Source organism: Pararhodobacter aggregans (assembly GCF_003075525.1).
GTDB classification, from domain to species: Bacteria; Pseudomonadota; Alphaproteobacteria; order Rhodobacterales; family Rhodobacteraceae; genus Pararhodobacter; species Pararhodobacter aggregans.
In genome coordinates this window covers 111,825-166,310 of sequence record NZ_QDDR01000011.1, presented here as the reverse complement: position 1 = coordinate 166,310, position 54,486 = coordinate 111,825, and the positions used below count along the sequence as shown (strand labels likewise).

At 69.1% G+C, this 54,486-nt stretch carries 58 protein-coding genes (2 of these 58 running past the window's edge); 33 read left to right on the top strand and 25 right to left on the bottom strand.

Annotated features, from left to right (window positions below):
- Positions 1 to 398, top strand: the end of a protein-coding gene (locus DDE23_RS19350; protein ID WP_107754670.1) for a tripartite tricarboxylate transporter permease. 1,549 nt of this gene lie to the left of the window's left edge; 398 of the gene's 1,947 nt are visible here — the last part of the coding sequence; its start codon lies off the left edge, out of view; the stop codon is at positions 396 to 398.
- Between the two features lie 70 nt (positions 399 to 468).
- Here the strand turns inward: DDE23_RS19350 and DDE23_RS19345 are convergent, their stop codons facing one another.
- Positions 469 to 849: a DUF983 domain-containing protein gene (locus DDE23_RS19345; RefSeq protein ID WP_107754669.1), complete on the bottom strand. Its 381-nt coding sequence runs from the start codon at positions 847 to 849 to the stop codon at positions 469 to 471.
- A gap of 264 nt (positions 850 to 1,113) precedes the next feature.
- Between DDE23_RS19345 and DDE23_RS19340 the strand changes: the two genes are divergently transcribed.
- The 3 genes from DDE23_RS19340 to DDE23_RS19330 all read left to right on the top strand — a co-directional run bounded on the left by DDE23_RS19340 (position 1,114) and on the right by DDE23_RS19330 (position 3,219).
- The gene (locus tag DDE23_RS19340) at positions 1,114 to 2,478 is read left to right on the top strand and encodes an aminotransferase-like domain-containing protein (RefSeq protein ID WP_107754668.1); all 1,365 of its coding nucleotides are present in this window, start codon (positions 1,114 to 1,116) and stop codon (positions 2,476 to 2,478) included.
- Positions 2,479 to 2,716: 238 nt separating this feature from the next.
- The gene (locus DDE23_RS19335; protein ID WP_107754667.1) at positions 2,717 to 3,013 is read left to right on the top strand and encodes a hypothetical protein; all 297 of its coding nucleotides are present in this window, start codon (positions 2,717 to 2,719) and stop codon (positions 3,011 to 3,013) included.
- 11 nt (positions 3,014 to 3,024) lie between these two features.
- Positions 3,025 to 3,219, top strand: coding sequence for a hypothetical protein (locus DDE23_RS19330; RefSeq protein WP_107754666.1), 195 nt, complete (start codon positions 3,025 to 3,027; stop codon positions 3,217 to 3,219).
- Positions 3,220 to 3,282: 63 nt separating this feature from the next.
- Here the strand turns inward: DDE23_RS19330 and DDE23_RS19325 are convergent, their stop codons facing one another.
- Positions 3,283 to 4,332: a fatty acid desaturase gene (locus DDE23_RS19325; protein ID WP_107754695.1), complete on the bottom strand. Its 1,050-nt coding sequence runs from the start codon at positions 4,330 to 4,332 to the stop codon at positions 3,283 to 3,285.
- A 61-nt stretch (positions 4,333 to 4,393) separates the two neighbouring features.
- Positions 4,394 to 4,636: a hypothetical protein gene (locus DDE23_RS19320; protein ID WP_107754665.1), complete on the bottom strand. Its 243-nt coding sequence runs from the start codon at positions 4,634 to 4,636 to the stop codon at positions 4,394 to 4,396.
- Positions 4,637 to 4,777: 141 nt separating this feature from the next.
- Between DDE23_RS19320 and DDE23_RS19315 the strand changes: the two genes are divergently transcribed.
- A complete protein-coding gene (locus DDE23_RS19315; protein ID WP_107754664.1) occupies positions 4,778 to 5,512 on the top strand; it encodes a Crp/Fnr family transcriptional regulator in 735 nt (244 codons plus the stop codon).
- 71 nt (positions 5,513 to 5,583) lie between these two features.
- Here the strand turns inward: DDE23_RS19315 and DDE23_RS19310 are convergent, their stop codons facing one another.
- From DDE23_RS19310 to DDE23_RS19250, 14 genes are all read right to left on the bottom strand, one after another.
- Entirely contained in the window at positions 5,584 to 6,456 is an 873-nt protein-coding gene (locus DDE23_RS19310; protein ID WP_107754663.1) for a transglutaminase family protein, read from the bottom strand.
- A 91-nt stretch (positions 6,457 to 6,547) separates the two neighbouring features.
- Positions 6,548 to 6,679: a hypothetical protein gene (locus DDE23_RS25760; protein ID WP_272947890.1), complete on the bottom strand. Its 132-nt coding sequence runs from the start codon at positions 6,677 to 6,679 to the stop codon at positions 6,548 to 6,550.
- 76 nt (positions 6,680 to 6,755) lie between these two features.
- Positions 6,756 to 7,598 (bottom strand): transglutaminase-like domain-containing protein, encoded by an 843-nt coding sequence (locus DDE23_RS19305; protein WP_107754694.1) that lies wholly within the window; start codon positions 7,596 to 7,598, stop codon positions 6,756 to 6,758.
- A gap of 87 nt (positions 7,599 to 7,685) precedes the next feature.
- Positions 7,686 to 8,072 (bottom strand): hypothetical protein, encoded by a 387-nt coding sequence (locus tag DDE23_RS19300; protein WP_107754662.1) that lies wholly within the window; start codon positions 8,070 to 8,072, stop codon positions 7,686 to 7,688.
- 114 nt (positions 8,073 to 8,186) lie between these two features.
- Entirely contained in the window at positions 8,187 to 9,392 is a 1,206-nt protein-coding gene (locus tag DDE23_RS19295) for a DEAD/DEAH box helicase (RefSeq protein WP_107754661.1), read from the bottom strand.
- 265 nt (positions 9,393 to 9,657) lie between these two features.
- A complete protein-coding gene (locus DDE23_RS19290) occupies positions 9,658 to 10,053 on the bottom strand; it encodes a CBS domain-containing protein (protein WP_107754660.1) in 396 nt (131 codons plus the stop codon).
- Positions 10,050 to 10,217, bottom strand: coding sequence for a (Na+)-NQR maturation NqrM (gene nqrM / locus DDE23_RS19285; RefSeq protein WP_116548254.1), 168 nt, complete (start codon positions 10,215 to 10,217; stop codon positions 10,050 to 10,052). The genes DDE23_RS19290 and nqrM overlap by 4 nt, the downstream gene beginning before the upstream one ends.
- Before the next feature lie 11 nt (positions 10,218 to 10,228).
- Entirely contained in the window at positions 10,229 to 11,209 is a 981-nt protein-coding gene (locus tag DDE23_RS19280; protein WP_107754659.1) for an FAD:protein FMN transferase, read from the bottom strand.
- Between the two features lie 83 nt (positions 11,210 to 11,292).
- A complete protein-coding gene (gene nqrF / locus DDE23_RS19275; RefSeq protein WP_238150058.1) occupies positions 11,293 to 12,432 on the bottom strand; it encodes an NADH:ubiquinone reductase (Na(+)-transporting) subunit F in 1,140 nt (379 codons plus the stop codon).
- Positions 12,429 to 13,040 carry an NADH:ubiquinone reductase (Na(+)-transporting) subunit E gene (gene nqrE, locus DDE23_RS19270; RefSeq protein ID WP_107754658.1) on the bottom strand — a complete coding sequence of 204 codons (612 nt, stop codon included), beginning with the start codon at positions 13,038 to 13,040 and terminating at the stop codon, positions 12,429 to 12,431. Before nqrE ends, nqrF begins: the two co-directional genes overlap by 4 nt.
- Entirely contained in the window at positions 13,037 to 13,702 is a 666-nt protein-coding gene (locus DDE23_RS19265; protein ID WP_107754657.1) for an NADH:ubiquinone reductase (Na(+)-transporting) subunit D, read from the bottom strand. Before DDE23_RS19265 ends, nqrE begins: the two co-directional genes overlap by 4 nt.
- A 3-nt stretch (positions 13,703 to 13,705) precedes the next feature.
- A complete protein-coding gene (locus tag DDE23_RS19260; protein ID WP_107754656.1) occupies positions 13,706 to 14,506 on the bottom strand; it encodes a Na+-translocating NADH-quinone reductase subunit C in 801 nt (266 codons plus the stop codon).
- Positions 14,499 to 15,275: an RnfABCDGE type electron transport complex subunit D gene (locus tag DDE23_RS19255; RefSeq protein WP_107754655.1), complete on the bottom strand. Its 777-nt coding sequence runs from the start codon at positions 15,273 to 15,275 to the stop codon at positions 14,499 to 14,501. Before DDE23_RS19255 ends, DDE23_RS19260 begins: the two co-directional genes overlap by 8 nt.
- The gene (locus tag DDE23_RS19250; protein WP_107754654.1) at positions 15,272 to 16,522 is read right to left on the bottom strand and encodes a Na(+)-translocating NADH-quinone reductase subunit A; all 1,251 of its coding nucleotides are present in this window, start codon (positions 16,520 to 16,522) and stop codon (positions 15,272 to 15,274) included. The genes DDE23_RS19255 and DDE23_RS19250 overlap by 4 nt, the downstream gene beginning before the upstream one ends.
- Before the next feature lie 166 nt (positions 16,523 to 16,688).
- Between DDE23_RS19250 and DDE23_RS19245 the strand changes: the two genes are divergently transcribed.
- Positions 16,689 to 17,849 carry a cytochrome C gene (locus DDE23_RS19245; RefSeq protein WP_107754653.1) on the top strand — a complete coding sequence of 387 codons (1,161 nt, stop codon included), beginning with the start codon at positions 16,689 to 16,691 and terminating at the stop codon, positions 17,847 to 17,849.
- A 12-nt stretch (positions 17,850 to 17,861) separates the two neighbouring features.
- On the opposite strand, the gene DDE23_RS19240 is transcribed toward DDE23_RS19245, so the two are convergent.
- Positions 17,862 to 18,755, bottom strand: coding sequence for a LysR family transcriptional regulator (locus tag DDE23_RS19240; RefSeq protein WP_170121900.1), 894 nt, complete (start codon positions 18,753 to 18,755; stop codon positions 17,862 to 17,864).
- Between the two features lie 156 nt (positions 18,756 to 18,911).
- Here DDE23_RS19240 and DDE23_RS19230 point away from each other — a divergent pair, with 156 nt between their 5' ends.
- The 5 genes from DDE23_RS19230 to DDE23_RS19210 all read left to right on the top strand — a co-directional run bounded on the left by DDE23_RS19230 (position 18,912) and on the right by DDE23_RS19210 (position 23,537).
- Complete coding sequence (locus DDE23_RS19230; RefSeq protein ID WP_107754652.1) at positions 18,912 to 19,712, top strand: putative hydro-lyase; 801 nt, start codon at positions 18,912 to 18,914, stop codon at positions 19,710 to 19,712.
- Positions 19,713 to 19,755: 43 nt separating this feature from the next.
- Complete coding sequence (locus DDE23_RS19225) at positions 19,756 to 20,787, top strand: TRAP transporter substrate-binding protein (RefSeq protein ID WP_107754651.1); 1,032 nt, start codon at positions 19,756 to 19,758, stop codon at positions 20,785 to 20,787.
- A 76-nt stretch (positions 20,788 to 20,863) separates the two neighbouring features.
- Positions 20,864 to 21,478 (top strand): TRAP transporter small permease subunit, encoded by a 615-nt coding sequence (locus DDE23_RS19220; protein WP_107754650.1) that lies wholly within the window; start codon positions 20,864 to 20,866, stop codon positions 21,476 to 21,478.
- A complete protein-coding gene (locus tag DDE23_RS19215; protein WP_107754649.1) occupies positions 21,478 to 22,767 on the top strand; it encodes a TRAP transporter large permease in 1,290 nt (429 codons plus the stop codon). Before DDE23_RS19220 ends, DDE23_RS19215 begins: the two co-directional genes overlap by 1 nt.
- Positions 22,768 to 22,838: 71 nt before the next feature.
- A complete protein-coding gene (locus tag DDE23_RS19210) occupies positions 22,839 to 23,537 on the top strand; it encodes a DUF2848 domain-containing protein (protein ID WP_107754648.1) in 699 nt (232 codons plus the stop codon).
- Between the two features lie 59 nt (positions 23,538 to 23,596).
- Here DDE23_RS19210 and DDE23_RS19205 read toward each other — a convergent pair whose 3' ends face one another.
- Both DDE23_RS19205 and pxpB read right to left on the bottom strand, forming a co-directional pair.
- Entirely contained in the window at positions 23,597 to 24,628 is a 1,032-nt protein-coding gene (locus tag DDE23_RS19205) for a 5-oxoprolinase subunit C family protein (RefSeq protein ID WP_107754647.1), read from the bottom strand.
- A complete protein-coding gene (gene pxpB, locus DDE23_RS19200; RefSeq protein WP_107754646.1) occupies positions 24,625 to 25,434 on the bottom strand; it encodes a 5-oxoprolinase subunit PxpB in 810 nt (269 codons plus the stop codon). The genes DDE23_RS19205 and pxpB overlap by 4 nt, the downstream gene beginning before the upstream one ends.
- Positions 25,435 to 25,545: 111 nt before the next feature.
- Here pxpB and DDE23_RS19195 point away from each other — a divergent pair, with 111 nt between their 5' ends.
- The 5 genes from DDE23_RS19195 (at position 25,546) to DDE23_RS19175 (ending at position 31,190) form a co-directional block, all read left to right on the top strand.
- On the top strand, positions 25,546 to 26,313 hold the full coding sequence (locus DDE23_RS19195) for a LamB/YcsF family protein (RefSeq protein ID WP_107754645.1): 768 nt from the start codon (positions 25,546 to 25,548) through the stop codon (positions 26,311 to 26,313).
- A gap of 8 nt (positions 26,314 to 26,321) precedes the next feature.
- Positions 26,322 to 26,972, top strand: coding sequence for a GntR family transcriptional regulator (locus DDE23_RS19190; protein WP_107754644.1), 651 nt, complete (start codon positions 26,322 to 26,324; stop codon positions 26,970 to 26,972).
- Positions 26,973 to 27,020: 48 nt separating this feature from the next.
- Positions 27,021 to 28,262 carry a carboxyl transferase domain-containing protein gene (locus tag DDE23_RS19185; RefSeq protein ID WP_107754643.1) on the top strand — a complete coding sequence of 414 codons (1,242 nt, stop codon included), beginning with the start codon at positions 27,021 to 27,023 and terminating at the stop codon, positions 28,260 to 28,262.
- A 9-nt stretch (positions 28,263 to 28,271) separates the two neighbouring features.
- Positions 28,272 to 30,233, top strand: a complete 1,962-nt coding sequence (locus tag DDE23_RS19180) for an acetyl-CoA carboxylase biotin carboxylase subunit (RefSeq protein WP_107754642.1) — start codon at positions 28,272 to 28,274, stop codon at positions 30,231 to 30,233.
- Between the two features lie 96 nt (positions 30,234 to 30,329).
- Complete coding sequence (locus DDE23_RS19175; protein WP_107754641.1) at positions 30,330 to 31,190, top strand: LysR family transcriptional regulator; 861 nt, start codon at positions 30,330 to 30,332, stop codon at positions 31,188 to 31,190.
- A 39-nt stretch (positions 31,191 to 31,229) separates the two neighbouring features.
- Here DDE23_RS19175 and DDE23_RS19170 read toward each other — a convergent pair whose 3' ends face one another.
- Positions 31,230 to 32,582 carry an amidase gene (locus DDE23_RS19170; RefSeq protein ID WP_107754640.1) on the bottom strand — a complete coding sequence of 451 codons (1,353 nt, stop codon included), beginning with the start codon at positions 32,580 to 32,582 and terminating at the stop codon, positions 31,230 to 31,232.
- 358 nt (positions 32,583 to 32,940) lie between these two features.
- Between DDE23_RS19170 and DDE23_RS19165 the strand changes: the two genes are divergently transcribed.
- The 6 genes from DDE23_RS19165 to DDE23_RS19140 all read left to right on the top strand — a co-directional run bounded on the left by DDE23_RS19165 (position 32,941) and on the right by DDE23_RS19140 (position 39,165).
- Positions 32,941 to 34,155, top strand: a complete 1,215-nt coding sequence (locus tag DDE23_RS19165; protein WP_107754639.1) for a pyridoxal phosphate-dependent aminotransferase — start codon at positions 32,941 to 32,943, stop codon at positions 34,153 to 34,155.
- A gap of 20 nt (positions 34,156 to 34,175) precedes the next feature.
- On the top strand, positions 34,176 to 34,961 hold the full coding sequence (locus tag DDE23_RS19160; protein ID WP_107754638.1) for an SDR family oxidoreductase: 786 nt from the start codon (positions 34,176 to 34,178) through the stop codon (positions 34,959 to 34,961).
- A gap of 11 nt (positions 34,962 to 34,972) precedes the next feature.
- A complete protein-coding gene (locus DDE23_RS19155; protein ID WP_107754637.1) occupies positions 34,973 to 35,692 on the top strand; it encodes a ribonuclease activity regulator RraA in 720 nt (239 codons plus the stop codon).
- Entirely contained in the window at positions 35,689 to 36,615 is a 927-nt protein-coding gene (locus DDE23_RS19150; protein WP_107754636.1) for a dihydrodipicolinate synthase family protein, read from the top strand. The genes DDE23_RS19155 and DDE23_RS19150 overlap by 4 nt, the downstream gene beginning before the upstream one ends.
- Positions 36,616 to 36,701: 86 nt before the next feature.
- Entirely contained in the window at positions 36,702 to 37,649 is a 948-nt protein-coding gene (locus tag DDE23_RS19145; RefSeq protein WP_107754635.1) for an acetamidase/formamidase family protein, read from the top strand.
- A 256-nt stretch (positions 37,650 to 37,905) separates the two neighbouring features.
- Positions 37,906 to 39,165 (top strand): aminotransferase class V-fold PLP-dependent enzyme, encoded by a 1,260-nt coding sequence (locus DDE23_RS19140; RefSeq protein ID WP_107754634.1) that lies wholly within the window; start codon positions 37,906 to 37,908, stop codon positions 39,163 to 39,165.
- A 63-nt stretch (positions 39,166 to 39,228) separates the two neighbouring features.
- Here DDE23_RS19140 and DDE23_RS19135 read toward each other — a convergent pair whose 3' ends face one another.
- Entirely contained in the window at positions 39,229 to 40,383 is a 1,155-nt protein-coding gene (locus tag DDE23_RS19135; RefSeq protein ID WP_107754633.1) for an acyl-CoA dehydrogenase family protein, read from the bottom strand.
- Positions 40,384 to 40,781: 398 nt separating this feature from the next.
- On the opposite strand from DDE23_RS19135, the gene DDE23_RS19130 reads away from it, so the two are divergent.
- The 5 genes from DDE23_RS19130 to DDE23_RS19110 are packed head-to-tail and all read left to right on the top strand — an operon-like array spanning position 40,782 to position 45,344.
- Positions 40,782 to 41,558, top strand: a complete 777-nt coding sequence (locus DDE23_RS19130; protein WP_107754632.1) for an enoyl-CoA hydratase-related protein — start codon at positions 40,782 to 40,784, stop codon at positions 41,556 to 41,558.
- 46 nt (positions 41,559 to 41,604) lie between these two features.
- A complete protein-coding gene (locus DDE23_RS19125; protein ID WP_107754631.1) occupies positions 41,605 to 42,663 on the top strand; it encodes a type 2 periplasmic-binding domain-containing protein in 1,059 nt (352 codons plus the stop codon).
- A gap of 60 nt (positions 42,664 to 42,723) precedes the next feature.
- Complete coding sequence (locus DDE23_RS19120) at positions 42,724 to 43,290, top strand: TRAP transporter small permease (RefSeq protein ID WP_107754630.1); 567 nt, start codon at positions 42,724 to 42,726, stop codon at positions 43,288 to 43,290.
- Between the two features lie 4 nt (positions 43,291 to 43,294).
- Positions 43,295 to 44,593 carry a TRAP transporter large permease gene (locus DDE23_RS19115; RefSeq protein WP_107754629.1) on the top strand — a complete coding sequence of 433 codons (1,299 nt, stop codon included), beginning with the start codon at positions 43,295 to 43,297 and terminating at the stop codon, positions 44,591 to 44,593.
- A 1-nt stretch (position 44,594) separates the two neighbouring features.
- Complete coding sequence (locus DDE23_RS19110; RefSeq protein WP_107754628.1) at positions 44,595 to 45,344, top strand: SDR family oxidoreductase; 750 nt, start codon at positions 44,595 to 44,597, stop codon at positions 45,342 to 45,344.
- Here DDE23_RS19110 and DDE23_RS19105 read toward each other — a convergent pair.
- Together DDE23_RS19105 and DDE23_RS19100 are read right to left on the bottom strand one after the other, a co-directional pair.
- Complete coding sequence (locus DDE23_RS19105) at positions 45,337 to 45,894, bottom strand: NIPSNAP family protein (RefSeq protein ID WP_107754627.1); 558 nt, start codon at positions 45,892 to 45,894, stop codon at positions 45,337 to 45,339. The two genes, DDE23_RS19110 and DDE23_RS19105, sit on opposite strands and share 8 nt — an antisense overlap.
- A gap of 60 nt (positions 45,895 to 45,954) precedes the next feature.
- Positions 45,955 to 46,869: a helix-turn-helix domain-containing protein gene (locus DDE23_RS19100; protein WP_107754626.1), complete on the bottom strand. Its 915-nt coding sequence runs from the start codon at positions 46,867 to 46,869 to the stop codon at positions 45,955 to 45,957.
- A gap of 119 nt (positions 46,870 to 46,988) precedes the next feature.
- On the opposite strand from DDE23_RS19100, the gene DDE23_RS19095 reads away from it, so the two are divergent.
- Positions 46,989 to 48,662, top strand: a complete 1,674-nt coding sequence (locus DDE23_RS19095) for an FAD-dependent oxidoreductase (protein ID WP_107754625.1) — start codon at positions 46,989 to 46,991, stop codon at positions 48,660 to 48,662.
- 1 nt (position 48,663) lies between these two features.
- Entirely contained in the window at positions 48,664 to 49,416 is a 753-nt protein-coding gene (locus DDE23_RS19090; RefSeq protein WP_107754624.1) for an SDR family NAD(P)-dependent oxidoreductase, read from the top strand.
- A gap of 20 nt (positions 49,417 to 49,436) precedes the next feature.
- On the opposite strand, the gene DDE23_RS19085 is transcribed toward DDE23_RS19090, so the two are convergent.
- Positions 49,437 to 49,931 carry a MarR family winged helix-turn-helix transcriptional regulator gene (locus DDE23_RS19085; RefSeq protein WP_107754623.1) on the bottom strand — a complete coding sequence of 165 codons (495 nt, stop codon included), beginning with the start codon at positions 49,929 to 49,931 and terminating at the stop codon, positions 49,437 to 49,439.
- Between the two features lie 227 nt (positions 49,932 to 50,158).
- Between DDE23_RS19085 and DDE23_RS19080 the strand changes: the two genes are divergently transcribed.
- The 4 genes from DDE23_RS19080 to aliA all read left to right on the top strand — a co-directional run.
- Positions 50,159 to 50,926 (top strand): SDR family NAD(P)-dependent oxidoreductase, encoded by a 768-nt coding sequence (locus DDE23_RS19080; RefSeq protein ID WP_192883741.1) that lies wholly within the window; start codon positions 50,159 to 50,161, stop codon positions 50,924 to 50,926.
- Between the two features lie 4 nt (positions 50,927 to 50,930).
- A complete protein-coding gene (gene badI / locus DDE23_RS19075; protein ID WP_107754622.1) occupies positions 50,931 to 51,713 on the top strand; it encodes a 2-ketocyclohexanecarboxyl-CoA hydrolase in 783 nt (260 codons plus the stop codon).
- A 46-nt stretch (positions 51,714 to 51,759) separates the two neighbouring features.
- Positions 51,760 to 52,917 carry an acyl-CoA dehydrogenase family protein gene (locus DDE23_RS19070; RefSeq protein WP_107754621.1) on the top strand — a complete coding sequence of 386 codons (1,158 nt, stop codon included), beginning with the start codon at positions 51,760 to 51,762 and terminating at the stop codon, positions 52,915 to 52,917.
- A 76-nt stretch (positions 52,918 to 52,993) separates the two neighbouring features.
- On the top strand, positions 52,994 to 54,486 hold the 5' portion of the coding sequence (gene aliA, locus DDE23_RS19065) for a cyclohexanecarboxylate-CoA ligase (RefSeq protein ID WP_107754620.1). The gene runs 151 nt beyond the window's last position; only the first 1,493 of its 1,644 coding nucleotides appear in the window; its start codon is at positions 52,994 to 52,996; its stop codon lies off the right edge, out of view.

Sequence of the window (54,486 nt, the reverse complement as noted above, 5' to 3'; positions counted from 1 at the left end):
GCATCGTCACCGCCCTGGGGTTGAGCTTCCTCGGCCAGGTCTTCCCGCTGACCGTGGGTCTGCTGGCGGCGGGCGGCGCGGTCTGGGTGTTGGTGCATCTGGCGATGGGGCGTGCCTCGGCGCTGCACGACGACGATGCGGCGCTGGCAATCGCCGGCCGCTGGTCGGGGCGCGAGCTGTATCTCGGGCTCTTCGTCGCCGTGGTCGCCGCGATCTGGCTGATCGGCTTCCTGCCGTCGATGGCGCTGTTCTTCCCGCTGTTCCTGATCCTGATCGGCAAGGCCCCGGTGATCCGGTCGCTGATCCTGACCGCCTCGGCGCTGGCTTTCATCTATGGCATCACCACCGGCATGTCGCTGCGCCTGCCGCAAGGGCTGGTCACGTCCCTGCTGGGCTGACCCGGCGGCCGGAAACGAAAAAAAGGAGCGCGCCGGGGACAGCGCGCTCCTTTCCTTTCGGCGGGGGCGTTCAGGACGTGGCCTTGCCGAACCCGTGCATCTCCTTGGCCCATTGGATCGCCACCATCAGCCCCTTCATCCGGGGCAGCAGCGCCAGCGACAGCACCGTCGCCACCGTACAGAGGATCAGCGCCAGTTGCAGCGGGTGGTCCTGATAGCGGCCGACGAGGCTGTGCAGCGCGATCCCGACCACATGCACGACGACCAGGATCGTCAGATAGGCCGGGCCATCGTCGGCGCGTTGATGGTGCAGCTCCTCGCCACAGGCGGCGCAGGTGTGATTGACCTTCAGGTAGCGGCCGAAGAGCTTTCCCTCGCCACAGGCCGGGCACCGCAGCATCAGGCCGCGCCGGACGGCCAGCTTGGTATCACGGGGGGCAGGGGTGCTCATGGTCGTACTCGCTTTCGGTCAAGACGCATGGGGTGAATATAGGGCGGATTGGGGGAAATTGAATGGCAAAAATCGCATTCAATGTGCGACATTGTAGCATGATTGATTGGTATTCTGGTTGTTGGGGGCAGCAGGGTGCCCGCGTGCGGGATGCAGAACAAGGGCAAAGCATCGTGTCAGGCTGCTGGGTCACGTGATGCATACAATTGCCCTTCAATTCTCCGAATCATTCCGTTAGCCTGCTGCTGAACAAGAGGTGCCGCGATGATGGATTGGGTTCCCCAGCTGGAAGACACCGGCAAGCCGCGTTATCTGGCGATTGCCGATGCCATCGCGCAGGGCATCCAGCAGGGCCTGCTGCGCATCGGCGACCGGCTGCCGCCGCAGCGCCGCCTCGCGGCGCACCTCGGCCTCGATTTCACCACCGTCTCGCGGGCTTATGCCGAAGCGCAGGCCCGCGGGCTGATCGCCGGTCACGTCGGCCGCGGCACCTTCGTCGCGCCGCGTCCGGCCACGACCGAGGATCCCGAGCGCAGGCGCGCGGGCGATCTGTCGATGAACCTGCCGCCCGAACCCACGGACCCCGTGCTCCTTGGCCGGATGCAGGCGGGGCTGGGCATGGTTTCGGCCAATCTCGTCGACCTGCTGCGCTATCAATCGCCGATCGGGGCCGAGCGTGACCGGATCGCCGCCGCCGGCTGGCTGGGCCAGCGCGGCCTGACGCCGGCGCCGGAGCGGATCGCCGTGACCCCCGGGGCGCATGCGACGATGGCGGCGATCCTGTCGATCGTGACCAGCCCCGGCGACCGGATCCTCTGCGAGCGCCTCACCTATCCCGGCATCCGCAACATCGCCGCGCGCTTCGGCGTGACGCTGATCGGGCTGGAGATGGACGCGCAGGGCATCACGCCCGAGGCCCTGCGCGCCGCCATCGCCCGGCATCAGCCGAAAGCGCTCTATCTCAACCCGACGCTGCAGAACCCGACGACCCTGACCATCCCGGCCGGGCGGCGGCAGGCGCTGGCCGAGGTGCTGAACGACACCGGGCTCACGCTGATCGAGGATGACGCCTATGGCTTCATCCCCGCCAAGACGCCCGCGCCGCTGGCGCAATTGGCGCCGGACCTGACCTGGCATATCGGCGGCCTGGCGAAATGCCTGGGCGCCGGGCTGCGGCTGGCCTTCACCGTCGCCCCCTCGCCGCGCGGGGCGATCCGTCTATCGCAGGCGATCCGGGCGCTGTCGGTGATGCCCTCGCCCTTGTCCACGGCGCTGACGACGCAATGGATCGAGGACGGCACCGCCGACGCCATCCGCCGCTTCATCCGCCTCGAAAGCGCCGCCCGGCAGGCCATCGCCCAGGAGACGCTGGAGGGGTTCCGCTTCGAGGCCGCCGAGAACGCCTTCAACATCTGGCTGACCCTGCCCGAGGGCGTGGGCCGCGCCGATGTCGTGGTGAAGATGGCCGGGCGGTCGCTGGGGCTCATCCCCTCGGACGCCTTCACCGTCGATGGCCCGCCGCAGGAGAGGCTGCGTGTCTGCCTCGGCGGCCGGATTGGCCGCGAGGAACTGCGCGAGACCCTGCTCTTGCTGCATCAGGCGCTCTTGCCCAGCGAGTTCATGGGCTGACCCGCTGGGGCCTCGAACCGCGCCGATCCGTGCCGATCCGGGTGCCGGGGCTAACCTGCGTCAGGGCGCGGCGTCCCGTCACCGGCTACAAACGCGGCTACCAGCCGACCGAGGCCCGCCCCCAGACGGGCGGATCCGCCGCTGGCCCCAAGCAGACAGCACGGAGACCCGGCATGGCCACGCGTTCGACCTCTGGCGCCCGCGATGGCGGCCCGGACATGACGAGGGGAAACTCACGATGACGGACGATCCGGTCAACCTCGATACCAGGCGCAGCGCCGAGAGCCGGATGGCGACCGATATCCGGCGGCATTCGCTGCGCGATTTCGAAGCCGACCAGCGGGCCCTGCGCCTGCGACAGGAAGAGCTGGAGGTGCAGCTTCTGGCCGAGCCCGCCGCCAATTGGCGCGAGGCGGCGCTCAAGGCGCAATATCTGATCCGCCGCTATTCCGAGACGGCTGAGGCCCGCGACGCCCGGCGGCAGGAGCTGATCGAGCGGGCGCTGGGCGATCTGGCCCGGCTGATCGAAGAGTAAAGCGCAGATCCATGACCCGGCATCTGGACCCCGACAGCCTGCCGCTGCGCCCGCCCAGCGACGCGCCGCAGGAACGCCTCTGCCTGCGCTGCCGCGTGCCCTTCCCCAGCGAGGGGTTCGGCGAAAGGATCTGCCGCCGCTGCAAGGGATCGAGCAGCTGGCGCAGCTCGGTGCAATTCGCGCCTTCGACGGGGCGGCAGCGATAATCGGCGGTCCCTGACAGGCGAACGGGGCCCGAGCTGGCCCCGTTTTCCTGCGCGCGCGGCGCCTCAGGCGGACAGCGCCCGGGCCTCGGCGAAGGACAGGAGTTTCCGGCCCTCCTCGTCCCACAGGTGCAGCCGCGCGCAGCGGAAACTCTGCCACAGCGTGATGCGCTTGGTCCCGGCCAGGACCTGATGATCGCGGATCACCTCGTCCAGACGGTAGAAGGGGATGCGGCTGGCCAGATGGTGCACGTGATGCGCGCCGATATTGCCGCTGATCCAGCGCAGCGGCGCGGGCAGGGCGTAATGCGAACTGCCGTACAGCGCCGCCTCCTGCACGTTCCAGTCCTCGCCGCGGTGCCAGCTGGTATCCTCGAACTGGTGCTGCACGTAGAAGAACCACATGCCGATCGTCGCCGCCAGCATCGTCGTCGGCAGGAAGACGCAGAGCAGAACCTGCCAGCCGCCCAGCCAGAGGATCGCGCCAACCAGCAGGGCGATGGCGGCATTGGTGCCCATCGCGCTGAGCCAGTACCGCCAGCCCGAGCGCATCAGATGCACCGGCAGGCGGTTTTGCAGGAAGAACATGTAGAAGGGCACCACCCCGAACAGAAAGACCGGATGGCGCAGCAGCCGATAGGCGGCGCGGCCGAGGGGGCCCTTTTCCGCGTATTCCCGCACCGTCAGCGTCGGCATGTCGCCGATCCCGCGCTGGTCCAGATTGCCGGTGGTGGCATGGTGGATCGCATGGGTCTTGCGCCAGACATCGTAGGGGGTCAGCGTGAGCACCCCCAGCCCGCGCCCGACCCAGTCGCCGACCCGCCGGTCGCGGAACAGCGAGCCGTGCCCGCAATCGTGCTGCACCATGAAAGCGCGCACCAGAAAGCCCGCGTTGACCAGCGCCAGCAGGATCGCCAGCAGGGGGCTGACCGACATCGCCCACCAGGCCGCCGCCCAGAGCGCGACAAGCGGCACCAGCGTCACCGCCAGTTCGAAGACACTGCGGGACTGGATCGGCTGGCGATAGGCGGCCAGCGTCCGGGTCCAGTCCGAGGCAGGGCGCGGCGCCTCGGCGCTGCTGTCGGAAAGCTCCCGCGTTTCGGGCGGTCGGGGCATGGTCATGTCTGAGGTGGACAGTCGCGTCATGGGTGGTGCAGATCCTCTACGTTTTGTGGCGTCAGGGCGCCGGTCGGCGCAGCGAGGTTTCCGCCGCGATGATCGTGTTGATGAGGGCCGCGGCGGCGCGGTGCATCTCGGCCTCCGGTCCGGCGCCCTGGGTGTTCTCATGCGTGGCCGCGGCGTCGCGCAGGACCCCGGCGACCTCGTGCCCGGGCAGGAGCCCGCGGTCGGTCAGGGCCAGCAGCAGCGATTCGCAGATCGACAGGGCGGCCAGTCCCGCGGCGCCGCTCGTGCTAGACATTCGGTGGGATCCTTTTCTCATGCCGCCATGACGCTTGTCAGACGGCTGCCCACCTTGCGCATGAAATGCTCTATGCTGGACTGATCGAGAGCAGTCTACCCGTCGTTCCCGACATTCCCGCGCCATCGAAAGGGACAGGCCATGGTTCTGGCCGCGACAAGCCCGCTGACCCGCAAGCTTTCGGCCTTCGCGGTGCTGTCCGAGGCCGAGCTGGCCGTTCTGGCCGGTCTGCACGGGCGGCGGCGCTGCTTTGCTGCGGGGCGGGACATGGCGCATCAGGGGCAGGCGGATCAGGCCGCCTATATCCTGTCCTCGGGCTGGGTCTGTTCCTACAAGCTGCAGCCGGACGGCACCCGCCAGATCGTCGACTTCCAGGTGCCCGGCGATTTCCTCGGGCTGCGCAGCGTGCTGTTGCGCACCTCGGACCACGGGTTCGAGCCCATCGTCGATATCGAGGCGGCCGAGGTCCTGACCGGCGACCTGCTCGAGGTCTTCGCGCAGACGCCGCGGCTGGCGATGGCGATCCTCTGGGCCGCGTCCCGGGACGAGGCGATGGTGGTCGAGCATCTGGTCGGGATCGGCCGGCGGGACGCGGGCGCCCGCATGGCGCATTTCCTGCTCGAACTCGGCGCGCGGCTGGCGCTGGTCGGGCTGGGCAGCCGGGAGGGCTATGATTGCCCGCTCACCCAGTACCACCTCGCCGATGCGCTCGGGCTGAGCGCGGTCCATGTGAACCGCGTGCTGCGGCAATTGCGCGAAAACGGTCTGGTCACCTTCCGCGAGGGCCATGTGACGCTGCATGATTACCGGGGGCTGGTGGCCTTTGCGGGCTTTGACCCGGCCTATCTGGATCAGACCGGCCCGCTGCTGACCTGACCGGCGCACGCCAAGGCAGGGAAGCGCAAGGGCGGCGCTGGGCACAGGGCCCGGGATCGCGGCATTCCTGGTCAATAGCCGATCACCGAATGACGCACGTCGACAGTCATGCCGAGCAGCGGATTGCCCAGCCCGACGAAACTGCCGGCCACCGGAACCACCTGGTGAATGCCGCGCGCCACCGCCACCGGGATCAGGTTCTTGGAGCCGACGCTCTGGTTGGTCGGGTCGAACGCCACCCAGCCCGCGCCGGGGATGAAGACCTCGGCCCAGGCATGGGTCGAGCCTGCGCCTTCGGAGCCCACGAGCCGGGTCTCGGGGTCGAAAAGGTAGCCCGAGACGATGCGCGCCCCGAAGCTGAGAATGCGCGCGGCCTCGGCGAAGAGCACGGCGAAATCCCGGCACGAGCCCCAGCCGCGGGCCAGCGTCTCAAGGGGCGATTGCGTCCCCTCCCGTTCGCGGCCCTGATACGAGATCTGGCTGGAGACGCCGTTGGCGATGTCCTTGAGCAGGGACAGCGTGTCGGTCGGGCGCTGAAAGACGAAACCCTCGACCCAGCGCGAGAACTGGCCCTCGGGATCGGCGTATTGCGGGGTGGTCAGGGCGCCGAGGTCGGTCCAGTCATCGGCCGAATAGAGGAAGGGAAAGCGGATCGCCTCGGCGGCGATGGCGAAGACCGGCCAGACCGGCGCGGTCAGAACGACGGTTGCCCGGCTCTCGATCAGCAGATGATCGGTCGGCTGGTCGAACCGGGCGGTGGCGACGGCATTGCCCGCCACGTCATGCGACCAGGTGAGGGGGGCGGGCGGCGTGAGGGTGATCTCGTGCGACACAAGCCTGAGTTCGCGCGCCTCACGCGGGCGCAGCATCATCCGGTGCGGCCCCAGCAGGACCGGATTGGCATAGCGGTACTCGGTCTTGTGATAGGTCGTCAGCGTGGTCACGGTCGGTGTCTTTCGGCGGTCGGTCAGGCGCCCGGGGGGGGGGCGAGGCGGGTCAATCGCAGAGGCGCGCGCTCCCCCCGGGCGACCGGGCTCAGGCCTTCTTGAGCTTGGTGGCCGTGTCGGGGGTCAGGCCCTTGCTGAAGGACATGACCGGCGCCGGAGCGGCCTTGGTCTGTTTCGGCTTCTTGTCTTCGCGGCCGCGACGGTTTTTGCCCTTGGCCATGGTCTTCTCCAGTTCAGGTTGCGTCAGGGGGCGTGTCTTGCTCTGTCAGGCGCGGGCCGGGAACCGGGCCCGCCCCTCAGTTCCGGGCGCCGGGCACGGCCTCGAACGGGTCGTCATGCGCGTCCCAGGTCCAGACGTCGAATTGCGTCAGCGTGTTCGGCCCGAAGGTCTGGGTCAGCGGCACATCGGCCGCATCCCGTCCCCGGGCGATCAGGATCCGGCCCAGACGGCGGGTGTTGTTGCGCGGGTCGAAGACCCACCAGCGACCGTCCAGGTACACCTCCATCCAGGCGGCGAAATCGCCGGCGGGATAGGGCATCGGCTCGCCGATATCGCTCAGATACCCGGTGCAATAGCGCGCGGGGATGTTCATGCAGCGGCAAAAGGCGATGGCGAGATGGGTGAAGTCGCGGCAGACCCCGTGCCGTCCCCGCAGCGTTTCCGAGGCGGTGCGAGTGGCGCTGGCCTGCATGTAGTCGAAGGCCACCGTCTCGTGCACATAATCGCAGATCGCCTGTACCCGCGCCCAGCCGGTCGGCGTCTGCGCGAAGAGGCGCCAGGCCTCCTCGGACAGCAGGTCGGTGTCGCAATAGCGGCTGCCCAGCAGGTAGACCAGCGTGTCGAAGGGCAGGTCCTGCACCGCGGCCTGCCGGGCCTCGGGCGCGAAAGGATCGGGCAGGCCGGAATCGCGGAAGATCCCGTCCGAGGCCAGGATGAATTCCCCCGCCGGGGCCACCATCCGCGTGCACCAATTGCCGAAACCGTCGCGGTAGCTTTCCAGCGGCACGCTGGGCGAGGTCACGAGGTAATCGGCCCGCTCCAGATCGCCGAAGCGCGAGTAATGCACGTTCAGCATGGCGATCAGCGGCGTCGGCTGCTCCATGCGATAGCGCATGCGGCAGCCGATGCGCATCCGCATGCCCGGCGCGGTCCGTTGCATGGGGGTATCATCCAAGGGCGTGTTCCCCGTTCAAGGCCCGGGGGCGGGCGGCGGCGCGGGGGCCGCTCACCCTTCGTCCGCCGCGCTGGCCGGGGTTTCGGGCATCGCGTCGACCTCGAGCGCGGCGAGGCAGGCCTGGGCCACGTCGCGGTTTGGTGCTTCGGTGCCCGGCATGGTCGCCCAGCCGGTCGCCATCAGCGCATCGCGGCGCCGGTAGCTGGTCGCGGCGCGGATCGTCGCCAGCGTTTCCAGCCGGTCGGGATCGCGTTCCGCCATGCCGAGGCAGACGGGGACCATGGCCGCGGCCACCTCGTTGCGCGACAGCGCCATCGCCTGGTCATGCGCGGTGCCGCCGGTCACCCAGCCGCCCCAGGTGAAGCCCAGGACGGCGACGGCGACGGCGCCGATCAGGGCGCCGTAGAGGCCGGGTTTGATCCAGTCGGGAGTCGTCATGTCTCATCCTCCTGCGGGGAAAGCGCCGCGTCGCTGTGAAAGCCTGTCCGGGTCGCAGTCAACTGCCGGTTCAGCGCGGGCTCGGTCCTCAGGAAGATGGGGGGCTGCGTGAGATCACGCAGCCAGTCGCGCCGAGGTCCCCCCGGTGCGACGGCGCGGCCTGCGCCCCTTTTGCGGTTTCGGCGCCTGGGCCCGGGTCTGCCAGGGGCTGCCCCCGGCGACCTCGACCGGCATGCCGAGCACCTTTTCGATGGCCTTGAGTTCGCTCACCTCATCGGCATCGCAAAAGGCGATGGCGCGGCCGGCGGTGCCGGCGCGGGCGGTGCGGCCGATGCGGTGGACATAGTTCTCGGGCACGTTCGGCAGGTCGAAATTATAGACATGGCCGACGCCGGGAATGTCGATCCCGCGCGCCGCGACATCGGTCGCGACCAGCACGGTGACCGAACCCGAGCGGAACGCCTGAAGCGCGCGGTCGCGCTGGCCCTGGCTCTTGTTGCCATGGATCGAGGCGGCGGCGAAACCGGCGCGGTCAAGCTGCTTCATCAGCCGCTCGGCCCCGTGCTTGGTGCGCGAGAAGACCAGCGCCCGGTCCTCGCGGTGGCCGCGCAGCAGGCCGATCAGCAGGTCCTGCTTTTCTTCCTTGGCGACGAAATGCACCGAATGGGTGACCTTGTCGGCGACCTTGCCGGGCGGCGAGACCTCGACCCGGACCGGATCGGTCAGGTAGCTGCGCGACAGATCCGCCATCGACTTGGGCATCGTGGCCGAGAACATCATCGTCTGGCGGTCCTTGCCCAGAAGCGGCGCGATCCGGCGCAGGGCATGGATGAAGCCGATGTCGAGCATCTGGTCGGCCTCGTCCAGCACCAGGAACCGGGTCTGGCCCAGCGTCACCGAGCCGCGGTCGATCAGGTCGATCAGGCGGCCCGGGGTGGCGACCAGGATATCGGTGCCGCGCGACAGGGCCGAGGACTGGCCGTGGATCGACTTGCCGCCGACCACCAAGGTGATGCGCAGGTCGGCGGTCAGCCCCTCCAGCGTGCGGACGATCTGGCCCGCCAGTTCGCGCGTCGGCGCCAGGATCAGCCCGCGGGCCGAACGCGGCTGCGGGCGCTCGGGGGCTTTCGACAGCGCCACGACCAGCGGGATGCCGAAGGCGGCGGTCTTGCCGGTGCCGGTCTGGGCGATGCCCAGCACGTCGCGGCCCTGCAGCGCCACGGGGATCGCCTGCTGCTGGATCGGGGTGGGCGTGGTCAGCCCCAGGGCTTCGAGCCGCGAGACCATGCGGGCGTTGAGCCCGAGTTCAGTGAAAGTCATGTCAATCCTTGTCCGGACCGGGGTCCGGGTATCGCCGACCAGCGCCCATGCGCCGGGTCGAACGGGGTGCACCCTGGCGAACACTCCGGCACCGTATTGTACCGCGAGCCGCACCGGGCGGCGTCCCCCCTCTCGTGATGTGGGAAAACTCTGCGCCAAGGCCGGGGGCGGATGGAACCCGCCTGCTCACGCGGCAAAGCAGTGGCGCCCTTCTGATGTGGGGCTTCGCAGGCGCTTTGTCAATGACCGAGGGCCGGAGGGCCGTTCAACTCAGCTCGACCAGCCGCTGCAGCAGGTCCGAGCGGTGCAGCATGCCCAGAAAGCGGTCCCCCTCCAGCACCGGAAAGGCGCGGTGGGAATGGGCGAGAAAGGCCTCGGCCGCGTCGGCGATGTCGATCCCGGCCTGCAGGGTCACGACCCGGGGTGTCATGAAATCGACCACATTGCCCTTCCATTCCTGATAATAGCTCGCGTTCAGCGTCGGCCGGAAGCAATCCTTCTGGCTGAGGATGCCGACCAGCGCGCCGCTGTCGTCGATCACCGGCGCGGCCGAAACGCGCCCGCCCACCAGCATCGCCACGGCGCGGCGGATCGGCATGTCGGGCGCCAGCACCGGGCCGTCGGCCCTGAGCAGCCCGTGCAGCGTCTCATGCGCGCTCATGCCCCGCGCCCCTCGGGACGGTGCGGGCAGCCCTCGCAGGCCACGTCCTTGAGGCAGGCCATGCCGCCGCACGAGCCCTTGACCGGCCCGCGCCCGAAGGCGAGGCCCAGCGCCAGCCCGCCTGCGGCCAGCAGCACCACGGCGATCCCCAGAAGCAGTTCCATCACACCCTCCGTCACAGCAGGTAGCGGGCGACATCGCCGGTCGTCACCGGCCGCAGGCTGTCGCCCTCGACCGCGAGAAACAGCGCCGCAAGCCCCTGAGCGCGGGCCAGGTCCGGCCCCTCCTCGCCCGCCGCCATCAGCGCGGTGGCCCAGCCATCGGCGCGCATCGCGCTGTCGGCCAGAACCGAGACCGAGGCAAAGCGCCCCTCGCTGGGCCGCCCCGCGCGGGGGGCGATGATATGGCCATAGCGGTGCCCGCCCAAGGCATAGCTTTGCGCCCGGGTGCCCGAGGTGGCGACGGCCAGCCCCGCGGGCAGGCGCAGGCCCATCGCCGCGCCGGGGTTGCGGGGTCGCGGATCCTCGACCGCCACCCGCCAGTCGCGGCCGGCAGGGTGACGCCCCAGGCTGCCCAGCTCGCCCCCCAGATCGACCAGCGCGTCGGTGACGCCCGCGTCGAGCAGCAGCGCCCGCACCAGATCCAGCGCCCGCCCCTTGGCGATGCCGCAGAGATCCATGGTCAGCCCGGGCCGGTCGCGGCCCAGGCCTGCCTCGCCGACGCTCAGCCCCCGCCAATCGCCCGCCTCGCTGCCCCGGATCGGACCAAAGCCCCAGCGCGCGACCAGCGGGCCGACACTCGGATCGAACCAGCCGCCGCTGGCCGCCGCCAGATCCAGCGCGGCGCGGGCGACATGGGCGGTCCCGGCCGAAACCGGGCTCGCCGCCCGGGTGCCCTCGTTGAAGCGCGTCACCTCGCTATCGGCGCGCCAGGGCGACATCTGCGCGTCGATCCCGGCCAGCAGCGCGGTGATGGCCGCCCGGTGCCGCTCGATCCCCTGTCCGGCGGGGGCACTCACCCGCCAATGGCTGGCGAAGGCGCGGCCCTCCATCACCTCGACCGGGTTCTGCGCCCGGCCCGGCCCCGGCAGCAGCAGGGTCGCGGCGAAGGCGCCGCTGGCGGCGATCATCCGGCGACGGGTGGGGTGGAAGGGCATGGCTCAGCCTCCGAAATCGTCGTTGAAGATGGACTGCGGCTCGACGCCCAGCCTGGCCAGCGTGTGCAGCACGGCGTTGATCATCACCGGCGGCCCGCAGAGGTAAAACTCGCAGTCCTCGGGCGCGGGATGGCGCGACAGATGGGCGCGCACCACGTCATGGATGAAGCCGTCTCGCCCTGCCAGCGGTCGCCGGGGGCCGGGTCGGACAGCGCCGGGGTCCAGCGGAAATGCGGATACGTGGCGGCGATCCGTTCGAATTCCTCGACATAGAACAGGTCCGCCGCCGAGCGCGCGCCATAGAAATAGCGCATGGGCCGCGTGCTGCCCTGGCCCACCTGTTCGTGGATCATCGACCTGAGCGGCGCCATGCCGACACCGCCGCCGATGAAGATCTTTTCGCGGTCGGTCGGCTGGACGTGGAACTCGCCGAAGGGCCCCGAGGCCTCGACCCTGTCACCGGGCTTGCGGGCGAAGAGCCAGGACGAGACGACGCCCGGCGGCAGGTCATGTTCCTGCCCGGCAGGCGGCGCGGCGAGGCGGATGTTGAAGACGGCGCGGCCCTGATCCTCGGGCCGGTTGGCGATGGAATAGGCCCGCGTGACCCGCTGGTCCGAGACCGAGCGCATGCTGGGCCAGTCGGCCAGCTGCCAGGCCTCGCGGAAGGGGGCGTCGACCGCGACGTCCTGGAAATCCAGCGCATAGGGCGGGGCGGTCAGTTGCAGGAAGCCCCCGGCGCGGAAGTCGAAGGGCTGGCCGGGCGGCAGGTCCAGCACCAGCTCGCGGATCAGGGGCGCCATCTGCCGGTTCGAGACGACGGTGCAGGTGAAGCCAGTGGCGCCGAGGAATTCGGCCGGGACGGTGACGGCGCAGGGCCCGCGCAGCGCCGTCTGGCAGGCCAGCCGCACCCCGGCCTTGCGCTCGGCCGCGGACAGAATGCCCTTTTCGGTGGCCTGCGCCTGTCCGGCGCCCTCACCCGTCACCGTGCAGCGACAAAGCCCGCAGGTGCCGGATCCGCCACAGGCCGCCGGGATGCCGATGGACGCGCCATGCAGCACCGTCAGCAGCCGGTCGCCGCGCCGGGCCTCGATGGTTTCGGTCCCGTTCACCGTGACGGTGATGCTTTCGGCCGGGATCAGCCGCTGCCGGGTGGCCAGCAGCACCAGTGTCAGCACGACGATCAGGAGCGTAATCAGCAGGGCGCCCAGCAGGATCTCACTCATGAGGCCACCATCTGCGCGAAGGCGGAAAAGCCCAGCGACATCAGCCCCGCGAGGAAAAAGGTGATCCCCAGCCCGTTCAGCCCGCGCGGCAGATCGGCATAGGAAAGCCGCGCCCGGATCGCCGCCAGCATGACCGCGGCCACGGCAAAGCCGAAGCCCGCGCCCAGACCGAAGACGGTGGATTGCGCCAGCGTATAGCTGCGCTCGACCATGAACAGGCTGCCCGCGAGGATCGCGCATTGCACGGTCAAAAGCGGCAGGAACACCCCGAACGAGGCATGGATCGCCGGGAAGAAACGGTCCAGCACCATCTCCAGCAGCTGCACCGTGGCGGCGATGACGCCGATGAAGGCGATGAGCCGCAGATAGGACAGGTCGGTATCCGCGAGCCCGGCCCAGGCCCAGGCGCCCGGGGCCAGAAGCCCGTGGAAGATCACGTGATTGAGCGGCACCGTCACCCCCATCACCGCGACCATCGCCACGCCCAGACCCAGCGCGGGGCCGGTCTTGCGCGACAGCGCGATGAAGGTGCACAGGCCCAGAAAGAAGGTCAGCGGCATGTTCTCGACAAAGGCCGCGCGCAGGAAGAGGGAGGCGAGATCGCTCATGCGATATCCTCCGGCCGGTCGGGCGGCAGGAGTTCCGGGTCCTCGGCCTGTTCGGGCAGCACCGAGCGCAGCGCCCAGACCAGCCCGCCCAAGAGGAAAAAGCCCGAGGGCGCCAGCAGCATCAGCGACAGCGGCGTGAACCAGCCGCCCTGATCGACCGTCGGCAGCACCTGCCAGCCGAGCCAGGCGCCGGTCCCGAACAATTCGCGGATCGAGCCGATCACCAGCAGCGCCAGCGAATAGCCAAGGCCGTTGCCCAGAGCGTCGAGCATGGCGCGGCCCGGCGGGTTGTGGCGCGAGAAGCTCTCGGTCCGGCCCAGCACCAGGCAATTGGTGGTGATGAGGCTGACGAAGACCGACAGCCGTTGGCTGATGTCAAAGAGATAGGCCTGCAGCAGCTGGTCGATGACGATGACCAGCGAGGCGACGATGACGATCTGCACGATCAGCCGGATCGAGCCGGGGATATGGTTGCGGATCATCGAGATCAGCGCCGCCGACAGGACCAGCACCGCGGTCAGCGCCGCCGACATGGTGAGCGCCGTCGCGACCGAAGTGGTCACCGCCAGCGCCGAACAGAGCCCGAGGATCTGCAAGGTCACCGGGTTCTGCCGGATCAGCGGATCGGTCAGGATCGACCAGGAGGAGGGGCGCGCCGCCATGCCTCAGAACTCCCCGCGCCGCACGGCGGTCAGGAACGGGCCATAGCCGTCCGGCCCCAGCCAGAAGCGCATGATCTGCGTCATCGCGTTCGAGGTGCGGGTGGCGCCGGTGATGCCGTCGACCTCGTACTCGCTGCCCGCCGGTCCCCGCGCCACGGCAAAGCGGACCGTGCCGCCGGCATCCGCCACCGGCGTGCCGGGGAATTGCGCCAGCCAGGCCGGTTCCTCGACCCGTCCGCCCAGGCCCGGGGTCTCGGACTGGCCGGTGATCGCCAGCCCGGCGATGGTGTTCATGTCGGCCCTGAGCGCGACGATGGCGTCGATCGGGCCGTTGTAGCCCGCGCCGCTGACCGGCAGCAGCACCAGCGACAGCGCGTCGCCCTCGCCCCGCAGCAGATAGATCTGCGCGAAATCCGGCCGCTGGCCGAGGCCCGCGAGGTCCTGCGCGGGGCTCAGCGCGGTCCAGTTGCCGCTGTCTTGCAGCGCGGCAGCGAGGGTGGCGGGCGTGACCTCCCCGGCGGCGCGGCCGCGCTTCAGGTCGATCACCACGGTGGTGAGCGTGCCGCCCGCGCTGGCCAGCAGCTCGGACATGCCGGGGATGCCCGCGACCAGCGCCTCCAGCCGCGCCTGTTGCTCGGCGGCGCGGTTGGCGGCCTGGATCGGGCGCAGGATCACCGTGGCGCCGCTGACCGCCAGTGCGCAGATCACCGAGACCAGAAAGGCCATGACCAGCGTCTTGGTCCGGCTCTCGTTCGGCAGCGCCAGCAGCCGGCGCCAGGCGGTGAGCGGGTTGAGGTCAGCCATGGTGCATCCTCCTGCGCAGGATCCAGAGCGCGAGCGCGATTTCATCGAGAAGGGGGGCGGCGAGGGACGCCAGAAGCGCGGCCGAAACCGCCATCTGCACCGGCGCCGCGCCCTGCCAATGGGCGGCGAAGAGCGCCAGCAACAGGCCGTAAAGCGCGCCGTTCAGCCAGCCGCCCAGCTTCGTGGACGCGCTGGCGACCGGATCGCTGACCAGCAGCGCCAGCACGATGCCGGCGACCGGCAGCAGCGGGGCCAGCGGCACCCCGGCCCAGAGGCACAGGGCCAGGGCCAGCACCGCGCCCAGCACCAGCCGCAGCGCCATGACGCCGAAGAGGACGCCGAGCCCCAGCGCCGGGATCGCCGCCCAGCCGACGGGCAGGGCCAGATCCGGCCAGGGCGCGGCGGGAAAGCCGAAGCCCAGGAAGGCCAGCGTCACCGTCGCCGGGTTCAGCACGTTGCGGCCCCAGCCACCGAAGACCAGCTCGGCGATGACCGAGCCGAAGCTGATGCCGAGGATCAGCTGCAACAGGCTGAGGTCCTCGGGCGCGAGCATCGCCACGGCCAGCGCGGTCAGCACGCCCGCGACGGACGGCGGCTGGGCGCGGATCAGCATGAAGGCCAGATGCCAGAAGCCCGAGACGACCAGCGCGAACCCCAGCCGTCCCGCTGCCATCAGCCCGCCGTCCCAGAGCCAGGCCAGCAGCATCGGCAGCAAGGCCGCCAGCAGCAGCAGCGCCACCGTCTCGCGGTCCCACAGGCCCTGTTTCATGCCAAACCCTCCTCGGCGGCGATCCGGTCCAGCAGCGCCCGCAATTGCCGCGCCAGCCGCTGGTCCGAGCCGGTGGCGTAATCGGCCAGCGCCAGATCTTCCTCCAGCAAGGACAGCCCGCCCAGCCGGATCAGCCCCTCGGCATCGCCCGCGGCCAGCGCCCGGACCAGGGCGGCGGCGGGCAGGTCGCCGCCCAGCGCCTGGTCCAGCGCCGCGGTCGGGATGATCGGCGCATGGCGCGCGGCGCGGTCCAGCGCGGCGCGGAACCAGTGGCGGCCCGCCGGGCGCGGGGCGCGGGGCAGGGCGGTCACCTGCCGGTCGCGCGCCCCGAGCCACAGCGCCGGGCGCCCGTCCAGCGCCGAGCCGCTCAGCACGTCATGCGGGCCGGGCAGCACCCGGGCCCGGGTCAGCCCGCGCAGATCGGCGCCGGGCTGGCAGCGGACCAGCGCCGGGCTGCGCAGCGCCTCGCCGGTGATGGCGATCAGCCGCGTTGGCGGCAGGAACCCGGTGGCCAGCAGCGCGCCGATATCGGCGGCGTCTTCCGCCGTCAGGTCCCAGACCGGGGCGCCGGTCCGGGCCGGGACATGGCGGTGCAGCACTGGCCCGGCCAGCCCCTGAGGATGCAGCGGGCCGGTGGCGACGGGCCGGGCCGGGGCAGGGGCGCCGGGCCCGGCATAAAGGAGGGGGCCTGCGGTCAGGGACGCCAGCGCCGAAAGGCCGCGCGCCAGATCCTCCTCGCGCCCCGTGATCGCCAGCGCCGGATCGGGGGCGCCGGGGCGGGTGTCCCGGCCCATGACCAGGATCGCGGCGGGCGCCTCCGCCGGGGCGGGCATGCGGCCGAACGGGCGGCTGCGGATCATCCGCCAGAGCCCGCTTTCCTGCAGCAGGGCCCGCAGCCGCGCCGGGTCCCCCCCGGCGCCGCGGGTGTCGAAGGCATGCCGCGCGCCGCCCGGCTCGTGAAACAGCACGAGTTGCGACAAGCGGCGGCCGGGCTGCAGATCGATCCGCGCCACCCGCGCCGCCATCGGCGCGACCAGAGCGATCCCGGGCGCGGTCTTCAGCCGCATCAGCGGCTGGCCCTGCGCCACCTCGGCGTCCTCGGTCACCAGCAGCTCGACCCGCAGCGACTCGCCCGGGGCGGGCTGGACCGCGGCCTCGACGGTAAGCTCGGTCGCGACGGGAGCGGCCGGGTCGGGCAGGCGGGGCTGGGGCAGGATCAGGCCTGCGGAAAAACGGGCGGGCAGCATCGCGTCTCCATGGTCCGCGGGTCTGGCGCGGCGCGCGCCGCCGGGTCTTGACCCGGTCGGCGTTGCGGGAATTCGCTTTCACGGATAGCATGAACGGGCAGGGTTGAGTAGACCATAGGATGTGAGGGCCGGGAACATGCTATTGAAATCGAAAGCAATATTTTTGATGTATGTTTTCGGCGCGCTGCTGGCACTCGCTCCGGTTGCGTCGTCGGCGCAGGCGCCGGACCCCGTCGCCACCCCCGATATCGAGGCCTTGGCCGAGCAGCTCGAACTCTACGTCATGCCCCGCTCCGGCCCCTACCGGCCCGACCAGATCACCATCGCCCAGCAGGCGGCGATCAGCGCCTGGGCGCGCTCGCCGCATGCCGATGCGCGCTCCGAATCCTTCGCCCATTGGAACGAGGAGGGCGAGATCCCGCCCGCCTGCGCCGTCTGTCACGCGGGCGCGGGCTTCCGGTCCTATCACGGCCTCGACGGCAGCGCGCCGGGCCTGCCCGCGGCGCCCCTGCCCACAGGCGGCGTGGTCGATTGCGCCACCTGCCACGATCCGAACCTGGGCCGGGTGACCGAGGTCCGCATGCCCAGCGGCGTGATGCATCCCGTCGCCACCACGGCCGAGACGGCTTGCCTGACCTGCCACCAGGGCCGCGCCTCGGGCGTGCAGGTGGCGCAGGCGACGGGGGCCGGGACGGTGGATACGCCCGATCCCGCGCTGGGCTTCATCAACCCGCATTACGCCGTCGCCGGGGCGGTCTGGCTGGGGGGCCATGCGCAGGGCGGCTACCATTACCCGGACCGCACCTATGTCGGCCGCTTCTTCCACGCCCGCCCGGTCAATACCTGCGTCTCCTGCCACGAGCCGCATTCGCTGGAGGTGGCCGAGGAAACCTGCCGCACCTGCCACGAGACCGGCACCCCGGCCGATATCCGCATCGCGCGGCAAAGCTATGACGGCAGCGGCAATCTGGGGCAGGGGATCCGCGCCGACATCGCCGCCAATGCCGCACGGCTTCTGTCGGTGATGCGCGACTATGCCGCCGGGGTGGCGGACACGGCGCTGCTCTATGATGGCGCGCGCTACCCCTATTTCTTCGCCGATGCCAATGGCGACGGCCAGCCGGACATGGCGGACGGGCGCGCGGTTGCGTTCAACGCCTGGACGCCGCGGCTGCTGCGCGCGGCCTATAACTGGAAATTCGTCACCGCCGACCCGGGCGCCTATGCGCATAATCCGCATTACGCGCTGGAGCTGCTCTACGATTCGATCGAGGATCTGGCGGTGTCGATGGGGCAGGATATCAGCGTCTGGGGCCTGCGGCGCTGAGGCGGGCGCGGGTCAGGACTGCCGGTCGCTGCCGCCCACCTTCTGGGCCAGCATCGCCAGATGCTCGACCACCCCGGCGCTGGTGCGGTGCAGGTAGCAGGCGCTGAACCGGTGTTCGGGCAGCTCCAGAACCGTCCGGATCACCCGCAGCTTGCCCTCCTCGATCTCGGTCCGGGCGACCTCTTCGGGGATGGCGCAGATGCCGATCCGGTCGAGCGTCATGCGGATCATCGAGGCGAGCGAGGAATTGGTATAGACCCGCGGCCGCGTCTCGCCGGCGCGGTGCAGGGCGCGCATCAGCGTCGTATAGGGCGAGGTCGCCTTGGGATAGGTGATGATCGGCACCGCCCGCAGCGCCTCGATTCCCAAAGGCTCGGGGCCGATCTCCATCTCGGTCGAGGCGAGGAAAACCAGAGGCGCCGTGAAAAGCGGCAGATTGGCGATTCGCACATCCTCGGTCAGCGACAGGCAGAGACAGAGGTCCAGATCCCCCCGCAGCAATTGTTCCAGCATGACCGGCGTCACATCGACCGACAGGTCGATCACCAGATTGGGGTAGAGCGCATGCACGCGTTCCAGAAACGCGTTGAGCCAGAGCCGGACGATGGTCTCGGACACCCCCAGCCGCACCGTGCCGCGCACCGCCTGCGGCGCGGTCACGGCGGTCAGCATCTCGGTCCGCAGATCGAGCATGCGCTCGCAATACTCAACCAGAACAAGGCCCCGGGGGGTCAGCGAGATCGAGCGGCCGTTGCGGTCCAGCAGCTTGCCGCCCAGCTCATGCTCCAGCGCCGAGACCCGCTGCGAGATGGCGGGCTGCGTGGTGTTCAGCCGCTCGGCGGTGCGGCTGAAGCTTTGCAGCCGGGCCACCCAGTAGAAACATTCAAGCGAACGGAAATCGGTCACGAGGCCCCCAGACCCTGGCAGATGGCGCGCAATACTATAAGAGATCGTTATCGAAAAGCATCGATTACCATTATTGGACAAGCAAAACGCGGGATGATCTTCTTTCGGTAACAAGAATGTTCCCTGGACGACATCATGACAGCAACAAAGCAACCTATGGCGCGCGAGACTTGGGGCCACGGCTCGACCGGCCGCGACGTGCGCCTCGCCTGCCGCTCGGGCGAGATCGACTACAGCACCGCCGGGACCGCGCCGGGCTATGTCCAGGCGAACCTCGCCATCCTGCCCTATGAATACGCCGAGGAATTCCTGCGCTTCGCCAATGCCAACCCGCGCGCCTGCCCGGTGATCGGCGTGGCCGAGCGCGGCAGCCCCTTCGTGCCCTCGCTGGGCGAGGATCTGGACCTGCGCACCGACCTTCCGGCCTATCGCGTCTGGGAGAACGGCGAGATGGTGGCCGAGGTCAAGGACGTCAGCGACTATTGGCGCGACGATCTGGTCAGCTTCGTCATCGGCTGCTCGCTGTCCTTCGAAGAGGCGCTGTTGCAGGAAGGCCTGCCGCTGCGCCATGTCGAGAACGGCCAGCACGTGCCGATGTACCGCACCAGCATTCCCTGCGTCCCGGCCGGGCGGTTCCACGGGCCGACCGTGGTCTCGATGCGGCCGCTGGTGCCCGCCCAGGCGATCCGCGCCATCCAGATCACCACGCGCTTCCCCTCGGTCCATGGCGCGCCCATCCACATCGGCCTGCCCGAGGCGATCGGCATTGCCGATATCGCCAAGCCCGATTACGGCGATCCGAACCCCCCGCGTGAGGGCGAGATCCCGGTCTTCTGGGCCTGCGGCGTGACGCCCCAGGCGGTGATCGCCCAGGCGAAACCCTCGTTCGCCATCACCCACGCGCCGGGCAGCATGCTGGTCACCGACCGCAAGAACACCGAATTTTCCATCCTCTGATCCGGTTCGCCGGGTCGCCCAACAACCAGACAGGGAGTTAACCATGAAAAGAACCGCTCTTGCCGCAGCCCTGCTGCTCAGCACCTCGGGGGTCGCGCTGGCCCAGAGCTATGACCTGAACGTGGTCGGCAGCCTCAGCACCTCGAGCCTCTATCCGACCTATGAACTGCCGTTCTGGACCGAGACGCTGCCCGCCGCCAGCGGTGGCCGCATCAACGTCACCGTGCAGGCCTTCGACCGGCTCGGCCTCGGCGGCGCCGCAGTCTACGAGATGGTGGAACAGGGCGTCTATGACATCGGCACCACGATCATCGACTACGTGGCCGGTGACGAGCCCCGCGTCGAGGGTCTGGACATCCCCGCCATCGCCGACCCGGCGCTGGCCCGCGAAATCTCGATCGCCTACCGCCCCTATCTGGAGCGCGTCTTCGACGAGGCCTTCGATTCCGTGCTGCTGGGCGTCGCGCCCTTCACCGCGCAGGTGGTGTTCTGCAAGGCCGAGATCAACGGGCTCGACGATCTGGCCGGTCTGCGCATCCGTGGCTCGGGCCGCATGACCATGGACTTCATCGAAGCGGTCGGCGGCACCGGCGTCTCCATCGCCTTCAACGAGGTTCCGGTGGCGCTGGACCGTGGCGTTATCGATTGCGGCATCACCGGCACGCTGTCCGGGTTCTTCGGCGGCTGGTCCGAGGTCTCGACCCACTTCTACCCGCTGCCCATCGGCGGCTGGGATCCGGTCGGCTTCGCGATGAACAACGACAGCTGGAACAGCCTTGACGAGGAAACCCAGACCCTGCTGCGCGAGCAGGTCGCCGCGCTGGAAGACCAGATCTGGAACAACGCCGTGGCCGACAACCAGCTGGGCATCGCCTGCAACACCGGCGGCGAATGCGCGGTCGGCACGGCGCAGAACCTGACCCTGGTCGAAATCACCGAGGCCGACCAGCGCCGCGCCGTGGAACTGACCCGCGACGTCGTGCTGCCGCGCTGGAACGAGCGTTGCGCCGGTGAATGCGCCGAGACCTTCGCCGCCACCGTGGCGCCCCTGCTCGACGCCGTCCTGACCGAGTAAGATACTCGACGCCGCCGCCCCCGGAACATGTCCGGGGGCGGCGCGCCTTATGTGACCCCTATCCCGGAACCCACCCATGCACGCATTGCCGCGGCTCCTCGATCGGCTGTTGGCGGGGGCCCTCGTCGTCTCTCGCTGGGCCGTCTATGCCGGGGGCGGAGCGATCCTCATCTCCGCCTTCCTGATCAGTTTCGACATTCTCTCGCGGCGGTTCTTCGGCCTGTCCACCTGGGGCGCCGATGAATTGTCGTATTACGCCCTCGCCGTTTCGACGAGCTGGGCCTGTGCCTATACGCTTCTGGTGAAGGCGCATATCCGCATTGATCTGGTGACCAGCCGCGTGCCGGACATGGGCAAGGTGGTCCTGCATATCATCGCGCTGCTGGGGCTGGGCTACATGGCCTTCGCCACCACGCAGGCGATGTTCCATGTCTTCCAGCGCTCGTGGAACCGCGGCTCGACCTCGATCACCACGCTGGAGACCCCGATGTGGATCCCGCAGGGCCTGTTCGTCGCCGGGCTGGTGTTCTTCACCCTCGTCACCGCGCTGATCCTGCTGCGCGTGCTGGCCGCGGTGCTGATCGAGCGCGACTACGCCGTGGTCAACCGGGTCACTGGCACCGTCTCTGTCCTCGATGAGACCGAACAGGCCATCGCCGAGGCCGAAGCCCTGCAAAAGAGGAACGGCTGATGCTTCTGACCGCCATTTTCGTCCTGCTCGGCCTTCTGGCGCTGACCATCCCGGTGGCCGCCGCGCTGTTCATTCTGGCCATGGTGCTGGAATGGGAATTCGCCGCCGCCCCGCTCAGCCGGGCGCTGGGCCACCAGATCTGGGACACCAGCACCAATTTCATCCTGGTCTCGATCCCGCTTTTCATCCTGATCGGGGAATTGCTGCTGCGCTCGGGCATCGCCACCAAGGTCTATGACGCGCTCGATTCCTGGCTGTCGTGGATGCCGGGCGGGCTGATGCACGCCAATATCGGCACCGCGACGATGTTCTCGGCCACCTCGGGTTCCTCGGTCGCGACGGCCGCCACCGTCGGCACCATCGCCCTGCCGCAGGCCCCGCGCTTTGGCTACGACGAACGCTTCTTCGCCGGGTCCATCGCCGCCGGGGGCACGCTGGGCATCCTGCTGCCGCCCTCGATCAACCTGATCGTCTATGGCTTCCTGGCCCAGGCCTCGATCCCGCAATTGTTCATGGCGGGCATCATCCCCGGTCTGGTGCTGTCGGGCCTCTTCATGCTGGCGATCCTGATCATGTGCCTGATCAAGCCCGAATGGGGCGGCGAGCGGCGCAAGTCGACCATGGCCCAGCGCTTCGCCAAGCTGGTGCATCTGGTGCCGGTGCTGGTGCTGTTCGGCTTCATCATGGGCGCGATCTATACCGGCTGGGCCACGCCGACCGAGGCCGCGGCCATCGGGACGGTGGTGGCGCTGATCATGGCCTTCATGGCGGGCACGCTGTCGTGGAAGATGGTGGGCGAGGCGCTGGAAGGCACAATGCGCACCACCTGCATGATCATGCTGATCATGATCGCCGCGAACTTCCTGAACTTCATTCTGGCCTCCATCGGGCTGACGGATTCCCTGCTGTCGACCATCGCCACGCTGGAGCTGTCGCCGATGCAGACGCTGTTCCTGCTGATCGGCTTCTACATCATCCTGGGCTTCTTCATCGAAACCCTGTCGCTGATGATTATCACCATCCCGCTGGTGGCGCCGCTCATCACCTCGCTGGGCTTCGATCCGGTCTGGTTCGGGATCCTGCTGATCGTGCTGATCGAGATGGCGCTCATCACGCCGCCCGTGGGCCTCAACCTGTTCGTCGTTCAGGGGGTGCGCAAGCGCGGCACCCTGAATGAGGTGATCGTCGGCTCCATCCCCTTCGTCCTGCTGATGTTCGTGATGGTGCTGCTGCTCATCGCCTTCCCGGGGCTGGCGCTGTTCCTGCCCAATCTGGCGACGGGCGGCTAGGCCCGCGTCAGCCGACCTGCGGGGCCGGCCGACGACTGGCCGGCCCCTTTTCTCTGTCCAAGGATACCCCCATGCAGATGACCTTCTCCGTTCTGGACGCCGAGGGCGGCCGCGCCGAGCGCCGCTTCGATGTCGCGCAGCTGATCGTGGCCGGCTGGGCCGGGCGCGACCGTGCCGCGGTCGAGGAACATATCCACGAACTGGCCGCCATCGGCGTGCCCGCGCCGTCGAGCGTGCCGGTCTATTACCGTGTGGCCGAGGCGCTGCTCTGCCAATGCGACGCCGGGCAGCCGGTGCAGGTGCTGGGCGGCGACACCTCGGGCGAGATCGAGGCGGTGCTGTTCGCCGATGGCGATGAACTGCTGCTCGGCGTGGGCTCCGACCATACCGACCGCAAGCTCGAAGCCTATTCCATCGCCTTTTCCAAGCAGATCTCGGCCAAGCCCGTCTCGCGCGAGCTGTGGCGCCTGAAGGATGTCGAGGATTACTGGGACGAGCTGGTCCTGCGCTCCTGGGCGGTGATCGACGGCGAGCGCTGCCTTTATCAGGAGGGCAATGTGGCGAGCCTGCTGCACCCGCGCGAGCTGTTCGAGCGCTACGGCTTCGCCGACCGCCAGCTGGCCCCCGGTCATGCGATGTTCTGCGGCACGCTGGGGGTGCAGGGCGGGATCCGTCCGGGCAGCCATTTCGAGGGCGAACTCTACGACCCGCGCCGCAACCGCTCGCTGCGGCTGTCCTATGCGGTCGAGACGCTGCCGGTGGTGGCGTGAGCCTGTCCGGGCGGCGGTTGCCTCCGCCCGGACGGTTGAAGGCGCCGGGGGGCGCGGGGTCAGACCCGCGCCAGACCGGCGGTCAGATCGGCGCTCAGCAGCGCCCGGATCGCGGGCGGACGCCGCGCCGCGCCCACCTCGACCAGCGCCGCCTCCCGCGCGGCCTGCGCGGCGCGGGCTTCCAGCACGATCTCTTCGGCCTCGTCGGCGGTGACGGCGGTGAAGCCGAGGCTCTCGCCGGGGCGCAGCTGCGCCAGGATCGGCAGGTCGGCCTCGATCACCGTGGCGATCTTGGGATAACCGCCGGTGGTCTGGCGGTCGGCCAGCAGGACGATGGGCTGGCCGTTGCCCGGCACCTGGATCGAGCCGTTGACGATCCCGTCCGAGACGATGTTGAACCCCTTGGCATGGGCGATGGCCGGGCCCTCGACCTGATAGCCCATGCGGTCGGCGCGGGGCGAGACCTGGTAGCGCGCGCTGAGGAAGGTCTCGATCCCCTGATCGGTGAAGAAATCGTCCTGCGGACCCAGCACCACGCGCAGCTTTGCGGCCTCGGGGGCGGGGAGGGCGGGCAGCGCCAGCTGCGGACCCTCGCCCGCGGCGCCCGGCGTCAGCGCCAGCCGGTCGCCCGCCTTCAGATAGCCGCCATCCAGCCCGCCGAGGCGCGAGCGCGAATGCGTCGACAGGCTGCCCAGCGTCGGCGCGGCGGCGAAGCCGCCCGCCACGGCCAGATAGGCCCGCGCCCCCTGACGCGCCAGACCGATGACCAGCCGGTCACCGCGCTGGGCCTCGAAGGAGCGGCCGCAGCGCAGGGCCTGACCGTTCAGCGTGACCGGGAAATCGGCGCCGACCAGCGCCAGGCGCACGCGCTCGGCCTCGATGTCGATCACCGGGCCGGACAGCGTGATCTCCAGCGCCGCGGTGCCGGGCTCGTTGCCCAGCAGCGCATTCGCCAGCCGCAGCGCGGGCGCGTCCAGAGCCCCGGATTCGGAGATCCCGAACCGCTGGAAATGCCGCCGTCCGAGGTCCTGCAATGAGGTGCCGAGGCCCGCTTCAACCAGCCGCAGCCCGGGGGTGTCGTTCGCGCTCATGCCGGTGTCTCCTCGGCGGTTCGGGGCTGGATCTGCAACTGAGCCACGGGATCGCCCGCGTCGGCCCTGGCGCAGAGATCGCGGTATTCCTCGGGCCCGACGGGGCTGAGGCGCACGCGGTCGCCGGGCAAAAGCAGCGAGGGGCCGATGGTGGCATCACCCTCGCGCCGCGGGTCCCACAGATGCACCGGCGTCTGGCCCAGCAGATGCCAGCCGCTCGGCAGTTCGAAGGGCGGGTTGAGCGCGCTCTGCGCCCCGCCGATGGACACCGAGCGCGCCGGCGTCCTGAGCCGCGGCTCGACCCGGCGGCTGGTGTGCAGCCGCGGATCGAGGCCGCCGAGATAGGCGAACCCCGGCGCGAAGCCGATCATGTAGACCCGGAAATCCGAGGCGGCGTGGATCGCCACGACCTCCTGCGGGTCGAGCTTGTGCAGCGTCGCCACCGCCTCCAGATCCTCGCCGCAGGCGCCGCCATAGCAGACGGGGATCGTCCACAGACGCTCCTCGCGCGGGGCGGCCTCGGGATGGGCGACCAGCGTCTCGAGCCTCCGGCGCAGGGCGGCGGCCCGAATCACTGCCGGATCGAAATGCACGAGGAGCGAGCGATAGGTCGGCACCAGCTCGATCACGCCCTCGATCCCGGCGGCGGTCACCGCGCGGTCCAGGGCCAGCACGGCCTCGCTGGTCGATTCGTCCACCCGGGCGCCGAATTCCACCACCAGGGCGCCGGTCCCCGCAGGCAGAAAACGCGGCAATTCCAAGGGCCTGTCGAGCGTCGGCTCGCGCGGCGGCGGATTGTGTCGCATTGGCGCTTCCCTCTGTTTTCAGAATCGGTATTCTAGTGGTATACCACTGGAACACTAACGCCAAGCGCCCTGCGCGACAGGGAGCCACCGGCTGCGGAAGGGGAGGTCGCGATGCGCGCCATTGATCTCAATTGCGATATGGGCGAGGCCTTCGGCGCCTGGACGATGGGCGATGACGCGGCGATGCTGGACATCGTCAGCTCGGCCAATATCGCCTGCGGCTTTCATGGCGGCGATCCCAGCGTCATGCACCGCACCCTGACGCTGGCCCGGCAAAAGGGCGTCCGCCCCGGGGCGCATCCTGGTTTCCTCGACCTTTACGGTTTCGGCCGGCGGGAGATCCGCGGCGAAAGCATGGACGATATCGAGAAGCAGATCATCTACCAGATCGGCGCCATGCGCGGCATGGCCGCGGTGGTCGGCGTCCCCCTCCAGCACGTGAAACCGCACGGCACGCTCAACACCATGGCCAACGAGGACCCGGTCCTGGCCGACACCATCGCCCGGGCGCTGAAGGCCTGCGCGCCGGACCTGATCTTCATGGTCATGCCGGGGATGGAGACGGAGAAGGCCGGGGAACGCCACGGGCTGCGGCTGGCGCGCGAGATCTTCGCCGACCGCGCCTATGCCGAGACCGGCAATCTGGTCTCCCGCCGGATCGCCGGGTCGGTCATCCATGACGCGGATCTGGCCGCCGACCGGGTGCTGAGGATGCTGGAAGCGGGGGCGCTGGAAACCCTCTCGGGCGCGCGGATCCCGGTGGCCATCGACACCGTTTGCGTGCATGGCGACACGCCCGGCGCGGTGCAGATGGCGGCCCGCCTCAGGGCCCGGCTGGAAGCGGCGGGGATCGCCGTCAGCCCGCTCGCCCCGTTGTGAGCCCGCCGATGGCCGAGCCCTCCACCCCCGAGACGCTGCTCAGCGAGCGGGTCTATCACCAGCTTCTGGACATGATCCTGCGCCGCGACCTGCCGCTGGGCTCGGTCCTGCACGAACGGCGGGTTTCCGAGATGCTGAACGTCTCGCGCACCCCGGCGCGCGAGGCGCTGAACCGGCTGGAATCCGAGGGTATCGTCGTGCGCGAAGCCGGGCGGGCGCTGGTGCTGCGCGGCCTTTCCACCCGCGAGCTGATCGAGGCGCTGAACGTCCGGCGCCTGCTGGAGGGCGAGGCCGCCTTTCACGCCGCGGGCAAGATCCCCGAGGCCGACCTCGACGCCATCGATCAGGCGATCCACGCCCTTCTGGCCAAGACCGCGCCGCGCCCGGACGAGGATTGGGCCATCGACAACCTGCTCCATGGTGCGATTGCCGAGCATTCCGGCAACGCGCTGCTGGCCCGGATGATCGGTGACCTGCGCCTCAAGACGCATATGTTCAACGTCGAGCGGATCCCCGAACGGTTCCGCATCGGCCATGGCGAGCATCTGGGGATCGTCGCGGCCCTGCGCCGGGGCGATCAGGCCCAGTCCCGCCATCTGGTCGAAACCCACATCGAAAACGTCAAGAAAAGCATCATCGCGCTGCTGGCGGCGATCTGAGGGTCCGCCCCCAGACCCGGGCCGCGCGGGATTATCAGGGACTTTCCAATGCTTGCTTCTTCCCTCTCTCCGCACCCCGAGGCCGCGCGCGGGCTCCTGACCGCCGAGGATCGCCTGCGGCTGCTCTTCGATCCGGGCAGCGCCGGGATCGAGGGATCGGGCGCGCTGCGGTTCGGTTCGGGGCTGGTCCACGGGCGGCCGGTGCTGGCGCTGGCCGATGCCGGACCCGGCGATCCGGCGGTGCTGCACCAGCGCGCGGCCTTCTACCGGCGTGTCGCGAACGACGGTGTGGCGCTGGTCGAATTCCTCGACTGCCCGCCGCTGACGGGCGCTGCCGGGGTCGAGGGGCTGGCGGCGATGGACGCCTGCCTGACCGCCCGCGCCGCACTGAAGGGGCGGGGCCTGTCGATCACCGCGCTGTCAGGCCCGGCGCTGGGCCCGATGGCGCTGACCCCGGCGCTGGCCGATCTGGTGGTCATGCACCGGGCCGCCGGGTTCTGGTCGCTGGGCGGGGCCGAGCTTGCCCATCGTCTGGGGCACGAGGACGACCCGGAGGCCGCCTATGGCGGGGCCGGGCTGCATGGCGCAGGCACCGGGCTTGCCGCCCTCGGCGCGGCCGATGACGTGCGGCTGGTGCTGGACATCCGCCGCCTGCTGGGCCTCACCCGGCCCCGCGCGGCGGCGCTGGCGGAAAGCGACGAGGCCTTCACCACGCTCCTCCCCCTCGACCCGTTCGAGGGTTGGGACAGTGCGGCGCTGGTCCGCCTTGTCGCGGACGAGGGCGAAAGCCTCGCCCTTTGGCCCGACCACGGGACGGCGCTGGGCTGCCATCTGGCGCGGATCGGTGGCCAGCCGGTCGGGCTCATCGCCAGCAATCCCGCGCAGAACGGCGGCGCGCTCGACGCCGCTGCCAGCCGCAAGGCCCGCCGCTTCGTCGATTTTCTGGCGGGGCAGGGGCTGGCGCTGGTCATGCTGCTGGACACCCCCGGCAGCCTGCCCGGTCAGGCCGAGGAAGCCGCAGGCGCGCTGGCCGAAGCCGCCGCGCTGCGCCGGGCCCTGACCGCCCTGCCGCAGCCGCCGGTGGCGCTGGTCCTGCGCCGCGCCCAGGGCATCGCCGCGCTGGCGCTTGGTCTGGGCGATGCCCGTACCCGGCTGCTGGCCTGGCCCGGCGCGCGGATCGGCCTTGGTGGCGGCAGCGAGGGACCCGAGGTCCCGCAGCCCCTTTCCCCGAACCAGACCAAGCGCGCCCTGATCGCGGCGCTCGCCGGTCACGACACCCCTCAGCGGTAAGGTTTTTCGATGTTTTCCAAGATCCTGATCGCCAATCGCGGCGAAATCGCCTGCCGCATCATCCGCACCGCGCGCCGCATGGGCATCAAGACCGTCGCCGTCTATTCCGAGGCCGACGCCCGCGCCCTGCATGTGCGTCTGGCGGACGAGGCGGTGCTGATCGGCGCCGCGCCCGCCACGGACAGTTACCTCTCCATCGAAAAGATCATCGCCGCCTGCAAGGCCACCGGCGCCGAGGCGGTGCATCCGGGCTACGGGTTCCTTTCGGAGCGCGCGCTCTTCGCCCGGCGGCTGGCCGAGGAGGGGATCACCTTCATCGGCCCCAACCCCCACGCCATCGAGGCGATGGGCGACAAGATCGAATCGAAGCGCGCCGCGGTGCAGGCGGGCGTCAGCACCGTGCCGGGCCACGTCGGTGTCATCGACACGCCCGAAGAGGCCGAGCGCATTGCCGCCGGCATCGGCTATCCGGTGATGATAAAGGCCTCGGCCGGGGGCGGCGGCAAGGGGATGCGGATCGCCCACAGCCCGGGCGAGGTGCGCGAGGGGTTCGCCCGGGCGAAGTCGGAAGCGGCAGCGTCCTTCGGCGACGACCGGGTCTTCGTCGAGAAATTCATCGAGAATCCGCGCCATATCGAAATCCAGATCATCGCCGACAAGCACGGCAACTGCGTCTATCTCGGCGAGCGCGAATGCTCGATCCAGCGCCGCAACCAGAAGGTTCTGGAAGAGGCCCCCTCGCCGCTTCTGGACCCCGAGACCCGGGCGAGGATGGGCGCGGAATCGGTCGCGCTGGCGCAGGCGGTGGGCTATGACAGCGCGGGCACGGTGGAATTCGTCGTCGGTCAGGACCGCAGCTTCTATTTCCTCGAGATGAACACGCGGCTGCAGGTCGAACACCCGGTCACCGAACTGGTCACCGGGCAGGATCTGGTCGAGCTGATGATCCGCTCCGCCGCGGGCGAACCGCTGCCGTTGGCGCAGACGGACGTCCGGCTGAACGGCTGGGCCGTCGAAAGCCGGATCTATGCCGAGGATCCCGAGCAGGGCTTCATGCCCTCGACCGGGCGGCTGACCACCTATCGCCCGCCGGCCGAGGGCGTGGTCGCGGGCGTCACCACCCGCAACGACACCGGCGTCTTCGAGGGCGGCGAGATCCCGGTCCATTACGATCCGATGATCGCCAAGCTGGTGACCCATGCGCCGACCCGCGCCGAGGCGATCGAGGCGCAGGCCGAGGCGCTCGACGCCTTCGCCATCGGCGGCATCCGCCACAACATTCCGTTTCTCTCCCGCCTGATGCGCCATCCCCGCTGGCGCGAGGGGCGGCTTGCCACCGGGTTCCTGGCCGAGGAATTCCCCGAGGGATATTCGCCCGAGGGCAGCGCGGATGACCGCCGCCTTGCCGGGCTCATCGCCGCCGCCGCGACCCACAGCCGCGAGCCCGATGTCGCCTTGCCCCGCGCGCTGGTCCTGCGCGGCGCCAAGGCGGCGCAGGACGTCACGCTAAACACGGGGAGTGACGGTGCGCTGCGGATCGAGGGCCTCGGCGCTGCGGCCCTCGTGGCCAGCGGCTGGCTGCCCGGGCAGGCGGTCTGGCGCGGGCGGATCGACGGCCAGCCGGTCACCGCCGCGCTGGAGCGTCAGGGCGAGAGCTGGACCATCAGCCGCGGCGGCGCTGTGACCCGTCTGCGGGTGCTGGACGCGCTGGCCGACCGGCTGATCGAAACCATGCCCGCCCCCGATCAGGGCGAGGAGGAACGCCAGCTTCGCAGCCCGGCCGCCGCCCAGCTCAGCGCGCTGCTGGTGGCCGAGGGCGACCGGGTCGACGCCGGACAGCGCCTCGCGGTGATCGAGGCGATGAAGATGGAAAGCCCGCTGCTGGCGCCGCTCGCCGGGCGCGTGGCGCGGATCCTGGCGCAGCCGGGCGCGCTGCTGGCGGCGGGGCAGGTGATCCTCGAACTGGACTGAGGACGGCGAGGGCGGGTCAGGGGCGGCAAGGGAAAGGTCGCCCCTGACGTTCAGAAAAACTTGCGGCCATTTTTCATTTGATTAAGAAATGTGCCGATGGATACCCGATTCCTCCAGACCTTTCTCACCATCGTCCGCACCGGCTCGGCCGCCGAGACGGCGCGGCGCATGAACATCACCCCCTCGGCCGTGTCGCAGCGCATCCGGGCGCTGGAAGCCGAGATCGGCCAGCCCCTGCTGCAACGCCACGGCCAGCGCCTGCGCCCCAGCGCCGCGGCCGAGGCGATCATGATTATCGCCGAGCGCATGCTGGCGCTGGAGGACGATCTGCGCGCCGCGGCCTCGGTCGACGGGGCCTCGGGCCTGCTCAGGGTGGGGGTGATCCAGACCGCGCTGACCGGGATCATGCCCGATATCCTGCTGGCGCTCAGGCGCAACCGGCCGGGGATCGACCTGTATCTGGTGCCGGGCGCCTCGGGGGATCTGTGGGACCAGCTCAGCGGCGGATCGCTCGATCTGGCGGTGCTGGTCAGGCCGCATTTCCCGCTGCCGAAAAGCTATGACTGGCTGACGCTGCGGCGCGAGAAGCACCTGCTGATCGCGCCCCCCGGCACCCCCGCCGCGCCGACCGAGACGCTGCTCGCCGAATTCCCCTTCCTGCGTTACGACCGCAACCATTGGGGCGGCCGCGCGGTCGAGCAATACCTGCGCGCCCAGCAATTGCAGCCGCGCGACGGGCATGAACTCGATTCGCTGGAAGCGATCATGATTATGGTTTCCCGGGGGCTCGGCGTTTCGATCATCCCCGATTGGCCCGCGCCCTGGCCCGCGGGCGTGCAGGTCGAGAGTTTCCCGCTGCCGGACGCGCCGCTGCGCGAAGTGGGCGTGCTCTGGTCGCGTTCGGCCGGGCGCCTGCCGCTGATCCGCACCTTCCTGCAAGAGGCCGGTCAGGCCTGATACCCCCGGGTGCGGATCCCGCGCCCGGGGGTCAACGCCTCAGCCCGCCAGCGCTTTTTCCGCGGCAGCGCCCAGACGCAGCAGCGCCGCCTCACCGCCCGCGGGCGCCATGAAGGACACCCCGACCGAGGCCGTGCCGCTGGGCAGGGTCAGCCCGCAGCCGCCCGACAGGTTGCCGATCCGCGTGTTGCGCAGCGTCGCGAGGTTGGTGCGGGCGAAGGCCGCGGCATCGGCCAGAAGCGGCGCCACTTTCGGCGGCAGGATGGCGTTGGTCGGCAGGATCACCGCGTCATACCCGGCGACCATCTGCGCCCATTCCTCGCGCAGCTCATCGAGCCGCAGCCAGGCCGCCACATAATCGCAGGCGCGATGCCCGGCCCCGGCGCGGAACCGCTCCAGCACCGGCGGATACATCTTTTCGGGCGCGGCCTCGATGACCGTCTCCCAGGTGCCATAGCATTCCGCGGTATAGAGAATCCCGGAAATCGCCATCGCCTCGGCCACCGGCGGGATGGCGGCGTGCCTGATCTCGGCCCCGGCCGCGGCAAGGCGCAAGAGCGCCGCCTCGAAGCCCCGCGCGACGGGTTCCTCCAGGTCGTCCAGCGCGATGGTTTCCAGCACCAGCAGCCGCTTGCCCCTGAGGCTGGCGCCCGTCAGATCCGGCGCCGCCGAGCCGTCGAGCAGGGCGAAGGCCAGCGCCGCATCCTCGACGCTTTTCGCCAGCGGCCCGATCGTGTCGAAGCGCGCGGCCAGCGGCACCGCGCCCTTGGCCGGGATCCGCCCGGGCGAGGTCTTCAGCCCCACCAGATCGTTCCAGGCCGCGGGCAGGCGCACCGAGCCGCCGGTGTCCGAGCCGATGGCCAGCGGCGCCGCGCCAAAGGCCACCGCCGCCGCCGAGCCCGAGGACGAGCCGCCGGGCGCCGCCTCGGGATCGTTGACGCAGGGCGGATGGGCGGTGATCGGGTTGAGGCCGAGGCCCGAGAAGGCCAGCTCCGTCATATGCGTCTTGCCGAGCGGCGGCAGACCCGCCTGGGTCAGGCGTTCGACCACCACGGCATCGGCCGCGGGCACCCGACCGGCCAGCAGGGCCGAGCCCGCCTCGGTCGCCACGCCTGCGGTGTCGAACAGGTCTTTCCAGGCGACCGGCACCCCGTCCAGAAGCCCGCGGCGCGTGCCATTGCGCGCCCGGTCGCGGGCGGCTTCGGCCTCGGCCCGGGCCTGGGGCGCCATCAGCCTGGCATAGATCCGGTCGGCCAGCGCCGCGCCGCCCTCAAGGCCCTGTCCCGCGCTGCGCGCCAGGAAATACTCGGTCAGTTCGACCGGGCAGATCCGCCCCTCGCCGATGCCGCGGCCCAGATCGGCCGCGGTTTCCTGGTGCCAGGCTTTGCTCATGGAATCCTCTGTCACTGCTGGGGCCCCGGGGCGCTGGACCCCGGGGCGTTGGTGGCCGGAAGCTAGCCGCGCCCCCGGTCCCCCACAAGCCCGGGTCCGGGCTGGTGTGTCGAGGAGGCGGGACGGTCGTGGTGGGGCGATGGGGTAGTGTTCCGATCTAGTGCGTTGAAATAGCACAATACTATCGGGGCGGAGTGCCGAATTCACCGGCGATCCGTGCGGGCGCCCTCAGTAAATTCAGTTTTTCTGCAGATTGAATGTGAAAATGCTGCTATTTTCTGAACATCCGCTTTGCGTCACATAGGGGCGAACCGGGCGGCTCGGGTGCCCTCGGTCGGCAATTCGGAGATCACGATCCATGGCGGCACTGCCGATCAAACTGGCCGCGCGTATGGGCGCGGTGCAGCCCTCGCCCACCATCGCCATCACCCGGCTGGCCAACGAGATGCGCCGCGCCGGGCGCGATGTCATCGGCCTGTCGCAGGGCGAGCCCGATTTCGACACGCCCGAGCATATCCGGCAGGCCGCCGCCCGCGCCATCGAGGCCGGGCAGACCCGCTACACCGATGTCGACGGCACGCCCGAGCTGAAAGCCGCCATCGTCGCCAAATTCGCCCGCGAGAACGGGCTGAGCTACGACGTCGCGCAGATCAGCGTCGGCACCGGCGGCAAGCAGGTGCTCTATAACGCCCTCTTCGCCACGCTGGACGAAGGTGACGAGGTCATCATCCCCGCGCCCTATTGGGTCAGCTATCCCGACATGGTGCGGCTGGCGGGCGGGGTGCCGGTCACCGTGGCCTGCCCCGAGGGGGATGATTTCCTGCTGACCGCCGACGCCCTGCGCGCGGCGATCACCCCCCGGACCCGCTGGCTGATCCTCAACTCGCCCTCGAACCCCACGGGCGCCGGCTATACCGCGGCGGCGCTCAGGGCGCTGGCCGATGTGCTGCTCGAGGCCCCGCAGGTCATGGTGATGACCGACGATATGTACGAGCATATCCGCTACGACGGCTTCGATTTCGCCACCATCGCCGCGGTCGAGCCGCGGCTGGCCGAGCGGACGCTGACCTGCAACGGCGTCTCCAAGGCCTATGCGATGACCGGCTGGCGGATCGGCTATGCGGGCGGCCCGGCACCGCTCATCAAGGCGATGGCGACGCTGCAATCGCAAAGCACGACCAACCCCAGCTCGGTCAGTCAGGCGGCGGCGGTGGCGGCGCTGACCGGTCCGCTCGATTTTCTGGCCGAGCGCAACGCGGTCTTCCAGACCCGGCGCGACCTCTGCCTTGCCGCCTTCAACGCCATCGACGGGCTGTCCTGCCGCAAGCCGGACGGGGCCTTCTACCTGTTCCCCTCCTGCGCCGGGATGATCGGGCGCAAGCGGCCGGACGGGCAGGTCATCGCAACCGACGCCGATTTCGCCACCTGGCTGCTGGAAGACGGCGGCGTGGCGGTGGTGCCGGGCTCGGCCTTCGGTCTGGCGCCCTATTTCCGCATCTCTTTCGCCACCTCGACCGAAAGGCTCGAGGAGGCCTGCCGCCGGATCGCCGCTTCCTGCGCGAAACTGGCCTAACACGACAAAGGACGACTCAGATGGATTTCGGGATTTCGGGAAAGGTGGCGCTGGTGCTCGGCGCCGGGGGCGGTCTGGGCGGGGCGATCGCCCGCTCGCTGGCGGCCGAGGGCGTCAAGGTGGTGCTGGCCGATATCGACCCCAAGGCGGCCGAGGCCAATGCCGCGGCGCTGCGCGCCACCGGCGGGCAGGCGATGTCGATGGCCTGGGATCTGGGCGATGCGGGTGCCATCGAGCCCAATATCGCCCGGATCGAGGCCGAATGGGGCCCGGTCGAGATTCTGGTCAACAACACCGGCGGCCCGCGTCCCGGCACCGTCTCGGGTCAGGATCCGGCGCTCTGGCGGGCCAGCTTCGACTCCATGGTGCTGTCGGTCATCGCCATCACCGACCGCGTGCTGCCCGGCATGAAGGCCCGCAAATGGGGCCGGATCATCACCTCCACCTCGTCGGGCGTGATCGCGCCGATCCCCAATCTGGGCCTGTCGAACGCCCTGCGCATCGCGCTGGTCGGCTGGTCGAAGACGCTGGCGCGTGAGGTCGGCGCCGATGGCATCACCGCCAATATCGTCCTGCCCGGGCGCATCGCCACGCCGCGCATCAGCTTCCTGGACGAGCAGAAAGCCCAGCGCGAGGGGCGTCCTCTGGCCGATGTGCAGGCTGAAAGCCTCGCCGCGATCCCGGCCGGGCGCTATGGCGAACCCTCCGAATACGGCGACATGGTCGCCTTCCTGGCCAGCGCCCGCGCCGGCTACATCACCGGCAGCACCATCCGCGTGGATGGTGGCTATGTGCCCAGCATCTGAGGAGAATTTCCATGACCCTTCCCTATGACGAAGCCCGGGCCATCGCCGAGCTGAAGGCCGTCACCACCGCCACCCTGACCACGATCCTGCTGAAGAAGGGCCTGCGCAACGTCTATCTGCGCGGTGCCATGCCGCTGGAACCCGGCCAGCCCCGCATCGTCGGCCGCGCCTTCACCCTTCGCTTCGTCCCGGCGCGCGAGGATCTGGCGACGCCGGAAAGCTGGGGCTCGCCCATCTCGACCCGCGCCGCCATCGAGGCGATGCCCGAGGGCGTGATCGCCGTGGTCGATGCCATGGGCGTGACCGATGCCGGGATCTTCGGCGATATCCTCTGCGCCCGGATGCAGAAGCGCGGCATCGCGGCGCTGGTCACCGATGGCGCGGTGCGCGACGTGGCGGGCGTGCGCGGCACCCGGCTGCCGATCTGGTGCGCGGGCGTCGCCGCCCCGGCCTCGGTCGCCGGGCTGACCTTCGTCAACTGGCAGGAACCCGTCGCCTGCGGTGGCGTCGCGGTCTATCCCGATGACCTGATCGTCGTGGACGAGGACGGCGCCGTGCTGATCCCCGCCAAGCTGGTCGATGAGGTCGTCACCGAAGGCATCGAACAGGAGCGGCTGGAAGGCTGGATCATGAGCCAGGTCGAGGCGGGCCATCCGCTGCCGGGCCTCTATCCGTCCAACGCCGAGAACAAGGCGCGCTACGCCGCCTGGAAGGCGGAGAACGGGTTTTGAGCCTCGATCACACCGCCAAGGGCGTCTACGCCATTGCCGCGACGCCGTTTCACGACGATGGCCGCCTTGACCTCGACTCCCTCGACCGGCTGACGGATTTCTATGCCGAGGCCGGGGCGACCGGGATCACCATCCTCGGCATCATGGGCGAGGCGAACAAGCTCGAGGCCGAGGAATCGCTGGAGATCGTGCGCCGGGTGGTGACACGCTCGGCGCTGCCCATCGTCGTCGGCGTCTCGGCCCCCGGGCTGGCGGCGATGCGGCGGCTGGCGGGCGAGTCGATGGCGCTGGGCGCGGCGGGGGTGATGATCGCCCCCACGCCCGCGCTGCGCACCGACGACCAGATCCGCGGCTATTTCGACCAGGCGGTCGAGGCCGTGGGCCGGGATATCCCCTGGGTCTTGCAGGATTATCCGCTGACCCTGAGCGTGGTGATGAGCCCGGGCGTGGTGCGCGACGTCATCCAGGCCAATCCGTCCTGCGTGATGCTCAAGCACGAGGATTGGCCGGGGCTGGAAAAGATCTCGGCCCTGCGGCGGTTCCAGTCCGAGGGCAGCCTGCGCCCGGTCTCGATCCTGACCGGCAACGGCGCGCTCTTCCTCGATTTCGAGATGGAGCGCGGCGCCGACGGGGCGATGACCGGCTATGGCTTCACCGACGCCCTGGCCGATATCGTGCGGCTGTCGGCGGCGGGCGAGCGAGAGGCGGCGCATGACCTCTTCGACGCGCATCTGCCGCTGATGCGCTATGAACAGCAGCAGGGTGTGGGCCTCGCCGTGCGTAAGTATGTGCTGCAAAAGCGCGGCATCCTGACCTCGGCCGCGCAGCGCAAGCCGGGCAGCGTGCTGAGTGCCCCGGCCCGGGCCGAGGTGGATTACCTGCTGGCGCGCGTCGCGCGGCACGATCCCCGCGCGGCCCTCTGATCCGCGCCGGATCAAGGCTTTCCATCGCCGGGGCGGCGCGTCATGAAGGGCGCGCCGCCTTTTTCATGCCGCTTCCGGGATCCGCCATGCTCCACCATCTGCCCGCCACGCCCGAGACGATCCTCTGGGGCCATCTCGACCCCGCCGCCGCCCCGGTGCTGCGCATCCGGCCCGGCGACAGTGTGCGCATCGACACGCTGTCGGGCGGGCCGCGGAACCTGCCGGGGGAGGGCAGCCCGCATCGGCCCTTGGACAGCCACCGCGCGGTCATGGCCGCACAGAAGCCCGACCTCGGCCCGCATATGCTGACCGGGCCGGTCTATGTCGAGGGTGCCGAGCCCGGCGACCGGCTGATTGTCGAGGTGGAGGCGGTGGATTTCGCCCAGGACTGGGGGTGGAGCGCGATTGAACCCGGCTTCGGCCTCTTCCCCGACCTCGCGCCCGCCTATGAAAGCCTGGTCGTGCCGATCGACGCCGCCCGCGGCACCGCCCGCCTGCCCTGGGGGCCGGAGGTGGCGCTCGCCCCCTTCTTCGGCATCCTCGCCGTGACGCCGTCGCAGGGCCGCGTGAGTTCCGTCCCGCCCGGGGTCTTCGGCGGCAATGTCGACAACCGCGCCTTCCGTCAGGGCGCGCGGATCAGCTTTCCGGTACAGGTGCCCGGCGCGCTGTTCCTCGCGGGCGACGGCCACGCCCTGCAAGGCGATGGCGAGATCTGCGACACGGCGCTGGAAACCGCGCTGAACGGCCGCTTCCGCTTCGAACTGGAGAAAGGCACCGCGCCCGAGGCCCCGGAAATCGAGATCGGCGAGGCGATCATCACCATGGGTTTCGCCGCCGACCTCGACACGGCCACCGGGCAGGCGGCCTCGCGCCTGCTGGACTGGATCTGCGCCCATACCGGCCTCACCCGGCGGGAGGCCTATCGCCATGCCAGCATGCTGGCCGACCTCAGCATCACCCAGGTGGTCAACGGTCAGAAGGGCGTGCATTGCCGCCTGGACCGGCGCAGCCTGAGCGGGGCGAGGGGGGCCTGATCGCCAGATTGGCTGCGGACCCACGCCCCGATCCACAGTTTTTCTGAACACAGAAGCCGGAAAAACGCCGCATCAAGCCGGTTGCGGGATTGCTATGGGAGGCGGAAGCTCTCCGCCCTCTGGGCGGGGTCCGCAAGGTTTCCCATCCCGTCAGGCCGCCGTCGCCCGATATCGGCCTGCTCACCCTCGATCAACGACCGCGCCCTTCCTCGGACGAGGACGGCCCGCCAGCGCACCGCAGTACAGGACATTCGCCATGATCACCGGCAACCCGACCCTGATTTCCGCCATCCGCGACCGCTTCGCGCATGTCGACAGCTGCCCTTTCCAGGGCGAGCGCATCTTCTTTGAAAATGCCGGGGGGGCGCTGACCCTGAAATCGGTGGTCGAGACCTCGGCCTTCTTCGCCGCGATCCCGGACAATCAGGGCCGTGACAACGTCGCCGCCCATGCGCTGGTCGACAAGATCAACGCCGCCAAGGCCGATATGGCGCTGCTGATGAACGCCCAATCCGGGCAGTTCTTCATGGGCGAAAGCGGGACCGAACTGCTGTTCCGGGTGATCCGCACCGCCTGCGTGAACGCGCCGAAAGGGGGCAAGGTCATCGGCTCGTCGATCGAGCATCCGGCCTCGCGCAGCGCCGCCCGTCGCTGGGCCGAGATTGCCGGTCTGGAGTATGTGAACGTCCCCCATGACGATGCGACCGGCACCGTCACCGCCGCCGATTACGCCGCGCTGATGACCCCGGATGTGGCGGTGGCGACGATCCTGCATGCCTCGCCCGTGACCGGGATGGGGATGGATGTGGCGGCGATCTCCAAGGCGATCCGCGCCGTGGCGCCCGAGTGCCTGATCGTCGTCGACGGCATCCAGCACGCCGCCCACGGCCAGATGGACCTCGCCGCCTATGACGTCGACGGCTACGTGATCTCGCCCTACAAGATGTTCTCGCGCCATGGGTATGGCATGGCCTGGATCTCGGACAGGCTGAGCGCGATGCCGCATGACATGCTGATCGACGCCCCGGCGACCGGCTGGGAATTCGGCACCCGCGACACCGGCGCCTATGCCACGCTCTCGGATGTGGTGGCCTATTTCGACTGGCTGGGTGGCGAGGTCTCGCAGGAGACCGAGCCCCGCGCCCGGATCGAGGCCGCGGGCCGCGCCATCCACGAGTATGAGACCCACCTGACCGACAGCATGATTAACGGCATCGGCAACCTGCCCGGCCTGCGCGACATGGCGCATGTGACGATCCTGGCGGGCGCCGACAACCCGGCGCGCGAGGGGCTGGTGTCCATCGTGGTCAAGGGCAAGCCCTCGCCCGAGGTGGTGCGGATGCTGAACGAGCAGGGGATCCGCACCCATACCCGCAAGGCCGACCATTACAGCGGCAACGTGCTGAACCCGCTGGGCCTGCCCGATTGCATCCGCATCTCGCTGTGCCATTACAACACCGAGCAGGAAGTGGCCCAGCTGCTGGCCGCGCTGAAGGGCCTGGGCGAGGCGGCCTGACCGCCCCCTCTGGAAAACAAGAAAGGCCGGGGCGCAAACCCCGGCCTTTCCCGTTCTGGTGGCCTATCCCGCCCGGCGCCGGATCATCTCGCGGGCGATGATGCCCTGCTGGATCTGCGTCGTCCCCTCGTAGATGCGAAACAGCCGCGCGTCGCGGAACAGCTGCTCGGCCCGGTAATCGCGGATATAGCCGTTGCCGCCATGGACCTGCACATTGCGGTCGGCGACCCGGCCGACCATTTCCGAGGCGAACATCTTGGCGCTGGCCGCCTCGACGCTCACATCCTCGCCCGCATCCCGGCGCCGGGCGGCATCCAGCACCATGGACCGGGCCGCATAGGCTTCGGCGTGACTGTCGGCGAACATCGCCTGCAACAGCTGGAACTCGCTGATCGGACGGCCGAACTGCTGCCGCCCCGTGGCGTAATCCACCATGTCGTCGATGATCCGTTCGGCCAGCCCGGTGCAGGCGGCGGCGATGTGCAGGCGGCCCTTGTCCAGCACCTTCATCGCTGTCTTGAAGCCCATCCCCTCGACCCCGCCGATCAGCGCCGAGGCCGGGATCCGGCAGTCCTGAAACACCACATCGGCGACATGCGCGCCCTGCTGGCCCATCTTGTGCTCGGGCTTGCCGATTGACAGACCCGGAATCCCCGCCTCGACCGCGAAGGCCGAGACGCCGCGCGCCCCCTTCTGCGCCGGATCGGTGCGGGCCATGACGGTGAAGAGCCCGGCAACCGGCGCATTGGTGATGAAGCGCTTGGTGCCGTTCAGCACGTAATGCTCGCCGTCCTTCCGGGCGCTGGTGCGCACCGATCCCGCGTCCGAGCCGACCTCGGGCTCGGTCAGCGCGAAGGAGCCGATCAGCGAGCCGCTGGCCAGCCGGGGCAGGTAGCGCGCCTTCTGCTCGGGCGTGCCGTCCAGCGCGATGCCCTGGCTGCCGATGCCGACATTGGTGGCGATCATCGAGCGGAAGGCGGGCGCGGCGCGGCCCAGTTCCAGGATGACCAGCGCCTCTTCCTCCATCGTCAGGCCGAGGCCGCCGTATTCCTCGGCGATGGAGAGGCCGAAAAGGCCAAGCTCGCGCATCGCGTCCACCAGAGCCCCGGGCATGGCATCGCTCTCGGCCACGGTGCTTTCCGCGGGGATCAGCCGTTCATCGACAAAGCGGCGAATGGTGGCGACCAACTGGTCGCGGATGTCCTTGTCGAGACTCATGGAAGCTCTCCCTTGCGCAAATTTAAAGGCAATATATTGTCATTTTAGACACTTGGCGCAAGCTGAATCTCGCGGCCAAAGTGCAAGAGAACTCACGCTAGGTGCACAGCTTTCTCCCGTGATTTGCAGTAATGTTCCCGGGGAATGCAGGCTGAGTGAAGCGCGGATCGCGTGGGGCTTGCTGTAACTGTGTTAACGTGTTTACATAGTTGCGAGGTGGAGGAGAATCTCATGACGGCGGCCGTCCTGCGTGCCCGCACCCCCGGAGGCTTGGCTTCCGAGGGGGGTGTCCCGCTCGCCCCCAAAGGGGCGCGGCGGCGGGCCTCTGCCCGGCGTGGCGGGATCCTCGTTTCACGTCCCGCGATCATCGGGATCGCGGCAGGGAACACGGAGATCGCATGACCCATTCGTCCATCCTGACCGAGACCCGGGGCGCGGTCGGCATCGTCCGGCTGAACCGGCCGCAGGCGCTGAACGCGCTGAATCTGGCGCTGACGACCGAGATGTCGGCGGCGCTGGCGGCCTTCGACGCGGACGATTCCATCGGCGCCATCGTCCTGACGGGCGATGACCGCGCCTTCGCCGCCGGGGCCGATCTGAAAGAGCTGAAGGACAAGACCTTCGCCGAGGTCTACGCCGAACAACTCATCACCCGCAGCTGGGAGGGCCCCGCCCGCTGCCGCAAGCCGATCATCGCCGCGGTCTCGGGCCATGCGGCGGGGGGCGGCTGCGAGCTGGCCTTGATGTGCGACATCGTGATCGCTTCGGAGACCGCGCGCTTCAGCCTGCCGGAAACCGCCGTCGGCGTGATCCCCGGCGCGGGCGGCACGCAGCGGCTGACCCGGATCGTCGGCAAGGCCGTCGCCATGGACATGATCCTGTCCGGCCGGGTCATGACCGCCGACGAGGCGCTGGCCCGGGGCCTCGTCAGCCGGGTCCTGCCGCTCGACGCCTATCTGGAGGCCGCCGTGGCGCTGGCGGGGGACATCGCCGCCCGCTCGCGGCCGATCCTGATGCTGGCCAAGGAAGCGGTGAACCACGCGCATGAGACGCATCTGAGCGAGGGGATCTATCTGGAGCGCCGCCTCCTTTACGCGACCTTCGCCACCGACGACCGGCGCGAGGGCATGAACGCTTTCGCCGAGAAACGCAAACCCGCCTTCACCCATCGCTGAGCGCAGCCCGCGCCCGGCCCAAACAACCACGTCACGGGAGGAAAACATGACGATGCGCGTATTGAGCACCCCCATTGCCCTTGGGGCCCTGATGCTGAGCGGCCTGACGCTTCCGGTCGCGGGCCCCGCCCGCGCCGCCGAGGTCGACGGCCCGGCGATCACCTGGCAGGTCTCGCTCTGGGGCAACCGCCGGGGCTTCACCGAAGGGGTCGAGGCGCTGGCCGCCTATCTGTCGGAGAAGACCGACGGCAATTTCCAGCTGTCGCTGCAATACGGCGCGGTGCTGTCCGACCCGACCGAGAACATCGACGGCCTGCAGATCGGCGCTTTCGAGATGGCGACCGTCTGCTCGTTCTACCACCCCGGCAAGCTGCCGATCTCGACCGGCCTGAACCTGGCGATGCTGCCGCTGCCGACGCTGGAAAGCCAGTACCGCACCTATGCCGAATACCTGCGCCACCCGGCCGTCGCCGCGGAATGGGCGGGCTGGAGCGCGGTGCCGGTGATGTCCGTGCTGATGCCCAATTACGAGGTCATGGGCCGCGGCACCCCGCCCGCCGATCTGGCCGCCTGGTCGGGCCTCAGGATCAACGCCTCGGGCGGGCATGCGGCGCTGATGCAGGCGCTGGGCGCGGTCTCGACGACGATCCCGGCGCCCGATCTCTACAGTTCGATGGAGCGCGGCGCGCTCGATGCCATCGTCTATCCCTATACCTATGCCTTCACCGCCTATTCGCTGCAGGAACTCTCGACCTGGGTCACCGACCGCTGGAACCTCGGCACGGTGAACTGCGTGCTGGCGGCCAACGAGGACGCCTATGCCGGACTGCCGCAGCAATACCGCGACCTGATCGACGAGGCGATCCCGACGGCCTACGCCCAGCAGATCGAGGCCTACGAGACCGTGGATGCCGAGAACGAGGCCGATTTCGAGGCCCGCGGTCTGGTGCGGATCCCGATGACCGATGACGTGCGCGCCGCGCTGCAGGCAGCGGTCGAACCCAGCTGGCAGGCCTGGGTCGAGGACATGAACAGCCGCGGCGCCCCGGGGCAGGAGCTGCTGGACCTGATCCTCTCTTCCGCCGCGGCCGCCACGGCCGAGTAACCCGAACCCGGAACCGGCGGGCGCGGTCGCGGCCCGCCGGACCCAGCGAATGAGACAAGCATGCAAGCGCTGATCGAGGCAATCCACAAGATCCTGGGGTTCATCGAACGCAGTTTCGGCCTGATGGCCGGCCTGGTCATCATGGGCCTCATGGTCGTCGTCTGCGCCGAGGTCGTCGGGCGCTCGGCCTTCAACCACCCGATCCGGGGCAGTATCGATATCGTCTCGCAGATGATGGCCATCGCTGCGGCGGGGGGCATCCCCTATACCCAGTCGAAATTCGGCAATGTGCGGATGACCATCCTGACCGGGCGGCTCGAGAACCGGCCCCGCTGGCTGGCCGAGGTGCTGACCTATGCCGTCGCCGCCTGGGCGGTCTGGGTGCTGATGCAGGGCTCGACCGGGTTTCTCGAACGCGCCTGGCGCAGCGGCGCCGACACGGCCGAGATTCATATCCCGACCTGGATCGGCATCAGCTTCGTCACCGTCTCGCTGTCGCTGCTACTGGCGCGGCTGGTGCTGCAACTGATCGAATCCCTGCGATTGCTGGCCCGGCCGCGCGCCTCGTCGCTGGTCTTCGGCATCACCCGGCCCGCGACGGCCGCCCTGAACGCGGACAAGGGGTAAGCCCGTGGATCCTGTCACTATCGGCTATCTGGGCATCGCCGCCCTCGTGCTTCTGGTCATCCTCGGCGTGCCGGTGGCCTTCGCCTCGGCCTTCGTCGGCATCATCGGCATCAGCTACATCCGCAACCCCTCGGTCGGCGAGGGGCTGGCGGGGATGATCCCCTTCGCCAATTCGGCCAGCTATTCGCTGAGCGTGCTGCCCCTCTTCGTGGCCATCGGCTTTCTGGCCATGCATGCGGGCATCACCACCTCGGCCTATGACGCGGCGCGCAAATGGGTCGGCCGGGCGCCGGGCGGCCTTGCCACCGCGACGATCTTCGCCTCGGCCGGTTTCGCCGCCGTTTCGGGCGCCTCGACCGCCTCGACCGCCGTCTTCACCCGCCTCGCGCTGCCCGAGATGGAGAAACGCGGCTACGACCGCGCCTTCGCCGCGGGCGTGGTGGCGGTGGGCGGCACGCTCGCCGCGCTGATCCCGCCCTCGGCGCTGCTGGTCATCTACGGCATCATCGTCGAGACCTCGGTCGCGCAATTGCTGCTGGCGGGCTTCCTGCCGGGCATCCTGTCGGTCGTCGTCTATCTGATCGTCATCACCGTGGTGGTCAAGCTGCGCCCGGGGCTGGCCCCGATCGAGCCCGCCGTCCCGATGATCGAGAAGATCCGCGCCCTGCCACAGGTCGCAGGTGTTTTCTCGGTGGTCGGCGTCATCCTCGTCGGCATCTACATGGGCTGGATGACGCCCACGGAATCGGCGGGCGTGGCGACGGCGATCATCCTGCTGATGGCCATGCGCAAGCGCATGAAGCTGAAGGAATTCGGCCACGGCCTGCTCGACACCGTGCAGACCACCGCGATGATCTTCATGGTGATCTGGGGCGTCATGGTCTTCGTGCGCTTCCTCGCCTTTACCGGGCTGCCCGCCTCGGTCGCGGACAGCGTCACGCATCTGGACGTGCCGCGCTGGGTGATCCTCGCGGCGATCATCGTCATGTATCTGCTGCTGGGGATGATCCTGGACGGGCTGGGCATGATGCTGCTGACCCTGCCGGTCGTCTTCCCCTCCATCGTGGCGCTGGGCTATGACCCGGTGTGGTTCGGGATCCTGCTGGTCAAGCTGATCGAGGTGGGCGTGGTCACGCCACCCGTGGGCCTCAATTGCTATGTGGTCAACGGCATCCGTCCGGACATCCCGCTGGAGAGCGTCTTCAAGGGCGTGGCGCCGTTCCTGCTGGGCGAGATCGTGATTATCGGCGTGATCGTGGCCTTCCCGGACCTGATCCTGCTGCTGCCCAACCTGATGAACTGACATGAGCGGAACCGCGATCATCACCGGCGGGGCCGAGGGGATCGGCTGGGCCTGCGCCCGGACCCTTGCCGCCGCCGGGTATCGTCTGGCGCTCCTTGACCTCGACGGGGCCAAGGCCGCGGCCCGGGCCGAGGTGCTGGGCCCCGGCCATCTGGGACTTGCCTGCGACGTGACGGACGAGGCGGGCGTCACAGCCACGCTGGCCCGGGTCGCCGCGCTGGGCCCCGTCACCGCGCTGGTCAACAACGCGGGCATCGGTGACGCCAACCTGCCGACGCTGGACCAGAGCGGCGCCCATTTCCGCAAGCTGGTCGAGGTGAACCTGACCGGCGCCTTCCTCGTCGCGCGCGAGGCGGCGCGGGCCATGACGGGCGGCGGGGCCATGGTCAACATGGCCTCGATCGCCGCGCTGACCGGCCTTGCCCGGCGCAACGGCTATGGCGCGGCCAAGGCCGGGATCGTGGCGCTGACCCGGTCGCTGGCCTGCGAATGGGCGGGGCAGGGGATCCGGGTCAACGCCGTGGCGCCCGGCTATGTCCGCACGGAACTGGTCGCCAAGCTGATCGCCGACGGGTTGCTCGACCCCGGCACCATTGAAAGGCGCTGCCCGATGGGTCGCCTGATCGAACCGGCCGAAATCGCTTCGGCGGTGGCCTTCCTGCTGTCGCCCGCCGCCTCGGCCATCACCGGGGCGACGCTGTCGGTCGATGCGGGCTGGATGGCCTTCGGCGCGGCGGGCGAGGCTAGCTGAGGGGCGAGACGCCGAGCGCGCGCAGCAGTTGATGCGCGCGGGCACCGTCGGGGGCGGGCGGGGTGCCGGGGCTCAGCGCCAGGATCTCGCCCGGGTTTTCGCCCTGCTCGACCCGCCAGACCGCCAGCGCCCCCTCGGGCGCGGCGCCGAGGGTCAGGCTCATGAACCCCGGCGCGAAGAGGGGCGCGTCGGCGGCCAGCGCCGGATGCGTTCGAAGCCGCCCCGCCGCCACCCTCTCCAAAGCGTCAGAGCCGCGCTCCAGCCGCATCAGCCGGTTTTCCTGCCGCTCGATCAGGGGGAAACCGCGCGGCATGAAGCCCTCCACCCAGCCGGTTTCCTGCGCCAGACCGGCGCGGCAGGCGTCGCGCTCGGCCAGCGAGTCGTAGATCCACAGATGATGAATGCGGTTCAGGGGCCCCGATTCCGCCAGCCAATAGCCGCCCATCGGCAGGTGCCGGGTGGCATGCTGCACCCCCTCGCGGCTGAAAAGACTCAGGTATTCGGGCGCCTTGCCGACACTCAGATCATAGCTGCGCCATTCGAAGATCATCGTGTCCCCCCTTCCGTTGCGGGCGGCAGTCTGCACGGGAGCGCCCCAAGCGACAGGGACTCAGGCGGTGATTTCTTGTGCTTTCTCGTCCTGACGACAGCGGCGGTACTCGCCCGGCGCCATCCCGACCCGACGCGAGAAGAAGCGGCTGAAATAGGCCGGATCCTCGAACCCCAGCTCATACCCGACTTCGGCCACGCTGCGCGCCATGTAGACGAGGTGGCGCTTGGCCTCGACCACCAGCCGCTCGTGCAGGAGTTCGGACGCCGTGCGCCCGGTCCGCGCCCGGCAGGCCTGGGTCAGGCGCTGCACGGTGACGCCCAGATCGGCCGCGTAGAATTCCATCGACTTCTGATGACGGAAATTCTGTTCCAGCGCATTGCGATAGCGGCAGAGCAGCGCGTAATCGCGGTCCTGCGCCAGGGGCCGCATGTCGGGCTGGGCCGCGCGGTGGCGGCGCATGGCGGTTATCAGGATCAGTTGCAGATAGCCCTCGATGGCCCGCACCCGGCCGGGCACCGACAGGACGTATTCCTCGAGCAGGCTGTGAAAAAGCGTCGCCGCATGGTCCAGCGCCCCGGGCGGCGTCTCCAGCCCGTAGACCGCGGGCTGGGTCAGCGCCTGCGCCACATCCACCATTTCCTGCGTCAGCCGGGCGATGAAGGGCATGGCGGCGTTGATCACCACCCCGTCGGTGCGCGGCACGAAGTGGAATTCATGCACCAGCCCGGCCGGGACCACGACCAGCGAGCCCCGGGGCACCGGGTAATCCTCGCCCTCGACCCTGAGAGTGCCGCCGCCGTTCTCGACCAGCAGGATCTGCACATGGTCGGGGTGGATATGCGGCGGAATCGTCCAATCGTGACGCCCGCTGCGTTCGGGGATCCTCTCGATATGCAGGAAATCCATTTCCACATCGGGCGCGGAATCTCCGTAAAGAAAACAACTCGGTATCCCGGTGCCGGTCCAGTCCATCGCTTTGCCTCCTCCCTCGGGGCTTTGGTGCATCGTGCAATAAATGCCGATTTCCGTCCATTCTGTCCTTGGACGGATCGTGGTGTTCCTTGACCGAAATCTGCTTCGGAGGAGAGGGCATGGAGCGCGAATGCGACGTCCTGGTGGTGGGCGCGGGCGCCGGGGGGATGGCCACGGCCATTACCGCGGCCAAGCTGGGTCTCAAGGTCACGATCATCGAGAAGGCGCCGGTCTTCGGCGGCACGACGGCCTTTTCCGGCGGCGTGCTGTGGATCCCCGGCAATCCGCGTGACCCCAGCACCCGCGAGGCCGCGCGGACCTACATGAAATCCGAAACCGGCAATTTCTACGATGAGGACGCGGTCGAGCTGTACCTCGATCAGGCGCCGAAGATGCTGGATTTCTTCGAGCGCGAGACGGCGGTGGCCTTCGTGCCGACGCTCTATCCCGATTACCACCCCGACGCGCCGGGCGGCGTCGAGGTCGGCCGCTCGGTCCTCGCCGCGCCGTTCAACGCCTCGGCGCTGGGCGCGAACCTGAAACGGCTGCGCCCGCCGCTCAAGACCATCACCTTCATGGGGATGATGTTCAATTCCTCGAACGCCGACATCAAACACTTCTTCAACGCGACGAAATCGGCGCGGTCCTTCGTCTATGTCGCCAAACGCCTCGCCGCGCATTTCGTCGAACTGGCGCGCTACGGGCGGGGCGTCAACGTGACCTCGGGCAATGCGCTGGCGGCGCGGCTGGCGAAAAGCTGCTTCGATCTTGGCGTCGAGATCCACACCGACACCCCCGCCCTGCGCCTGATCCACGGGGCACAGGGCGTGACGGGGGCCGAGGTCGCCACGCCGCAAGGCCCCGTCACGGTGACGGCGCGCAAGGGCGTGGTGCTGGCCGCGGGCGGCTTCGCGCAGGACCTCACGCGGATCCGTGCGGCCTATCCGCATCTGCGGCAGGGGGGCGAGCACCTGTCCCCGGTGCCCGAGGACAACACCGGCGATGGCATCACTTTGGGGCAGGGCGCAGGCGCCCGTTTCGAGACGCGGCTGCCCGCCACCTCGGCCTGGATCCCGGTGTCGCAGGTGCCCCTGGGCGGCGGCAAGCACGCGCCCTTCCCGCATCTGATCGACCGCTACAAGCCGGGGATCATCGCGGTTCTGGCCAATGGCAAGCGCTTCACCAATGAAAGCAACAGCTACCACGACGTGGGCGCGGCGATGATCGCCGCCTGCGCCGGTCAGGCCGAGACCGCCTGCTGGCTGATCGCCGACCGCGACGCCTTGCGCAAATACGGGCTCGGTTTCGTGAAACCGGCGCCGATGCCGATCGGGCGTTTCCTCAGGAACGGCTATCTGAAATCGGGCCGCACGTTGGGCGAACTGGCCCGGGCCTGCGGCATCGACCCGGCCGCTTTCGAGGCGACGGTGAGCCGCTTCAACGCGGGTGCCGACCGCGGCGAGGACCCGGAATTCCACCGGGGCTCCACCGCCTTCAACCGCTACCTCGCCGATCCCGAGCACAAGCCCAACCCCTGCGTGGCGCCGATCCGGCAGGGGCCGTTCTATGCCGTGAAGATGGTGATGGGCGATCTCGGCACCTTCGACGGGCTGGAGTGCACGCCGAAGGGGCAGGTGCTGGATATGTCGGGCCAGCCGATCCCGGGGCTCTATGCCGTGGGCAACGACCGCGCCTCGGTCATGGGGGGGAATTACCCCGGCGCCGGGATCACGCTGGGGCCTGCCATGACCTTCGGTTATGTCACCGCCCGCCATATCGCCGGGGTGGCCTGAGATGGAATGGCTGGGACTTCAGGGCAAGGTCGCGGTTATCACCGGCGGCTCGGGCGGGATCGGCATGGCCTGTGTTCAGGCCTTCCGCGAGGCGGGCGCCATCGCCATTCCCGTCGACCGCAGCGCCAGCGACCCCGAGGGGATCGCCTGCGATCTAGGCGACGCCGCGGCGGTCGCGGCGGCGGCGGCGGCCATCGCCCAGCGCCACGGCGGCGCTGATATCCTCGTCAACAACGCGGGCATCCTCAAGCCCGGCGGGCTGGAGAGCGTGCCCATCGCCGATTGGCAGGCGATGCTGGACATCAACCTGACCGGCGCCCTGCGTATGGTGCAAGCGCTGGTGCCGCAGATGCGGGCGCGGGGCGGCGGGGCATTGGTGCATGTCGCCTCGATCTCGGCCAGCAACCCGCAGCCCTTTTCCGGCGCCTACAGCCCCGGCAAGGCGGCGATGGCGATGCTGTCGCGGCAACTGGCCTTTGAGCTGGGGCCCGAGGGGATCCGCTCGAACGTGGTCAGCCCCGGGCTGGTGCTGACGCCGCTGTCGCAGCGCTTCTACGACGACCCCGCGGTGAAATCCCGGCGCGAGGCCGTGGTGCCGCTGCGCCGGATCGGCACGCCCCTCGACATGGCCGAGGCCGTGCTCTTCCTCGCCTCGCCCCGCGCCGCCTATGTCACCGGGCAGGAGATCGTGGTGGACGGGGGCCTGTCACAGGCGCTGATGGGCATGGTGCCGCGCCCGGGCTACGCGGGCTGAACCGGGGCGGGGCGGCGGGTCTATTCCTCGCCGCCCTGCGCCTCGTCGATGGCGCGGAAATTCTCGCGCAGGATGTCGAGGTAATGCAGCATGTGGATCATGTCGTTGTTCGACAGGTTCCCCATGGATTCCTTGTAGAACGAGGCGATGTCCTCCTGCATGTCGGCCCAGCGCTGCCAGCCGACCGGCGTCAGCTTGATGAGCCGCGAGCGGTTGTCGTTCACGTCGACCACCCGCTCGATCCAGCCCCGCGCTTCCAGCCGCGACAGCACGCCGGTCAGGTTCTGGCGGCTGACCATCAGCAGCTTCGCCAGATCCCGCACGGCAATGCCGTTGACCCAGCGTTCGCGCACCAGTGCGCCCAGCACCGCCCATTGCTGGGTGGTCACGTCATGGCGGTCCAGCCAGCGGGTGCCGGTCTTGTTCAGCTGGTTGGCGCATTGATAGAGCCGGAACGCGAGACGGTTCTGCAGATCCGCAGTCAACGAGCCGGATTGGTCAATGTCTTGCTTCATTTTCCCACTATCCCCGCGCTGCATCGCAACGTCAAGGCGTCGTCGTGCCTCGTGACTTGCGGGATTATATGTAAAGTAGTTGACATAAAATCAGCCCTCCCCTAACCATGGACCCCGAGGACAGGGAGGGATTCGCACCGGTTTCACCGGCTTTGCGTGCCGCGCAACGAGCGGGCAGGCGCGGATCCGGGCCTGCGCCACTGACTTCGCGAACAGGAGAGATCGCCGTGAAGGGTCTGAAAGGGAAAGTTGTTGTCGTAACCGGCGGCGGCGGGGGGATCGGCTCGGCCACCTGCCTGCGCTTCGCCGAGGATGGCGCGAAACTCGTCGTCGCCGACATCAACCACAGCGCGGCCGAGGCCGTGGCGGACAGCATCCGCGGGCAGGGGGGCGAGGCGCTGGCGCTGGCTTTCGATCTGACCGACCTCGCCGCCTGCCAGCAGGCCGTCGAGCGGATCGAGGCCGAGTTCGGCCCCATCGAGATCCTGGTGAACAACGCGGGCTGGGACCTGTTTGTCCCGTTCCTGAAATCCACCCCCGATTTCTGGTCGAAGATCATCGACATCAACCTGCGCGCGGTGCTGAACATCACCCATCCGGTGCTGACGAAGATGGTCGGGCGCAAATCGGGCCGTGTCGTCTCCATCGCCTCGGATGCCGGGCGCGGCGGGTCGTCGGGCGAAAGCGTCTATGCCGCCTGCAAGGCCGGGGTGATCGCCTTTTCCAAGACGCTGGCGCGCGAGCATTCGCGCCATGGCATCACCTTCAACTGCGTCTGCCCCGGGGTGACCGAGACCGGCATGCTGGAGAATTTCATGGACAGCGCCGGCAACAAGGAAAAGCTGCGCGAGGCCTTCACCCGCGCCGTTCCGCTGGGCCGTCTGGGCAAGCCCGAGGACCTGCCCGGCGCCATCGCCTTTCTCGCCTCGGACGAGGCTTCCTTCATCACGGGCCAGGTGATTTCCGTCTCCGGCGGCCTGACCATGCATGGATAAGATCATGGACTATCAGGACATCCTCTATTCGGTGAAGGATGGCGCGGCCACCATCACCATCAACCGCCCCGACAAGTACAACGCCTTCCGCGGCCAGACCTGCGAGGAGTTGATCCACGCCTTCAACAAGGCGGGCTGGGACAAGTCGGTGGGCGTCATCGTGCTGACCGGCGCGGGCGACAAGGCCTTCTGCACCGGCGGCGACCAATCGGCGCATGAGGGGCAATACGACGGGCGCGGCACCATCGGTCTGCCGATGGAGGATCTGCACACGATCATCCGCGACGTGCCGAAGCCGGTCATCGCCAAGGTCCGCGGCTTCGCCATCGGCGGCGGCAATGTGCTGTGCACGATCTGCGATTTCACCATCGCCGGGGAAAGCGCGCAATTCGGGCAGGTCGGGCCCAAGGTCGGCTCGGTCGATCCGGGCTATGGCACGGCCTTCCTCGCCCGGGTGGTGGGCGAGAAGAAGGCGCGCGAGATCTGGTATCTCTGCCGCCGCTACAAGGCCCCCGAGGCTTTGGCCATGGGGCTCGTCAACGCCGTGGTGCCGGATGACCAACTCGACGCCGAAGTCGAGAAATGGTGCGCCGAGATCATGGAGAAATCGCCGACCGCCATCGCCTTGGCCAAGCGCAGCTTCAACATGGACACCGAGCATCAGCGCGGCATCGCCGGGCTGGGGATGCTGGGGCTCTCGCTCTATTACGACACCGACGAGAGCAAGGAAGGCGGCATCGCCTTCAAGGAAAAGCGCAAGCCTGATTTCCGCAAGTTCCACCGTTGAGGCGACGGGGGGCGCCCGCCGCGCCCCCCGGTTCTGGGAGGACCGCATGAGAACGATTTTCGATACCGAGGAACTGGACCAGATCCGCGATCTTGCCCGCAAATTCGCGCAGGACCGCGTGGCGCCCGGCTATCTGGCCCGCGAACGCGAGGGGCGTTTCGACAGCGCGCTCTTGCGCGAGATGGGCGAACTGGGCCTTATCGCGCCGGAACTGTCCGAGGCCTATGGCGGGATGGGGGCGCCCTATCTCTATTCCGGCGCCATCATCGAGGAATTGGGCAAGGCCGATTTCACCTTCGGCTATGTCTCGCTTCTGGCCTCGCTGAACGGGCATATCCTCGCCAGCTTCGCGCAAAAGCACGTGGCCGAGGCCTGGCTGCCCGGGCTCATCGCGGGCGAGCACATGCTGGCCATCGCGCTGACCGAACCCAAGGGCGGCTCGGACGCCGCCAATCTGGGCCTGAAGATGGAGCGGGTCGGCGATCACTATATCATCAACGGCGAAAAGACCTCGATTTCCGCCAACCAGCTGGCAAGGGGCGTCATCACCTTCGCCCGCACCGGAAGGGCCGAGGATCGCGCGCATGGCGTCTCGGCGATCCTGATCCCGCTGGATCTGCCGGGCATCACCACCTCGAAATTCTCGAACATGGGTCAGAATTCCATCGGCCATGGCTCGATCTGGTTCGATAACGTCAAGGTTCCGGCCGACCATCTGCTGGGTGACGAGGGCAAGGGCTTTGCCCAGGTCATGCAGGGGTTCGACTTCTCGCGCAGCCTGATCGGGTTGCAATGCTTGGGCACCGCCCGCGCCAGTCTCGATGAAACCTGGGCCTATATCCGCGAGCGTCAGGCCTTCGGCAAGCCGCTGGCAGCCTATCAGGGCGTGACGCATCAGCTGGCCGATTTCGATACACGGGTCGAGGCCGCGCGGCTCATGTCCTACAACGCGCTGTGGCTCAAGGATCAGGGCCTGCCGCACACCGCCGAGGCGGCGATGACCAAATGGTGGCCGCCGCTTCTGGCCTATGAGGCGATCCATGCCTGCCTGCTGATCCACGGCCATGCCGGCTATTCCGACACGCTGCCTTTCCAGCAGCGGTTGCGGGATGTGCTGGGCCTGCAGATCGGCGACGGCACCGCCCACATCATGAAGAACATCATCGCCCGGGAACGGGCAGGCCGTCAGGCCGTCGCGGGCTGAGGCCCGCCGAGCCCGGGCGTCGGGGAGGGCGCCCGGATCAATCAGGGGACAACCCCTCGTTTTCGGGAGGAAAACCATGGAATTCGACGCCGTTCTCATCGAGCCCCGCCGGGCCGCGATGATCGCCGCCGGCCTCTGGCTGGACAAGACCGCCGACGATTACTTCGACGCCTGCCTCGCCGCGCATCCCGACGCGCTTGCCCTGTCGGCGATCCATGCCGCGACGGGCGCCCGGCGGGATCTGAGCTGGGCAGAGCTGGACCTGCTGGCCGACCGCGCGGCGCTGGGCCTGCGGGCGCTGGGCGTCGGGCGGGGCGATGTGGTGACCTGCCAATTGCCGAACGGCTGGGAATTCGTCGCGAGCTACCTCGGCTGCTCGCGGATCGGTGCCGTCTTCAACCCGGTCATGCCGATCTTCCGCGAACACGAACTTGGCTTCATGCTGAAGCATGGCGAAAGCAAGGTGTTCCTCGTCCCCAAGACCTTCCGCGGCTTCGATCACGAGGCGATGGCGGAGGGGCTGAAACCGGGTCTCCCCGCCCTGCGCCAGATCGTTGTCGCGGGGGGCGCGGGCGCGAATAGCTTCGACGCGCTCCTTTCGAACCCCGCCTTCGACAGCCAGCGCGCGACCATCACCCGCGACACCCGGCTGGGCCCCGATGACGTCTGCCAGCTGATCTATACCTCGGGCACCACGGGCGAGCCCAAGGGCGTGATGCATACCGCCAATACGATGTATGCCAATCTCGCGCCCTTCGCCGAGCGGCTGCACATGGGCGGCGAGGACGTGATCCTCATGTTCTCGCCCATGGCCCACCAGACCGGGTTCATGTACGGCCTGCTGCTGCCCCTGATGCTGAAAGCGCGCTTCGTGCTGATGGACAGCTGGGACAAGGCGCTGGCGGCCCGCATCATCGAGGGCGACGGCGTGACCTGGACCATGGCCTCCACCCCGTTCCTGATCGACCTCTCGGGCGCGGTCGAGGATCTGGGCACCGATCCGGCCTCGCTCAGGATCTTCCTCTGCGCCGGGACTGTGATCCCGGGCCCGGTGGTCGAGCGCGCGCAGCGGGTGCTGGGGGCGCGGGTCATCTCGGCCTGGGGCATGACCGAGAATGGCGCGGTGACGACCGTCCTGCCAGAGGATCCAGCCCAGCGCGCGGCGGAAACCGATGGCGTGCCGCTGCCGGGGATCGAGTTGCAGATCCGCGACCGCGAGGGGCGGCCGGTCAGCGGCCCGGGGATCGAGGGCGGGCTATTCGTTCGGGGATGTTCGAATTTCGGCGGCTACCTGAAGCGGCCGCAATGGAACAACGTCGATGCGGACGGCTGGTTCGATACCGGCGACATCGCCCGGATGGACGCGGCGGGCTATATCCGCATCTGCGGGCGCTCGAAGGACATCATCATCCGGGGTGCCGAGAATATCCCGGTGGTCGAGGTCGAGGCCGCGCTCTTCAAGCATCCCGCGGTCCAGAGCGTCGCCATCGTCGGCTATCCTGACGACCGTCTGGGCGAGCGCGCCTGCGCCTTCGTTGTGCCGAAACCCGGCCAGACGCTGAGCTTCGA

Bases quoted from the DNA above. Each gene is read 5' to 3' on its own strand.
- DDE23_RS19345 (WP_107754669.1), bottom strand. From the start codon at position 849: ATGAGCACCCCTGCCCCCCGTGATACCAAGCTGGCCGTCCGGCGCGGC.
- DDE23_RS19340 (WP_107754668.1), top strand. From the start codon at position 1,114: ATGATGGATTGGGTTCCCCAGCTGGAAGACACCGGCAAGCCGCGTTAT.
- DDE23_RS19335 (WP_107754667.1), top strand. From the start codon at position 2,717: ATGACGGACGATCCGGTCAACCTCGATACCAGGCGCAGCGCCGAGAGC.
- DDE23_RS19330 (WP_107754666.1), top strand. From the start codon at position 3,025: ATGACCCGGCATCTGGACCCCGACAGCCTGCCGCTGCGCCCGCCCAGC.
- DDE23_RS19325 (WP_107754695.1), bottom strand. From the start codon at position 4,332: ATGCCCCGACCGCCCGAAACGCGGGAGCTTTCCGACAGCAGCGCCGAG.
- DDE23_RS19320 (WP_107754665.1), bottom strand. From the start codon at position 4,636: ATGTCTAGCACGAGCGGCGCCGCGGGACTGGCCGCCCTGTCGATCTGC.
- DDE23_RS19315 (WP_107754664.1), top strand. From the start codon at position 4,778: ATGGTTCTGGCCGCGACAAGCCCGCTGACCCGCAAGCTTTCGGCCTTC.
- DDE23_RS25760 (WP_272947890.1), bottom strand. From the start codon at position 6,679: ATGGCCAAGGGCAAAAACCGTCGCGGCCGCGAAGACAAGAAGCCGAAA.
- DDE23_RS19305 (WP_107754694.1), bottom strand. From the start codon at position 7,598: ATGCGGATGCGCATCGGCTGCCGCATGCGCTATCGCATGGAGCAGCCG.
- DDE23_RS19300 (WP_107754662.1), bottom strand. From the start codon at position 8,072: ATGACGACTCCCGACTGGATCAAACCCGGCCTCTACGGCGCCCTGATC.
- DDE23_RS19295 (WP_107754661.1), bottom strand. From the start codon at position 9,392: ATGACTTTCACTGAACTCGGGCTCAACGCCCGCATGGTCTCGCGGCTC.
- DDE23_RS19290 (WP_107754660.1), bottom strand. From the start codon at position 10,053: ATGAGCGCGCATGAGACGCTGCACGGGCTGCTCAGGGCCGACGGCCCG.
- nqrM (WP_116548254.1), bottom strand. From the start codon at position 10,217: ATGGAACTGCTTCTGGGGATCGCCGTGGTGCTGCTGGCCGCAGGCGGG.
- DDE23_RS19280 (WP_107754659.1), bottom strand. From the start codon at position 11,209: ATGCCCTTCCACCCCACCCGTCGCCGGATGATCGCCGCCAGCGGCGCC.
- nqrF (WP_238150058.1), bottom strand. From the start codon at position 12,432: ATGAGTGAGATCCTGCTGGGCGCCCTGCTGATTACGCTCCTGATCGTC.
- nqrE (WP_107754658.1), bottom strand. From the start codon at position 13,040: ATGAGCGATCTCGCCTCCCTCTTCCTGCGCGCGGCCTTTGTCGAGAAC.
- DDE23_RS19265 (WP_107754657.1), bottom strand. From the start codon at position 13,702: ATGGCGGCGCGCCCCTCCTCCTGGTCGATCCTGACCGATCCGCTGATC.
- DDE23_RS19260 (WP_107754656.1), bottom strand. From the start codon at position 14,506: ATGGCTGACCTCAACCCGCTCACCGCCTGGCGCCGGCTGCTGGCGCTG.
- DDE23_RS19255 (WP_107754655.1), bottom strand. From the start codon at position 15,275: ATGAAACAGGGCCTGTGGGACCGCGAGACGGTGGCGCTGCTGCTGCTG.
- DDE23_RS19250 (WP_107754654.1), bottom strand. From the start codon at position 16,522: ATGCTGCCCGCCCGTTTTTCCGCAGGCCTGATCCTGCCCCAGCCCCGC.
- DDE23_RS19245 (WP_107754653.1), top strand. From the start codon at position 16,689: ATGTATGTTTTCGGCGCGCTGCTGGCACTCGCTCCGGTTGCGTCGTCG.
- DDE23_RS19230 (WP_107754652.1), top strand. From the start codon at position 18,912: ATGGCGCGCGAGACTTGGGGCCACGGCTCGACCGGCCGCGACGTGCGC.
- DDE23_RS19225 (WP_107754651.1), top strand. From the start codon at position 19,756: ATGAAAAGAACCGCTCTTGCCGCAGCCCTGCTGCTCAGCACCTCGGGG.
- DDE23_RS19220 (WP_107754650.1), top strand. From the start codon at position 20,864: ATGCACGCATTGCCGCGGCTCCTCGATCGGCTGTTGGCGGGGGCCCTC.
- DDE23_RS19215 (WP_107754649.1), top strand. From the start codon at position 21,478: ATGCTTCTGACCGCCATTTTCGTCCTGCTCGGCCTTCTGGCGCTGACC.
- DDE23_RS19210 (WP_107754648.1), top strand. From the start codon at position 22,839: ATGCAGATGACCTTCTCCGTTCTGGACGCCGAGGGCGGCCGCGCCGAG.
- DDE23_RS19205 (WP_107754647.1), bottom strand. From the start codon at position 24,628: ATGAGCGCGAACGACACCCCCGGGCTGCGGCTGGTTGAAGCGGGCCTC.
- pxpB (WP_107754646.1), bottom strand. From the start codon at position 25,434: ATGCGACACAATCCGCCGCCGCGCGAGCCGACGCTCGACAGGCCCTTG.
- DDE23_RS19195 (WP_107754645.1), top strand. From the start codon at position 25,546: ATGCGCGCCATTGATCTCAATTGCGATATGGGCGAGGCCTTCGGCGCC.
- DDE23_RS19190 (WP_107754644.1), top strand. From the start codon at position 26,322: ATGGCCGAGCCCTCCACCCCCGAGACGCTGCTCAGCGAGCGGGTCTAT.
- DDE23_RS19185 (WP_107754643.1), top strand. From the start codon at position 27,021: ATGCTTGCTTCTTCCCTCTCTCCGCACCCCGAGGCCGCGCGCGGGCTC.
- DDE23_RS19180 (WP_107754642.1), top strand. From the start codon at position 28,272: ATGTTTTCCAAGATCCTGATCGCCAATCGCGGCGAAATCGCCTGCCGC.
- DDE23_RS19175 (WP_107754641.1), top strand. From the start codon at position 30,330: ATGGATACCCGATTCCTCCAGACCTTTCTCACCATCGTCCGCACCGGC.
- DDE23_RS19170 (WP_107754640.1), bottom strand. From the start codon at position 32,582: ATGAGCAAAGCCTGGCACCAGGAAACCGCGGCCGATCTGGGCCGCGGC.
- DDE23_RS19165 (WP_107754639.1), top strand. From the start codon at position 32,941: ATGGCGGCACTGCCGATCAAACTGGCCGCGCGTATGGGCGCGGTGCAG.
- DDE23_RS19160 (WP_107754638.1), top strand. From the start codon at position 34,176: ATGGATTTCGGGATTTCGGGAAAGGTGGCGCTGGTGCTCGGCGCCGGG.
- DDE23_RS19155 (WP_107754637.1), top strand. From the start codon at position 34,973: ATGACCCTTCCCTATGACGAAGCCCGGGCCATCGCCGAGCTGAAGGCC.
- DDE23_RS19145 (WP_107754635.1), top strand. From the start codon at position 36,702: ATGCTCCACCATCTGCCCGCCACGCCCGAGACGATCCTCTGGGGCCAT.
- DDE23_RS19140 (WP_107754634.1), top strand. From the start codon at position 37,906: ATGATCACCGGCAACCCGACCCTGATTTCCGCCATCCGCGACCGCTTC.
- DDE23_RS19135 (WP_107754633.1), bottom strand. From the start codon at position 40,383: ATGAGTCTCGACAAGGACATCCGCGACCAGTTGGTCGCCACCATTCGC.
- DDE23_RS19130 (WP_107754632.1), top strand. From the start codon at position 40,782: ATGACCCATTCGTCCATCCTGACCGAGACCCGGGGCGCGGTCGGCATC.
- DDE23_RS19125 (WP_107754631.1), top strand. From the start codon at position 41,605: ATGACGATGCGCGTATTGAGCACCCCCATTGCCCTTGGGGCCCTGATG.
- DDE23_RS19120 (WP_107754630.1), top strand. From the start codon at position 42,724: ATGCAAGCGCTGATCGAGGCAATCCACAAGATCCTGGGGTTCATCGAA.
- DDE23_RS19110 (WP_107754628.1), top strand. From the start codon at position 44,595: ATGAGCGGAACCGCGATCATCACCGGCGGGGCCGAGGGGATCGGCTGG.
- DDE23_RS19105 (WP_107754627.1), bottom strand. From the start codon at position 45,894: ATGATCTTCGAATGGCGCAGCTATGATCTGAGTGTCGGCAAGGCGCCC.
- DDE23_RS19100 (WP_107754626.1), bottom strand. From the start codon at position 46,869: ATGGACTGGACCGGCACCGGGATACCGAGTTGTTTTCTTTACGGAGAT.
- DDE23_RS19095 (WP_107754625.1), top strand. From the start codon at position 46,989: ATGGAGCGCGAATGCGACGTCCTGGTGGTGGGCGCGGGCGCCGGGGGG.
- DDE23_RS19090 (WP_107754624.1), top strand. From the start codon at position 48,664: ATGGAATGGCTGGGACTTCAGGGCAAGGTCGCGGTTATCACCGGCGGC.
- DDE23_RS19085 (WP_107754623.1), bottom strand. From the start codon at position 49,931: ATGAAGCAAGACATTGACCAATCCGGCTCGTTGACTGCGGATCTGCAG.
- badI (WP_107754622.1), top strand. From the start codon at position 50,931: ATGGACTATCAGGACATCCTCTATTCGGTGAAGGATGGCGCGGCCACC.
- DDE23_RS19070 (WP_107754621.1), top strand. From the start codon at position 51,760: ATGAGAACGATTTTCGATACCGAGGAACTGGACCAGATCCGCGATCTT.